The sequence below is a fragment of the Streptomyces sp. SID12501 genome (assembly GCF_010550245.1).
GTDB lineage: Bacteria > Actinomycetota > Actinomycetes > Streptomycetales > Streptomycetaceae > Streptomyces.
The window spans coordinates 55,373-111,518 of sequence record NZ_JAAGLU010000039.1 but is presented as its reverse complement, the minus strand read 5'-3'; the positions used below and the strand labels follow the sequence as shown (position 1 = coordinate 111,518).

The window sequence follows — 56,146 nt, the reverse complement described above, 5'->3', positions numbered from 1 at the left end:
TCCGGGTGGGTCCGGAGACCGCTCCCGGCCGGGAGCGGTCTCCGGCGGTGATGTCGGCGCCGGTTGGTCCGGCCAGGGCTCTCTGCCGGGAACGCGTCCGCGGGTCGGGCGGGAGTGCCGCCCGGCGGGCAGCCGCCTCCGGCTCGGGCACCGGGGCGCCGGCGGCCTCTGCGGCGCTGATCCACCGTTGCGCGCGAGGGAGTTCGTGACCGGCCGCCGCTGCCGGTCCGGCCCGAGCCTCGAGCCACCGGGCCGCGCTCCAAGACCTCAGCGCCCGCGCCCAAGCCACCGCACCTGCCCACTTTCGGACGATTCTCCGCGTCATCGGCTGAAACCCATGCCCCGGTCCACCGGTTCGGCCCGTTCCCATAGGACCGATATAGATCGGGCGGCAAGGTTCGATCCGATGCACTTCCGCTGTCGGCGGAGGCGCTCACCGCCCCCACGCGACGATGGATGGAGAGGACTGGTCACGCATGATGACCGAGAGGACCAACACCGAGCCGCGCAGCGGCACCGCCACCCGGAGCCACGCTCTGCGGCTGGACGAGGTCAGCAAGGTCTACGGCAGGAACGGCCGTGGCGTCAGGGCCCTCGACGGCGTTTCCGTAAGCATCGAGCGCGGTTCGTTCACCGCGGTCATGGGCCCGTCCGGCTCCGGCAAGTCGACCTTCCTGCATTGCGCGGCCGGCCTCGACAAGCCGACCTCCGGCCGCGCCTGGATCGGTGACACAGAGCTCGGAGGGATGAACGAGACCCAGCTGACCAAGCTGCGCCGCCAGCGAATCGGCTTCGTCTTCCAGGCGTTCAACCTGATCTCGTCCCTCTCCGTGCGCCAGAACGTCGAGCTGCCCCTGCGCCTGGCCGGCGAGCGCCTGGACAAACGGTGGCTGGAGGAGATCCTGTCCCGCGTCGGCCTAGGCGGCCGGGCCACCCACCGCCCGTCCGAACTCTCCGGCGGCCAGCAGCAGCGCGTGGCCATCGCCCGCGCCCTGATCACCCGTCCCGACGTGATCTTCGGCGACGAACCGACCGGCGCCCTGGACACCGTCACGGCGAAGGAGATCCTCTCGCTGCTGCGGTCCTGCGTGGACGACACCGGTCAGACCGTCGTCATGGTCACCCACGACCCCATGGCCGCCTCGTACGCGGACACCGTCCTGTTCCTCGCCGACGGTCGCCTGGCCGACCGTATGCACGCCCCGACCGCCGATCGCGTCGCGGACCGGATGACGCACCTGGGAGCGTGGGCCTGATGCTGCGTTACGCCTTACAGACCCTCAGGGCCCGAAAGGGCGGATTCATCGGCGCGTTCCTGGCGCTGATGTGTGCCGCCGCCCTGGTCACCGCGTGCGGCATCCTTCTGGAGACCGGCCTGCGCGGCACCATCGGCACCGAGCGGTACGCGGCGGCCCCGGTGATCGTCGGCGGCGACCAGAACGTCCACCAGACCACCGTCAAGGAGAAGAAGGGCAAGACCAAGGTCAAGCACAAGGCGAAGCCGCTCGCCGAACGCGTCTGGCTGCCCGGCTCCACCGTCACCGCGCTGGAGCAGGTGCGCGGCGCACGGGCCGTCGTACCCGAGATCACCTTCCCCGCTTACGCCATCAGCCCCGAGGGCCGCGTCGTCGAGGGTGTTGACGGCAAGGACTCCTACGGGCATGCCTGGGCCTCGGCCGCCCTCACCCCGTTCACGCTCGTCTCCGGCACCGCGCCCGCGTCCGCCACCGATGTCGTCGTGGACCGCGAACTCGCCGAACGTACGGGCCTGAAGGCCGGTTCGAAGCTCACCGTGCAGTCGACCGACGCCCCGCGCACCTACACCGTCAGCGGCATCGCGGCACCCGCGGGCGGCGACCTGAAGCAGCAGACCTCGCTGTTCTTCTCCACCGCCGAGGCCCAGCGGCTCTCCGGCCGCGACGGCCAGATCACCGCGATCGGCGTGCTGCCCGCGAAGGGCGTCGGCACCGCCGAACTGGCCGCTCAGGTGAAGAAGGCACTGGACGGCACCACCGCGCAGGTCGTCACCGGCGGCGACCGCGGTCCGGTCGAGTTCCTCGACGCGGCCAAGGCCCGCGTCAAGCTCGTCTCGATGGGCGGCGCCATCGGCGGCACCTCGCTGCTGGTCGCGATCCTCGTGGTCGTGGGCACCTTCGCCCTCTCCATCCAGCAGCGTTACCGCGAACTCGCCCTGCTGCGCGCCATCGCCGCCACCCCCAAGCAGGTACGGCAGCTGATCGGCCGCGAGGCCCTGATCGTCGGCCTGCTCGCCGGGGTGCTCGGCGCCGTCGCCGGACTGCCGATCGCGTACTGGCTGCACCACAAGTTCGTCGGCTTCGGCACCATCCCCGACACCCTGGAGGTCACCTTCGGCTTCTTCCCGTTCGCCGCCGCCGTCGGTGCCTCCCTGCTGGGCGCCTGGGCCGCGGCCCGCATCTCCGCCCGCCGAACCGCCCGTATCCGGCCCGCCGAGGCGCTCGCCGAATCCGCCATGGAGCGGACCGGATTCGCCTGGGGCCGCTTCCTCGCCGGAGCGCTCACCCTGGCCGGCGGGGTGGTGCTGCTGGCCGTACTGAGTGCGCTGAAGACCGAGCCGGCGTCCACGCCGGTGACGTTCCTGACCGTCGTGGTGCTGGCGGTCGCGGTCTCCCTGCTCGGCCCGGTCATCGCCCGGCTCGCCGTCGCGGTCCTGGGCGTCCCGCTGCGCGCCTCGCGCGTCGCCGGCCACCTCGCCACGGCCAACGTCCGCGCCAACACCAAGCGGATGGCGTCCGCGATCACCCCGCTGGCCCTGCTCATCGGCATGGCCTGCACGGTGCTGTTCGTGCAGACCACGATGGGCGACGCCTCCTCGGCCCAGGCCAAGGACGGCAACCGGGCCGACTGGGTGGTGGCCTCCTCCGGCCCCGGCGTGCCTGAGCAGGCCGCCGACGCGCTGCGCGGCACCACCGGCGTCACCGCGATCACCGAAGTGGTCCGTACGACCGTCCGCGTCGGCCTCGACAAGTACCCCTCGCAGGGTCTGTCCACGGACGGCCTGCAGAAGAACTGGGACCCGGACGTCAGCGAGGGAACACTGGCCGGCTTCGGCAGCGGCAGCGTCGCACTCAGCGAGGTCGCCGCCGACCACCTCGGCAAGAAGCCCGGCGACTCCCTCAAGATCACCCTCGGCGACGGCACCGTCGTCACCCTGAAGGTGGCCGCCGTCTACGCCCGCGGACTCGGCTTCGGCGACCTGACCATGGCCCACGACCTGGTCGTGCGGCACGTCGACAACCCGCTCGCCTCCTCCGTCCTCGTCCAGACCACCGACGACGGCACGGCGGGCCGCGAGCAGCTGCAGAAGGCCGTCGCCGCGTTCCCGGGCGTCGGCGTCCTGGACCGAGGCCAGGTCGAGGACCTCCAGGCCGAGGTGCAGCAGTCCAACGCCGAGGTCAACTACGTCGCCATGGGGCTGATCATCGCGTTCACCGCGATCGCCGTGGTCAACACGCTCGCCATGTCGGTCTCCGACCGCTCGCGTGAGTTCGCCCTGCTGCGCCTGGTCGGCACCACCCGCCGGCAGGTCATGGGCATGCTGCGCATCGAGTCCCTGGTCGTGGTGGTCATCGCAGCGGTGCTCGGCAGCGGCATCGCCTTCGCCGTCCTGACCGCGTTCAGCATCGGCATGACGGGCACGGCGGCACCCTCCGTCGACCCGTGGATGTACCTGGGCGTCCTCGGCTTCGCCGGCGCCCTGGCCCTGCTGGCGACGGTCGTACCGGGCCGGCTGTCGCTGACCGGCCGTCCCGCGGAAGTCATCGGCTCCGGCCAGTGACGGCACCGCGCCGCGGCACTCACGGCTGAAGGGCCGGCCCCGCGGGGCCGGCCCTTCAGCCGTGAGTCGCCGTCCTGTCCTAGTCCAGCACCGCGCCACCGCCCTTCCGGTCCACCCGGCTACGGCGGTTGTCCAGGTGCGCGTAGACCCGCTCCAGCCAGCGGTCCGCGCCGTCGTAGCGCGGAACGAAGGAGGTACGGCCGTGCACCGCGACCCGGTTGTCCACGACGGCGAAGTCACCGACCCGCAGCCGGTGCGTCGTCATCGTCTCGACGAACGCGTCCCGCAGCCCGGCCATCGCCGCCTTCGCCGTGTCGTCCAGCGGGTGGGTGGCGGCGAAGTCGATCAGCACGTTGGGGTCCTCCGGGTCGCCCAGGAGCACCGGGTGCGCCGACCGGACGCTGGCGAGGCTGCCGAACGACGGCGGCGGCTCGGTCAGGAACCGCGGCTCGGCGAGCACCCGGCGCGTCTCCTCCGACAGCAGCGGCAGCGCGCGGCGGACGGAGGAGGTGCACAGTTTCGCGTCGCCGGTCGGGTCCTCCCGTATGCAGAGCAGCCCCACGTAATCGGGCCGGTTGTCGTGGAAGGCGTTCTCCACGTGCAATTCCAGGAGTACGGAACCGGCGTTGCTCTGCGATTCCTCCCGGCCCGGCACCGGCACCACGTTCTGCACCAGGGCGCCGTTCTTCTCGCTCCGGAAAGAGATCACCTCGCCGAGTTGCAGCATCAGCGAGGTGATGACGGCGGCGGCGGTCGTCGGAACGCGCTCGACGGAATTCGGCACGCTCGGCGTCGGCGGCAGCGGATCGCCCGCCACCACCGGCAGGTTGCGCAGCAGCAGCACCCCGTCCTGATTCGGATCGTGCCGGAACGCGCGCAGCGTGGCCAGCAGCGTACGAGGCAGCAGCGAGGAGGTGGCGAGGGCCGCGCCCAGCCACTCGGAGCTGTCGATGAGCGGATGCCCCGGGCCGGTCAGCCGGCCGGTCAGGGCCACCAGCTGTTCCCTTTCCCGTTCGCTGAGTTCATGCCCGGTCACCGTGTTCGATGCGGCCGGAACCAGCATCTGAATCTGAGTCATAGGAAAGATTCCTCAGGTTGTCGGCAATTTCCCGGGCAATTCTGGAAGCCAGGCCTATCGCGCCCCTATGGGCGTCGGTATAGGCCGTCAATAGCCCCGGGGAGGAGGCTCGGAAACAGTGACCATAGACATCTGAGCACATCTGAATCAGCCCGGTCGCCCCGGCGGACGGGTGCGGAAAGGAGACGCGGGACATGACGTTCCCACGCGATCGAAGCCGGGCGGACACCCCCGGCAGGGCAGAAGAAGAGCCCCGCATCACCGCGGGTACCACCGCGCGGGGCCGGGGGAGTGGAGGGCCGGGGCCAGGTGACGCAGCCGAGGGAGAGGGGGCGCCGGGTGCGACCCGGCCCGGCGAGCGCTCCCGGCTCGGCGAGGTGGGCCGGCCCGGGGAGGGTCGTATCGCCGATCAGGGCGCGGCCCCGGCGGCCGGCATGACGGCCGCCGCCGTCGACCGGATCATCGCCCGGGGCGAGGCGCACGTGTGGTGGTGGCGCTGCCCCGAGCGGGTCGACCCCGCCGACCTCGCGCTGCTGGGCACGGAGGAGTTCCGGCGTGCCCTCGGCATGCTCGCCGAGCGGGACGCCGCCGAGTTCGTGCGCACCCGGGCCGGAGCCCGCCGCGCGCTGGGCGAACTGCTCGACATCTCCCCGGCCACCACCCGGCTGGGACACCGGCGCTGCCCGGGCTGCGGCGCGGACGACCACGGCCCGCCGATGCTGGTGCGCCCCGCGCTCCCGCTGGCGATCAGCCTGAGCCGTACGGCCGGCTGGGGCGTCTTCGTGGTCGGTGCCGGCCTCGGCATCGGCGTGGACGCGGAGGCGCTGCGCCCGGTGCGCGAGACCCTGTTCGCCGGGTCCGTACTGACCGCGGCCGAGCGGCGCCATCTGGACGCCAGGTCGCCGGGCCCGGCCAGGCACGCCGCGTTCCACCGGGTCTGGACCCGCAAGGAGGCCGTCGTCAAGGCAGTCGGCGTGGGCCTCGTCGGCACGGAGCTGGACCAGCTGGAAACCCGCCCCGACCAGGACGGACCGTTGCGCGTCACCCACCACGGCATCGGCCGCCCCACCGAGTGGACGGTGGAGGACCTGCGCCTCTCCGACCATCTCGCGGTGGCCCTGGCCCGCGCGGCCGGCCCCGCGGCCCGCGGCCCGGTCCACCTCCACCCGCCCACCGGCCCGTGACCCGGCGGCCCACCCCCGGCAGCCCGGGCTCCGACCGCACTTCCGACCGCACTTCCGACCGCACTCCGAGAGAGGACGTCACGCATCATGACCACGGAATCCGTCGCACCGCCGGCCCGTCGCGCGGACCTCGACACCACACTCCGTAGGCCCCGCACAGGTCAGCTGTCCGCCGCCGAACTGACCACGTACTTCGACACCCTCGCCGAGGCCGTCCAGCGCGTCGACCCCGGCCCGTCCGCGCCCGGCGGCTGGGAGAACCGGGAGCGGCTGTGGTTCTCCACCTGGGTGCGCGCGGCCTACGAACACCCGCTGTCGGCAGCTGTGTTCGGCCACCCCGACGCCGGTGCGGCCCGTTCCGCGCAGCACCGCCAGGCCGCCGAACTCGGTCTGCGCATGGACGTCTCGGGCACCGGTATCCGCCCCGCCCGCCCGACCCCCCACGTCCGCGCGGCCGCAGCCGTGGCCGCGGTCTGGTCGGTCACCGCGCTGGCCGTCACGCAGTCCCCGCGGCCCCCGCGCGAGCGCGTCGTCTCCGACGCCTGGCTGATCGCCCAGGAGATCATCGCCCCGGCCCTGCTGACGGCCGGGCCCGGCCTCACCCGCGCTCGCGGCGCGTGGTGACGTGTCCGGCTCACCGGACATCCCGTACGAGAGCGAAGCCGAGCAGGAGACCGCGTACAGGCACCCGCACACGGGAAGCGCCACGTACAGGCACAGCGACAGCCACAGGGACAGCGACACGGCCGGCTCACCCCACCCCGGTGACCGGCGTGTCCCGTGGAGCCGCGGGCGTGAGCGCCAGCGCGGACGCCTGCTCCCGAGGCCCCCTCGGTTCCCGCGCTTCCCACGGGGCCGACGCCGCGAGCAGCCGTACGAGCTCGTGGCAGTGGTACAACGGCCGTCCCTGGTCGTCGAGTCCGGACAGTTCGAGGAGCGCGGCGTCGACGAGGGACTCCAGGGCGTTCTCCGCCGTGTCCTCCGACAGTCCGAGCCGGTCCCCGGCCCACCGCGCGGGGAACGGCTCGCCGTCCGCTCCGCCCAGCGTCCCGAACACCGACCGCTCGACCGCTCCGAGCTGCTCCACCGAGGACCCCAGGACCCGGCTCAGGTCGAGGTCGCCGAAGGCGAGTTCGGCCAGCCGGGCGGCGGGGTCGGCGAGCCGGGCGGCCAGCCGGGCCGCCGTCCAGTGCGGCCGGGCCGCCAGCCGGGCGCCCGCGATGGCCAGCGCCAGCGGCAGCCCGCCGCAGTACGCCACCAGGTCCTCGGCCCGGTCCGGGTCCTCCAGCAGCCGCTGCCGCCCAGCGCGGGCGGCCAGCAGATCGAGGCCCGCCTCCTCGTCCAGCAACGGCAGCGCGAACGTGTCGCCCGCCGTCACCCGGGCCAGCCGCCGCCTGCTGGTGATGAGGACGGCGGCCGGTCCGGCCGGCAGCAGCGGGGCGAGCTGCCGGTCGCCGGAGACGTTGTCCAACACCAGCAGCAGCCGCCGCCCGGCGGTCCGCGTCCGGTACAGCCGTACCAGCTCGTCCAGATCGCCCGCCGGCAGGTTCGGGTCGCTCTCGCCGAGCGCCCGCAGCAACTGCGCGAGCACGGCGCGCGGAGCCCGTGGGGCGCCGTCCGAGCCACGGAGTTCGGCGAAGAGCAGCCCGTCGGGGAAGTGCTCCCCGTTCTCGGCGGCGGCCCGTACCGCGAGCGCGGTCTTGCCGATGCCGGCCATGCCGGTCACCAGGATGCGCCGCTGCGCGGGCTCCTCGTGCCCCAACCGCCCCCGCAGCGCCCGCAGTTCGTGCTGCCGTCCGACGAGTTCCCCGTCGGAGGCCGGCAGCATCGAGGGCACCGGACCGGTCCGCGCGGCTCGCGCTCCGGCGGTCCGCCCGAGCCCCAACTCCCCGCCCAGCACGGCCTGGTACGTCCATCCGAGCACCTCGCCGGGATCGATGCCGAGCTGCTCGGCGAGGACGCCGCGCCCCTCGTAGTAGGCCTGCAGCGCGTCCGCCTGTCGGCCGCACCGGTACAGCGCGGTCATCAACTGGGCTCGCAGCCGCTCCCGTACCGGGAACGCGGCGACCAGCCCGGTCAGGTCGGCCGTCACCTGCTCGTGCCGCCCCAGCTCCAGATCGGCCTCGATCCGGGACTCCAGGGCGAGCATGCGCTCCTCCTCCAGCGGCGCCAGCTCGGCGTCGAGCAGGTGCTCGGTGACGTTCGCGAGCGCCGGCCCCCGCCATAACTGCATCGCCCGGCGCAGCGACTCCGAGGCTTCCTCGAACCGCCGTTCCGCCAGCGCCCGCCGGCCGTCCCGCTCCAGCCGCCGGAACTCGACCAGGTCGATCAGGGCGCCGGGAGCGCGCAGCACGTACCCCGGAGGCTGCCGAACGATGTCGGCCTCGTCGCCCAACTGCTTGCGCAACCGGGACATGTACGTGTAGATCTGCGCACTCGCCGTCGCCGGCGGATCCCAGCCCCACAACAGTGAGCTGAGCCGCGCGTCGGACACGACCCGGTCCTGCGCCAGCAACATGGCGGCGAGCACCGTGTGAATCTTGGATCCGGAGAGGGCGATCCGTTCGCCGTCCTGTACAGCCTCCACCGGCCCTAGGACCAGGAATTCCATGGGGCACCCCCCTTCTGGTGCGGCTTTTCCTACAGTTGAGAAGGTAGGAGGCGCCGTTATTGGCGGGTTATCGCCGCGGTGCGGTCCGCGCTCCGGGCCTGTGTTCCGTGATCTCCACCGCAGATCGACCGTCCTTCTGTCCGCCACTCCCCGCGGGGCCCGGCACCGAGTCATGAACGCACCTCCCTCGGCGTCGGCCGGGCCGTCGGCCTGGGCCTCTCCGACTGCTGCAGGAGCGCACCACGACGAACGCGACCCGCGGGTGCTGAGGAGTGGGTGCGGTTGTCGGTCTCCCTGTACGACCACGTCCGCCCAGGCGGCCTGGCCTCGCTCAGCGACGGTGTTCAGCGGGCGCTGGGCGGGGCTCCCCGGGACTTCTCCGCGTACGCCGACACCACAGCCCGGCAGGGGGTCTGGAGCAGCTGACCTGTTCTGGCGGTCCGGCCGGTTCCCCGCGTGGAACCGGCCGGGCAGGTTTCCTTTCCTCAGCGCGCCCCCGACCCCTTCAGGAACTCCGCCAGCGTCCGCGTCAGGGTGTTGTGGGCCGGGGCCGCGAAGAGCGGGTCGAGGTGGTTCATGCCGGTGTCGGTCTCGTATGCGGCGTACGGGATACGGGAACCGGCCACCACCTTGCGCGCCGCCTCCTCGATCGTGCCCTTGGCGTAGCTCGTCCCGAAGGCGTACAGGGGTACGTCGAGACGGTCGGCGTGGTGCAGCCGCAGGCCGAGGGAGCGGGTGAGCGGGGTGTCGGTGTAGGCGTCCGCGACGTCGAGGTCGACGGAGAGCCGGGCGGGCCAGTACCACTCCCACACGGCCGGCACCGGACCGGCGTACGCCGCCGCGACCCGGCTTATCGGCGTGATCCCGGCGTCGACCCAGCCGCGTACGTCCCCGCTGCCGGCGAGGTGTCCCGAGTGCACGCTGATGGAGTTCGGCCAGCCGAAGCCCGCGTCCACGAAGAAGCCCAGCAGACCCGCGTTGGTGACGGTGTACGGCAGGCGCAGGGCGTCGGGCAGGCGGGGCTGGAGGACGGAGACGCCGTCGGGGTCGTGGAGGGCGTAGTGGCCGGCGAGCTGGTACCAGATCTGGGTGCTCTCCGCGCGGCTGCCGAGCCCCACGCCGCTCAGGGTCAGGTCGAAGACCGCCCCGGCGTCGATGGCCGCCAGCCGCTCCCGTACCTCGTCCGGCGAGTCGAGGACCGGCTCGCCCGTGCCGTCGAACGCCCCGAGCACACCGCCGTCGACGACCACGAGCCCCGCGAGGTCCCGGTGGCCGGGGCAGCCGTCGAAGTCCCAGGCCGCGTACGCCATCGCGGTCGTCGCTCCCCAGGAGTGACCGCCGAGCACCACGCGCCGGCCACCGCGCCCCGCCGACCGGACGACGGCCCGGAGATCGGCGAGCGTCAGGGGCAGGCCCCAGTGCGCGGCGAAGGGGGAGGCGGCAGGGTCCTGGGTGCGGTAGTGGCCGTTCAGGTAGTAGGAGAGGGGGTCCGGGCCGGTGAATCCCGTCCGGTCGGCGAGGTTCTCCTCCCGCCGGTCGAGGGCCCACACCTGCAACCCCGGCACGGCCGCGACCAGGTCACGGGCCGGCAGCCGGAAGTCGTTCGCCGCCCCGAACATGCCGGGCACCAGTACGAGGACGGTGGTCGCCGCGTCGGGGCCGACCTTCAGGACATGCACCCGGTCCGTCCCGCCGGGCCCGCCTCCGGCGCCCACGGCCACCGGCACGTACGGCTCCGGGCCGACGGCCCTTTGCTCGATGGCGCCCGGTGCGCGTCCTGCGGCCAGTGCGGATCCGGCCCCCGTGCCGGCCGCGGCGAGCGCCGCACCGCCGATCATTCCGCCCAGCACCGTACGGCGCGGCAGACGGCTCGTCATCTCACGTACCTCCAGGGAGAGTTGGTCGAGACCAGCTTCCCTCTCGCTCTCGACGACCCACGCACCAGGGGGCACTTGCGACACTCCACAGCGGCTCCTCGGCGGGTCTGCCGTCCGGCGTCCGCTGCCCGCCGTCAGCGCACGGACCGGCCGTTGTCGACAGCAGCGTCCGGGGTCGCGGCGCCCGTCCCCGCTCTGTCGCGCACCCGGCGTACGAGGTCGGCGGCGGCCTCCGGCCACTCGGCGTGTTCGAAGGTGAAGCCCGCGTCGAGCAGCCGGCCGGGGACGACACGGCGGCTCTTCAGCAGGAGTTCGGTGTCCGAGCGGAGCGCGAACGCGCCCAGCTCCGCCATCCACCGCGTCGCGGGCAGACCCACCGGAACGCCCCACGCGGCGCGCAGCGCGTGCATGAACGCGCGCTGCGGAAGGGGGTGGGGAGCGGCGAGGTTCACCGGCCCGGTGAGGTCGTCCCGGGCGGCCAGGAACTCGACGGCGCGTACGAAGTCGTGGTCGTGGATCCAGGACACGTACTGCGCGCCGCCCGCGACCGGGCCGCCGAGGCCGAGCCGGGCCAGCCGCAGCAGGACGTCGAGGACACCGCCGCGGTCCGGGCTCATCACCATGGCCGTCCGTAGGGCGACCTTGCGGGTGGCGGGGGTCGCCGCCTGCTCCTGCGCCCCCTCCCAGGCCCTGGCGATGTCGACGCTGTAGGCCCAGTAGTCCGGAACGCCGGGTTCGGTGCCGCCGATGACGCCGGTCGCTTCGTCGTTGGGGGCGTCGAAGCGGTGGGCGTACACGGTGGCGGTGCTCATCTGGAGCCAGAGCCGGGGAGGCCGCGCGGCGCCCGCGATCGCCTCGCCGACGACCCGGGCGGAGCGGACGCGCGAGTCCATCATGGCCCGCAGGTTGGCGGGGGTGTAGCGGCAGCTGACGCTGCGGCCCGCCAGGTTGATCACGACGTCGCTGCCGTCGACCGCCTCGGTCCAGGCGTCCAGCGTCTCGCCGTCCCAGCCGATCTCCCGGTCGTGCGCCGGCCGTCGGGTCAGGACGGTGACGTCGTGACCCGCGGCGGTGAGCGCACGGTTCAGGATGCCACCCACCTGACCGGTTCCACCGGGTATGACTACCTTCATGGCTCCCCCTGGGGCTCGGAACGTGTCGGTGTGAGAGTAGCGCAGATATTTGAACGCGTTCAAAACGTGCCCGAGGCGTGTCGGCGGTGCTGACAGGAACTGTGGGTTCGATCTGAGTGTGAGGGCCGGACTTCGGCGCAGAAGCCCTCCGCGTCACGCGTCCGGACCGGGAACCCGCAGGTCGGACGAGGCGTCCGCCGGATGTCCCGTGGTGCCCCACCGGTCGGCCGGGGGTACCCCGCCGAACCGTTGATCGGTACTTTGCGTACCTGCCAGTGACGTTCGAGCGCCGGATGGGAGGATGTGGGCCGTTATGACTGCCGGGTGGGGTACGCGCACGCTACGGGCCGCGGTGTTCGCCGCCGTCTGTGTGCTGCTCGCCGCCCTCGGTCACGCGCTGATGTCCGGCGCCACCGTCGCCTGGTGGACGCTGGCCGCCGGGGCCCTGGTCACGGGCGGCGCGGGCTGGTGCCTGACCGGCCGCGAGCGCGGACTCCCGCTGGTGGTGGGCGTGGTGGTCGTCGCCCAGGGCGCGCTCCACTCGGCGTTCTCGCTCACCCGGAGCGCGAGTACGGGTACGGGTACGGGTACGGGCACGGGTTCCGCCGACACGGCGATGGACTCCATGGACATGGCCCACACCGGCACGAGCACCGGCACCGGCATGGACATGGGTGCGGGCGTGGGTCGCCTGACTCGCGGCGGCCACGGCATGGACGTCCTGTCGTCCTCGTACGGCATGCTCGCCGCCCACACGCTCGCCGCGCTGCTGTGCGGTCTGTGGCTGGCGTACGGCGAACGGGCCGCGTTCCGCATCCTGCGGGCGGTGGCCGGTCGGCTGGCCGCTCCGCTGCGGCTGGCCCTCGCGCTGCCCGCGACGCCGGACCGCCCCCGTCCGCACCTGCGGCGCGGCGGCTCGGACCGGGCGCCGCGGCTGCTCCCGCTCGTCCACGCGATCACTTCCCGGGGCCCGCCGACGGCGATCGCTGTCGTCTGAGACAGCTGGTTCCCCGGGACCGCTCCAGGTGGCGCCGACGCACTCGGCGCCGTCCTCCGCAGGAGCCCCGGGCCTCGGCCGTACCCACCCACGCGGACGGCCGTCCTCCCCCTGCCGGTAGCGGCGTGCGCCCACCTCTCGCGCATCGCGCCGCCCTTGCCTCGCGCTGCCTCGCATCGCGTCCGTGGGCCGCCCTGCCGGATTCCGGATGATCCGAGAAGGACACCAGGTGATCACTCCTGTACTCCCCGCCCCGACCGTCTCGACCCTCCCGACCGTCCCGGCCCTCTCGGCCGACGAGTCGATAACCGCCTGGGCGCTCGCCGCCCGTGGTGGCGATCCGGTCGCCGTCGAACGCTTCGTCGGCGCCCTGCACCGCGATGTGGTGCGGTACGTCGCCCGTCTCTGCGCCGATCCGCAGGCCGCAGACGACCTCGCCCAGGACACGTTCCTGCGGGCGCTCGGCAGCCTGCACCGGTTCGAGGGCCGGTCCTCGGCCCGCTCCTGGCTGATGTCCATCGCGCGGCGCGCGGTGATCGACAGTTTCCGGTACGCCGCCGCCCGGCCCCGGCTGTACGACACGGAGGACTGGCGGCTGACCGTCGAACTGGCCCAGCCGCGCGGGCTGCCCGGCTTCGACGACGGGGTCGCGCTCCTCGACCTGCTGGCCGCGCTGCCCGACGAGCGGCGTGAGGCGTTCGTCCTCACGCAACTGATGGGGCTGCCCTACGCGGAGGCGGCCGAGGTCAGCGACTGCCCTGTGGGGACGGTGCGTTCACGCGTGGCCCGGGCCCGCGCGACCCTCGTCGGCCTGCTCAAGGAGGCCGAGAACCAGGCGGCGGCGGAGTCCGCGTCCGAGGAGGCCCTGAACGAGCGCCCGTTGGCCGTTCTGGCCGCCTGATGAGGGGGGCATGACAGGAGAGTCACCGCTTCTCCTCGCCCGCGCCGGCCTCCTCGGGCAGCAGCCCGCACATCGTCTCGCGTTCCTCGGGGCCGATCTCCGCGAGCCCCGAGCCGACGGTGTCGGCCAGGGTCGGCGAGACCTCCGTGAACAGGCGGCGGCCCTTGTCGGTGAGGGCCACCTCGACGCCCCGCTTGTCGCCGCACACCGAGCGCCGGGTGACCAGACCGGCGTGCGAGAGGCAGGCGATCTGATAGGTGAGCCGGGTCTTGGGGCGGCCGAGCAGCTCTGCGATGCGGGTCATCCGCAGCCCGCCGTCGGGCCGGTCCGCGAGCAGGCACAGCACCAGGAACTCGTCGTGGGAGACCCCGAGCGTGTCCTTGAGGACGGGGCCGAGCCGCTGCTCGATCGCCCCGGTCGCGGCCAGCAGGACCATCCAGCCCCGTAGCTCGGCCGGGAGCAGCCCGCCCTCCTGCGCGGTGGGACATCGGGTCAGCTCTGCGGAGTGTTCGGGAGGGGCGGCCATGCCGTCGATTCTACCGGTCGTCCAATTTTGCACTAGGGGTTGTTCATATTTGGATAACGGGCTAGCGTGGCGCCATCGCCCCATCATCCAAATTTGGATGACCTGGGTCGCGCGACTCGCACCCCTTGCGCGACTCGCACGACCCTCGTTCCTGTCAGGAGACAGCTCATGACCGTTGCCGTGGAAACCGGCCTGTGGCAGCTCGACCGGACGGCCTCCACCGTCGCCATCAAGCACAGGACGATGTGGAACCTGGTCACCGTGAAGGGCACCTTCGCCATCACCGGCGGCGGTGGCGAGGTCCTCCCCGACGGCTCCGCCACGGGCACCCTGACCCTGGACGCCGCCTCGCTGGACACCAAGCACGCCAAGCGTGACAAGCACCTGCACGGAGCCGACTTCTTCGACGCCGAGAACCACCCCGACATCACCTTCGCGGTGCGCGGCGCCGAACTCCGCGACGGCGAGACCGTCCACGTCAACGGTCAACTGACCGTGCGCGGCATCAGCCGCCCCACGACCCTCACCGCACGCCTCACCGACGGCGGCGCCGACGCGCTCACCCTGGACGCGGAGTTCACCGTGGACCGCGACCAGTTCGGCCTGGGCTGGAACCAGCTGGGCATGATCCGCGGCCTTACGACGGTCACGGCCACCCTCCGCTTCACCCGCACTCCCGCCTGAGGGGCAGTGCCGCAGGGCTCTACGAACGCTCGCCCGGCAGCCTGACGTCCATGCTCGACAACGTGTCCGGCGACGCCGTGAAGACGCGCAGCCGGACCCGCGTACCCGGGCGCCGGGGCACCTGGAACACCGGTCCGGGCGGCCGGAGCCGGTAGACGGCGCTCGCGTGGGCGGGCAGCGTGGCCGGTCCCCGGACCACCTTCCACCAGCGGCTCATGCCCTGGCCGGTGGTGAGCGTGAAGTGAGGCGAGAGGGCGCTGTCGTCCACGTTCGTGACCCGGAGGGTCAGTTCCGACACGGCGCCCGGCCGGACCGCGAGCACCCTCGTCACCCGCATCCGCAGCGGCGGCGAACCCGTCGCCGCCACGGCGGCACTCGCCAGCGCCGGTACGAGGAGCAGCGCGGCCGTGGCGACCAGCGCGGGACGCCTGCGCGGACCCGACAGGAAGCGCGGCCGGGGCTGCCACGCGCCGGCGAAGGACGCGGCCGGCGTGGTCACCGCGGCCGCCAGCCACAGCGGGGTCATCAGCAGGTAGTAGCCGTCCTGCGAACGCGTCGCCAGGAAGAAGGCGCACCACGGCAGCACCGTCGCCGCCGGACCGAGCCGCTGCACGAACAGGACGAGCAGCGCCAGCAGGGCCCCCGTCAGCAGCATGCTCGCGTGGCTGTACCAGGCCAGCCGGTCGCTGCCTGACGTGTAGTAGAGCGCGACGCCCACCAGGCCCTGCCCGTGGATCGTCGCGTTCTGTGTCAGCGGCAGCGCGACCCCGGTCGCCCAGGTGCGCGGCTCGCTCACGACGAAGTACGTGTTGATCAGCAGCCATACGGTGACCGCCGTACCGGCGATCCGCAGCACCACCCCGGCGGCGGGCCGGGCGCCCAGCTCGCCCCGGCGCACGGCGTAGATCCCGGCCAGCAGGAACGGCACCAGGAACCACGGCAGTTGCTGCGCCGCGCAGGCCGCGCCCAGACAGGCCGCCCGCGTGAGGCCGCCCCACCCCAGCCGCCCGCCCGCACCGAGCCGCGGCCAGCGCACCACCACCGGGATGAGCAGCGCGAGCCCGAGGATCGCCGGGTAGCCGAGCCGCGCGTAACTCGGCAGGAAGCCGAAGCCCAGGCACGCCATGGTCGCCGCCGACCGCCACGGCACCGGCAGCAGCCGCCACAGGGTCACCGCACCGACGAGCAGTGCCCCGGTCGTCACCGCGGTCGCGGCGAGCGCGCCGTGCCCGAGCCACAGCAGCGGCGCGGTCAGCAGCAGGGCCAGGGGCGGGTAACCGTACGTGAGGTCGTAGCCGCCGCTCATCGTCGGGGTCAGGGCGACGTCGGGGTTGTGCTGGAAGAGCCACGGCCAGGGCTGCCCGTACACGGGATGCCCGGCGACCAGTTCGCGGGCGGCCTGCGCGGTGAGGACGCCCTCGTCGCCGCCGGCGTGGTTCAGGGCGAACGTGCACAGGGTCAGTGTCACGGCCGTGACCAGGACACACAGGTCGAGGCGGGCGAGCGAACGCGTCCGGCGGACGGTCAGCGCCAGTACTCCGCTGACCAGGATCGACAGATAGCAGAGCGAGATGACGGCGGCGACGACGGGCCGGTGGCTGGCGGCCTGCGTCCACACCGCCCGCGTACCGATGAACAGGCTGACGGTCGCGAGCAGCGTCAGGACGCGATGCCACTGCGCGGGGGCGTCGGCCTCCGGGGCCCGGGATCGCGGAGGGCCGGTCTTCGCCGTGATGTCCGGCGCTGTTTCTGCCAAGTGCACGACATCGGAACGTAATCGTGCCCGGTGTGCCGCACACGAGTGGAGGTGAAGGGTCCGGTGTGAGGCCGGTAAGAATGTCCGCCAGTAGTCATTTATGGCGATTCGGGCGACCTCATGTCATTCAGTACACGATTCAGTACACGTCCCGCACATAGCGCTTCGCCGCCGTGAGCTGCTTCACGTACACACCCGCCTCGTCCTCGCTCAGACCGCCGTGCGCCACCGCGATGTCCCGCAGCGCCCGGTCCACGTCCTTGGCCATACGGGAGGCGTCGCCGCAGACGTAGAAGTGGGCGCCCTCCTGGAGCCAGTGCCACAGCTCGGGTCCGTGCTCGCGCATCCGGTCCTGGACATAGACCTTGTTGCGCTGGTCGCGGGAGAACGCGGTGTCCAGGCGGGTCAGCGTGCCCTCGGCGACCAGGCCGGCCAGCTCGTCCTCGTAGTAGAAGTCGGTGGCGCGGTGCTGCTCGCCGAAGAACAGCCAGTTCGGTGCCGCGTGCCCGAGTGCCCGCCGCTCCTCCAGGAACCCCACGAACGGCGCCACCCCGGTACCCGGACCGACCATCACCATCGGAGTCGAGGCGTCCGCGGGGGGCCTGAAGTACGGCGAGCGCTGCACGAAGACGGGCACCGCCGTGTCCGGCCCGGCGTCGGCCAGGAAGGGTGAGCAGACCCCGCCGCGAGGCCGGCCGTGCAGGTTCTCGTACCGCACCACGGACACCGTCAGCGACACCCGCGCCGGGTCGACGAGCGGGCTCGACGATATGGAGTACAGCCGGGGCTGCATCCGCCGCAGCACCGACACCCACTCCTGGGCGGACGCCCGCACCTCGTACTCGGTGACCACGTCCACGGCCTGCCGGCCCCACGACCAGCGGGCCAGCCCGTCCTTGTTGTCGGACCGCATCAGCTTCTTCAACTCACGGTTGTCCCGGGCCCGTTCGGAGACGAAGCGCAGCAGGTCGGGTGTGATCCGGGTGATGTCGAGCTGCCGGTGCAGCGCCTCGGAGAGCGAGAACTCGCCGACTCCCTCCACCCGCACGCCGGTTGACGCGTCCAGTCCGGTCACGGCGAGCCATTCCGCCACCAGGGACGTGGAGTTGACGGGCCGCACCCCGAGCGCGTCACCCGCTTCGTACGCCAGTGCCGTACCGCTCGTGTCGAAGGTGAACCGGCGCACCTCCTTGGTCGCCCCGGGCAGGCTGAGCAGCCGGTTGCCGACGAGCCGGGCGGGCGAGGGGGCGGGCTTGACGGACCGGACGGCGGGAGGGGGAACGGGAGGGGAGGCCGAGGTGGCCGTACTGCCCGCCCGCTGCTCCTGCGGGTGACTCGGCTCCTGCGCGGGCTCGTTGTGGGTGTCCTTCGTGCTGGTCGTGCCGTTCGTGTCCAGCACGTCGAGGACCTGGTCGAGCCACGCGTCCGCCGACGGTTCGAAGTCGGGCTCGCAGTCGGTGCGCGGAGTGATCCGCACCGCCCCCAACTCGTCGAGCCGCGCGTCCAGTCGGCGCCCGTGCCCGCAGAAGTCGTCGTACGAGGAGTCGCCCAGCGCGAGTACGGCGTACCGCACGCCGTCCAGTCGCGGTGCCTGCTCCCCGGAGAGCGAGTCCCAGAAGCCGGAGCCGTTGTCGGGGGCGTCGCCGTCGCCGAACGTACTGGTGATGAAGAGGAGATCGGCACTGCGCGCGAGGGCGGTCACATCGGCCTCGTCCATGCCGACGAGCCTCGCCCGGTGCCCGCCGGCGTTCAGCCGCTCGGCCGCCGCACCGGCGAGTTCCTCGGCGTTGCCGGTCTGCGAGGCCCACAGCACGACGACTTCACGCCCGCCGACCTCGACCCCGACACCGACCCGTTCCCGCGGCGGGGCTTCCACCGTCCTGGAGTACATGCCGGCGAGCATCCCGTTCACCCAGTCGGCGTGCTCGGCGCTGAACGGAGCGGAGGAGGGCAGCACGGGAATTCCGACGGCGCCGGTGGGCAGTCCGGCGAGGAATCCCGAGAGGTACTGGCGTTCCTGCGAGCTGAGAACGGGCGGGGGAGCGGGCGTGAACGCGAACTCCGGTACGTCGACCGGTACTTGGGGGCGGACCGGCTCGGGGACGTCAGGGCGCTGCACCTCAGCCTCGGGCCGGTGCACCTTGACCAGGGACACCGCGCACACCTTGAACTCCGGCTGCAGGGACAGCGGATCGACCGCGTCGCTCGTCACCGCGTTGATGCTGAGGTATTCCCCGAAGAGGTCGTTCCAGTGGAAGGGCGCGAAGACGCAGCCCCTCCGCACCCGGTCCGTGACGACGGCCGGCAGTACGGCCCGCCCGCGCCGCGAGGCGACCTCGACGGAGTCGCCGTCCACGACCCCCAACTCCCGCGCGTCCTCGGGATGCACCTCCACGAACGGCCCGGCGTTCAGCTTGTTGAGCTTGGCGACCTTCCCCGTCTTCGTCAGGGTGTGCCACTGGTGCTGCACGCGCCCGGTGTTGAGGACGAACGGGAAGTCGTCGTCGGGCAGTTCGGCGGCGGGCAGATACGGCCGGGCGTGGAAAACACCGCGCCCGCTGGCGGTGGGGAACCGCAGCCCCCCGCCCTCCTTGTCGCCGTACTTCTCCCGGTACCGGATGGGATTGCGCGCGGGCCCGTCCACCGAAGCCGCCGGCCACTGCACGGGAGTCTCCCGCAGCCGCTCGTAGGTGACCCCGCGGAGATCCCATCCGGTCTTCGGGTTCCACGCCCGCTTGAGCTCCTCGAAGACGTCCTCCGCGCATCCGTACGCGAACCCCTCGAACCCCATGGCGCGGGCGACGGCCGCGATGATCCGCCAGTCGGCCATGGCGTCGCCGGGCGGGTCGACGGCTGCCCGGGCGAGGGTGAGGCCGCGCTCGCTGTTGACGAGGACACCCTCCGCCTCCGTCCACATCGCGCCGGGCAGGACGACATCGGCGTACGCGTTGGTCTCGGTCTCGGCGAAGACGTCCTGGGTGACGACGAACTCGGCGGCCTCCAGGCCCTCGATGACCGTACGGCGGTTGGCGACCGAGGCGACCGGGTTGGTGCAGATGATCCAGCAGGCCTTGATGTGCCCCTCGGCCATCCGCCGGAACATCTCGATCGTGCCGTGCCCGGCGCCGTCCTTGCGAAGCGTGCCGGCCGGCAGCTCCCACAACTCCTCGACGAACGCCCGCTCCTCGTCCACCAGCACGGACCGCTGCCCCGGAAGTCCCGGCCCCATGTACCCCATCTCCCGGCCGCCCATCGCGTTGGGCTGCCCGGTGAGGGAGAACGGCCCGCTGCCGGGGCGGCAGATCGCACCGGTGGCGAGATGCAGGTTGACCAGGGCGTTCGTGTTCCAGGTGCCGTGCGTGGACTGGTTGAGCCCCATGGTCCAGCAGCTCATCCACTCACCGGACGCACTGGCCTCCCCGATGATCCGCGCCGCTTCCCGGATGTCGTCCTCGGGAATGCCGGTGATCGCGGAGACGGCGTCCGGCGCGTAGTCGGCGAGGAAGGCCGGCATCCCCTCCCAGCCCTCGGTGTGAGCGGCGATGAACTCCGGGTCCGTGTACCCGTCGGCGTGCAGGAGGTGGAGCAGGCCGTTGAGGAAGGCCAGATCCGTACCGGGTTTGATCTGCAGGAACAGATCGGCCTTGGCGGCGGTGGCGGTACGCCGTGGGTCGACGACGATGAGTTTCGCCCCGGCCGACTTGATCCGGTCCATCATCCGCAGATACAGAATCGGATGGCAGTCGGCCATGTTCGAGCCGATGACGAGGAAGGCGTCGGCGTGGTCGAAGTCGTCGTACGAGCCGGGTGGCCCGTCGGCGCCCAGCGACAGCTTGTATCCGGTGCCCGCGCTCGCCATGCACAGCCGGGAGTTCGACTCGATCTGGTTCGTGCCCACGAACCCCTTGGCCAGCTTGTTCGCCAGGTACTGGGCCTCCAGGCCCATCTGCCCGGAGACATAGAAGGCGACGGCGTCCGGCCCGTGCTCGTCGACGATTCCGCGCAGCCGCCGCGCGGTCTCCGCGATGGCGTCCGCGACGGGCGCGGGCACCAGTTCGTCGCCCCGGTCGTCGAGGCCGTCCCGGACCAGCGCGGTGGTCAGCCGGCCGGGCGCGCTGAGCATGTCGGCGGTGGTCGCGCCCTTGGTGCACAGCCGCCCCGCGTTCGCGGGGTGCGCCTTGTCCCCGGACGCCTTGAAGACCGTACGCCGCCCGTCGGGTCCGAGACCGACGTCCAGCACGATTCCGCAGCCCACCCCGCAGTACGAGCACACGGTCCGCACCTGCGTGGTCGTGGGGGTTGTGGTCACGTGCTGCCTTTCTCGTCCTGCGGTGTCCTTCTCCATGCCGGGCCTGCTACCGCTGAGCGTACGAATTGCCCGTTACGTCGATGTCACGTGATCCGATCATGAGCGGTTACGCCCGCTGCACAGCCGGAGTGTCAGTGCTGTGAGGTACGTATAGGTGTTCGGGTTTTTCTCACACAGGAGGTCGCTGAGCGTGTCGTATTGGGCCGATCGGGTGACCATGAGTAAGAATTGGCTGATGCAGACAGTAAGTGCGAGCCAGGGCGGAGTGTGCCGATGAGGAGCCACGATGCCACCGACGAACAGTGGGAGGGGCTCGCCCAGGTCGTACCGCTCAGAGGCCGGGACGCCTGGCCGTCCGCGGTGGGCCACCGGTCGATACCCGAGCCGGCGACCGAGGCCAGGCGCCGTTTCGTCGTCCTGCGCGTCAACGTCTTCGCGGACGCGCGCGAGGTCGCCGAGACGCTGATGGCGGGCATCCCGGTGCTCCTCGACCTGACGAGCGCCGAGGCGGACACCGCCAAGCGGGTCCTCGACTTCAGCACCGGTGTCGTCTTCGGCCTCGCGAGCGGGATGCACCGGGTCGACCGGAACGTGTTCCTTCTCACCCCGCCCGGCACGGAGGTCGGGGGGCTCATGGGGGGAGCGGGAGTCCCGGGGCACTGAGACCGGCCTCACCGCGAGATCCGTCCCCCGTTCGTAGGAAGGTGCGGCGGGCGGAACGGTTCGCCTCGCGGGCGGAGGCCTACGGTCCGGATATGACCCTGTCACTGGACTTACCACCCACCCCGGCCACCGCAGCGCAGAGGGCGGCGCGCCCCGACCGGCCGAGCGTCACCGAGCTGAGGCTGTCCGCTTACGCGGGGCACCGCCGGGCCAGTTTCCCGCTCGGGCGGCTCACCCTGCTCGCCGGGCCGAGCGGCGCCGGCAAGTCGACCGCGCTCAGGGCGTACCGGTCGCTGGCCCGCCTCGGCTCCGGCGCCACCGTCGAGGAGGCGTTCCCGGACCCGGCCGCCTGCGTACCCGAACGCGCCCGCCCCGACGCCCAGCGCCGCCGCGGCTTCCGCATCGGCTGTACGGCGGACGGCCCCGAGGGTCCCGTACTGCTCGACGTCGCCGTCCAGGCCGAGCCCGAACTGCGCATCGTGGGCGAGCGGTTGAGCGCCGGCGGCGTGGTCCTCCTGGAGACGGCGCTGCGCGATCCCGGCCGGCGCACCGTCCAGGCCGCCTGGCACACCGCCGGTTCGGCATCGGTCACCCGCGCCCCGATGCCGGACGACCGGCTCGGCACAGCCCTGCTGCCGCTGCGGGTGGCCGGGAAGACGGACGGGCAGCGTCAGGTCATCGCCGCCGCCGAGCAGATGGTCGTCGCCCTGCGGTCCGTCTTCGCCTGTGACCCCCGGCCCGACCGGATGCGTGCGGCGGTGCCGGTGGACAGCGGGCGGCTTCTGCCGGGCTGCGACAATCTGGCCGAGGTCCTCTGGCGAACCCGGTCCGAATGCGCCATCCGCCACGGGCTGTTGGTCGCCGCCGTCCGCGAGGGCTGTACCGGCCCGGTCTCCGACGTACGGGCCGACGAGGTCGCCGACGGTCGCGTGCGCGCCGTACTCGACCGGGGCGACGGTCCGCTCACCCACTTCGGCAGGCTGGGCGACGGCGAGTTGAGATACGCGGGTCTGTCGCTGGTCCTGCTGACCGGCCCCGGTGTGCTGGCGGTCGACCGGCCCGGCGAGGTGCCCGACGCCCTCCAGACGCTCACGGTCCTGGCCGACGGCTTCGACCGCTCCCTGGACGTACGGCAGCGCGAGCAACTCCTGCGACTGGCGGCCCGTATGTGCGACCGGGGGCACATCCGCCTCCTCGGTACGGTGAGCGACGCGTCCTGGGCGGAGGGGGTGCCGGGGGTGACGGTGGTACACCTGGAGCCGTGACTGATCAGGAACACGCTGAAGGGGCTGAAGGCTTCGTGCAGCCCGAACACCAGGATGGGCAGACCGAACACCGGGAGCGCGGCGACCGGTTGGACGTGGCGCAACTCCAGCGCAGGCTGGCCGACTTCGCGGCGGCACGGAACTGGCGGCCGTTCCACACCCCCAAGAACCTCGCCACCGCGCTAAGCGTGGAGGCGTCCGAACTGGTCGAGATCTTCCAGTGGTTGACGCCCGAGGAGTCGGCACGGGTGATGGACGACCCGGACACCGCCCACCGCGTGACGGACGAGGTCGCGGACGTCCTCGCGTATCTGCTCCAACTGTGCGAGGTGCTCGGGATCGACGCGCTGACGGCCCTCGACGCGAAGATCGACCGCAACGAACAGAGGTTCCCGGCAAAGAAATAGTCACTCTTCGGAGTCGAAATGCGGTCCGTTCCGTATTTGTTGTCCGCAGATTTCCGCCTTCCTCTGGCTTTTCGTCCCACAGCACTTCACTCTGGGTAGTGGACGGTGGAGTTCGGGCGGACGTGCGAACAGCGCGTCGGGGACAGACTGGGGCAGCGCATGGATGCGGTGCGGCTCATCCTGGCGAGCAGACGTGCCCTCGCGGGCAGCGACGGTGTGTCTCAGACCCTGAAGGAGGTGTGGCAGGCGCAGGCCCTCGCGCAGGCGATAGGCAGCCGCCTCGCAGTCAACGGGCCACCCGAACTGCGGGGCGAGGCGCTGGGACTGACCGAACTGGCGGGCCGGGGCTGCGGCGTTCTGGACGAACCGCGCCTGGCCGTCGGCGCCTTACGCGCGGCCCAGCTCACCGAGCTGGGCGACGCCCGCCAGGCCCTCCTCTGCCTCGGCGCCCTCCTCGGTGAGGCGGGCATGGCCCTGGTCGGCATCGCCAGCGCGGCGGACGACGAGACGACGTACTGGCAGTGCATGGAATCGATCGACGCGGCGGACGAGTCCCGCGACCGGGTCCTGGAGATGCTCCGCAAACTGGCGGCCAGGGAGGCGGGGGGAGCGGAGCGGGTGGCTGGTTAGCGGTTCGTCCGTCCAGCGCCCCCTTTTTTTGAGTGCCGACTTCCAAGGGCCGAGCCTTGCAGCTCGGCCCGGGCATCTCAGCCCGTCCGGGGGTCCCCCCTCTGGGGGAGATCGAGGACGAGGCCGTTCAGGCCGAACGGGGGTCTGGGGGCGGAGCCCCAGTAGCGGTCGACATCAACCCGCTTCAGTCTCCTCCGCGGACGTCGACGACACCCCCGCCGACTGAAGGTCTGCGTCGAGCGCGGACAGATCCGCGTTCAGCGCGGCCATCAGTTCCTCCATCTGCTGCAGCAGCCCCTTCGGCTGTGTGGGCCCTGCCTGCTGCGGCACGACTTCTTCGGACAATGGACGGCCTCCTCGGCCACTGGCTCCCGGGGGAGCCGACGCGGGTGCGCCCCGGCGTGAGCGGGCCGGCAGGGGAACTGGCCGACCGGTCGGTGCCGGCGCGGGCGCCGGTCGGGCCGGCTCCGCCCGAGCCAACGATCATCGCGGTGGGGGGTCACTGGTACGGACCCGCACCGCGCACGCGGTTGACGGTTTTTCACCCGACCGGGGAAGCGTGGGGCAGGGGGCGCCGGTGGGGTTGACCGGGGTCCGAGTGCAGGATGGGGCCATGGATCTTCGCATCTTCACCGAACCCCAGCAAGGCGCGACCTACGACACCCTGCTCGCCGTGGCGAAGGCCACCGAGGACCTTGGTTTCGACGCGTTCTTCCGCTCCGACCACTACCTCCACATGGGCTCGGGGGACGGCCTGCCCGGACCCACCGACGCCTGGATCACCCTTGCCGGACTCGCCCGTGAGACGAAGCGCATCCGCCTCGGCACCCTGATGACGGCCGCCACCTTCCGTCTCCCCGGTGTCCTGGCGATCCAGGTCGCGCAGGTCGACCAGATGTCCGGCGGGCGGGTCGAACTCGGCCTGGGCGCGGGCTGGTTCGAGGAGGAGCACAAGGCGTACGGCATCCCGTTCCCGCACGAGAGGTTCGCCCGCCTCGAAGAGCAGCTGGCGATCGTCACCGGTCTGTGGGAGACGAAGGCCGGCGAAACGTTCGGCCACCACGGCACGCACTACGACCTCACCGACTCACCGGCCCTCCCCAAGCCCGCGCAGGCAAAGATCCCCGTGCTCATCGGCGGCCACGGCGCGGCCCGTACCCCGCGGCTGACCGCGCAGTACGCCGACGAGTTCAACATGCCGTTCTCGTCGGTCGAGGACACCGAGCGGCAGTTCGGCCGGGTGCGCGCGGCGGTCGAGGAGGCGGGCCGCAAGGCCGACGAGCTGACGTACTCGAACGCGCTGGTGGTCTGTGTCGGCAAGGACGACCAGGAACTGGCCCGCCGCGCCACCGCGATCGGCCGCGAGGTCGACGAACTGAAGGCCAACGGGCTGGCGGGCTCCCCGGCGGAGGTCGTGGAGAAGATCGGCCGGTACGCGGAGGTCGGCTCCCAGCGGATCTACCTCCAGATCCTCGACCTCGGTGACCTGGAGCACCTTGAGCTGATCTCCTCGCAGGTGCAGTCACAGTTGTCGTAACCCTGATATGCGGGGCCGAGGCGAGCCACCATCGGCAGCGTCGGCCCCGCGCAGGGCACGTACGCCGACGGCACCCGCCCTTCGAGGTGTCGGCCGGGCCGGTGCCCAGAAAAAAATGCCCGAGTGTGCCGGGGGTGTTCGCTGTAGTTTGACGCACAGGAAGTATCCCCAGTTCAGACCCTTCATTGAGGCCTACCCACCGTGTTCCTGACGATCAGTACCACCGGCACCCCCGAACGCCCCGCGACCGACCTCGGCTACCTGGTGCACAAGCATCCCGACAACGCGCAGACGTTCTCCACCTCCTACGGCACCGCGCACGTCCTCTACCCCGAGGCGTCCGACGAGCGCTGTACGGCCGCGCTGTTGCTGGAGGTCGACGCGGTCGCACTGGTCAGGCGCGGCAAGGGCAAGGGGCGCGGCGGCGCACCCGACGCGGCGCTCGCGCAGTACGTCAACGACCGTCCGTACGCGGCCTCTTCGCTGCTCGCGGTCGCTCTGAGCGCCGTGTTCAGAAGCGCGATGCAGGGTCAGTGCCGGGCGAAGCCCGAACTCCCGGACCAGGCACGTCCGTTGCGTATCGAGGTGCCCGCGCTGCCGGCCCGGGGCGGCGCCGACCTCGTCCGGAACCTCTTCGAGCCGCTCGGCTGGACGGTGACGGCCGAACCGGTCGCGCTGGACGCGGAGTTCCCGGAGTGGGGCGACTCGCGGTATGTGCGGCTCGTCCTCGAATCGGAGACGCTGACCCTCGCCGAGGCGCTGCGCCACCTGTACGTCCTGCTGCCGGTCCTCGACGACGCCAAGCACTACTGGGTGGCGCCCGACGAGGTCGACAAACTGCTGCGGGCCGGCGAGGGCTGGCTGCCCGCGCATCCGGAGCAGAAGCTGATCACCAGCCGCTATCTGTCCCGCCGTTGGTCGCTGACCCGGCAGGCGATGGAGCGACTGGAGCTGCTCCGGCTGGCCGAGGCCGACGACACTGAGGTCGAGGAGATCGACAACGCGGTCGAGGACGAGACGGAGGCGGAGCCGGAGGAGAAGGCGACTTCGCTCGGCGTGCAGCGCCGGGACGCGATCATCGCGGCGCTGAAGGCGTCCGGGGCCGGCCGAGTACTCGATCTCGGTTGTGGCCAGGGCCAGTTGGTGCAGGCGCTGCTCAGGGACCCGGTGTTCACCGAGATCGTCGGTGTGGACGTGTCGATGCGCGCGCTCACCATCGCCTCGCGGCGGCTGAAGCTGGACCGGATGGGGGAGCGGCAGGCGTCGCGCGTCAAGCTGCTTCAGGGTTCGCTCGCCTACACCGACAAGCGGCTCAAGGGGTACGACGCGGCAGTACTGTGCGAGGTCGTCGAGCATCTCGACCTGCCTCGTCTGCCGGCCCTGGAGTACGCGGTGTTCGGCACGGCCCGCCCCCGCACGGTTCTCGTGACGACGCCGAACGTCGAGTACAACGTCCGCTGGGATTCGCTCCCGGCCGGCCACAGCCGCCACAGCGACCACCGGTTCGAATGGACGCGCGAGGAGTTCCGCACCTGGGCGGGCGCGGTGGCCGAACGGCACGGCTACGAGGCGCGGTTCGTACCCATCGGGCCGGACGACCCGGAGGTGGGCGCGCCGACCCAGATGGCCGTGTTCACGATGAAGACCGAGACCGAGACCGAGAACAACATCAGGGAAGCGAAGGAGGCGAAGGCCGCATGAGCAGCGTCGAGAACGTCACAGGTGTCGAGAAAAAGGGGCGCGTGCTGCCCGTCACCGACCTCTCCCTCGTCGTGCTGATCGGGGCGTCCGGTTCGGGCAAGTCCACTTTCGCGCGGCGGCACTTCAAGCCGACCGAGATCATCTCGTCGGACTTCTGCCGTGGCCTGGTCGCCGACGACGAGAACGACCAGAGCGCCAGCGGGGACGCCTTCGACGTCCTGCACTACATCGCGGGCAAGCGACTCGCGGCGGGTCGTCGTACGGTCGTCGACGCGACCAACGTCCAGGAGAGCAGCCGCAAGCAGCTGATCGAGCTGGCACGGCAGTACGACGTGCTGCCCATCGCCATCGTCCTCGACGTGCCCGACGACGTGTGCGCCGAACGTAACGCCTCCCGGACCGACCGGGCGGACATGCCCCGCCGGGTCATCCACCGTCACATCCGCGAACTTCGCCGCTCCCTGCGCCACTTGGAGCGCGAGGGGTTCCGCAAGGTGCACGTTCTGCGCGGTGTGGAGGAGATCGAGAGCGCCGAGGTCCGCACCGAGAAGCGCTTCAACGACCTGACCCACCTCACGGGCCCCTTCGACATCATCGGTGACATCCACGGTTGCGCCTCCGAACTGGATTCCCTGCTCGGCAAGTTGGGCTACGAGGATGGGGTGCACCCGGGCGGCCGTACCGCCGTCTTCGTGGGCGACCTCGTCGACCGCGGCCCGGACAGCCCCGGTGTGCTGCGCCGCGTGATGTCCATGGTCGGATCGGGCAACGCGCTGTGCGTACCCGGCAACCACGAGAACAAGTACGGACGTCACCTCAAGGGCCGCAAGGTCCAGCACACCCACGGGCTCGCCGAGACCATCGAGCAGATGGATGGCGAGAGTGGCGAATTCCGCTCCCAGGTAAGGGAGTTCATCGACGGCCTCGTCAGCCACTACGTCCTGGACGGCGGGCGGCTGGTGGTGTGCCACGCCGGTCTGCCCGAGAAGTACCACGGCCGTACGTCGGGCCGGGTGCGCTCGCACGCCCTGTACGGCGAAACGACCGGGGAGACCGACGAGTTCGGCCTGCCGGTGCGCTACCCGTGGGCGGAGGACTACCGGGGCCGGGCGGCCGTGGTGTACGGCCACACTCCTGTCCCGGAGGCGAGCTGGCTGAACAACACCATCTGCCTCGACACCGGTGCCGTCTTCGGCGGCAAGCTGACCGCGCTGCGCTGGCCGGAGCGGGAACTGGTCGACGTACCGGCGGAGCAGGTCTGGTACGAGCCGGTGAGGCCGCTGCGGGCGGAGGCGCCGGGCGGGCACGACGGCCGTCCGCTGGACCTGGCTGACGTCCACGGCCGCCGCGTGGTGGAGACGCGCCACGCGGGCCGGATCACCGTCCGGGAGGAGAACGCGGCGGCGGCCCTGGAGGTCATGAGCCGCTTCGCCGTGGACCCGCGTCTGCTGCCGTACCTGCCGCCGACGATGGCCCCGACGGCCACGTCCCACGTCGAGGGCTACCTGGAGTACCCGGCGGAGGCGTTCGAGCAGTACCGGGCGGACGGGGTCGAGCGGGTCGTGTGCGAGGAGAAGCACATGGGGTCGCGGGCGGTGGTGCTCGTGTGCCGTGACGCCGAGGTGGCTCGCAAGCGGTTCGGTGTGAACGGTGGCAGTGGCAGCGGTGGAGGCGGCCGTGCAGGTGACGGTCCTACGGGGGCGCTGTACACGCGTACCGGGCGTCCGTTCGTCGACGACCCGACGGTGACCGAGGAGATCCTCGGCCGGGTACGGGCGGCGGCGGACGGGGCCGGTCTCTGGGAGGAGCTGGGTACCGACTGGCTGTTGCTGGACGCCGAGTTGATGCCGTGGTCGCTGAAGGCGTCCGGGTTGCTGCGGTCGCAGTACGCGGCGGTCGGCGCCGCCTCCGGGGCGGTGTTCCCGGGCGCACTGGCCGCGCTGGAGGGTACGGCGGCGCGGGGCATCGATGTGCAGGACCTGCTTGCGCGTCAGCGTGAACGGGCCTCGGACGCCTCGGCGTTCACGGACGCCTACCGGCGCTACTGCTGGCCGACGCAGGGACTGGACGGGGTCCGCCTGGCGCCCTTCCAGGTCCTGGCGACGGAGGGGCGCAGCCTGGCCGGGCTGCCTCACGATGGGCAACTGGCGTTGCTGGACCGGCTGGTGGAGCACGACGGCACGGGCCTGCTGCAGACGACCCGCCGGCTGTACGTCGAGACGGGGGACGCGGAGTCGGTGCGGGCGGGCGTGGAATGGTGGCTGGAGATGACCGGGCGGGGTGGTGAGGGCATGGTCGTCAAACCGCTCGGCGGGGTGGTGCGGGACGGTAAGGGGCGGCTGGTGCAGCCCGGCATCAAGTGCCGGGGGCGTGAGTACCTGCGGATCATCTACGGTCCGGAGTACACACGGCCGGAGAACCTTGCCCGGCTGCGGGGGCGGTTCCTGAATCACAAGCGGTCGCTGGCGATCAGGGAGTACGCGCTGGGGCTGGAGGCGCTGGACCGGTTGGCGGAGGGGGAGCCGTTGTGGCGGGTGCATGAGGCTGTGTTCGGGGTGCTGGCGCTGGAGTCCGAGCCGGTGGATCCGCGGCTGTAGGGGGGTGGCGGGGGTTTCCTCGCCCCCGCCGCCCCTACCCGTCCCATCCCTCCCCCAGAGGGGGGACCCCCACTGGGGGCTGCGCCCCCAGACCCCCCTTCGGCCTGAACGGCCTCGTCCTCAAACGCCGGACGGGCTGGAAAGCAGCACCCTCGTCAGCCCACCAGGCGCAGCCGTTCCCCGCACACCCCCACCCGCACCGTCTGCCCCCACGTCAGCTGCACGGCATCCCCTTCCATTCCGTCCCCGAACGCCACCAACCGCTCCGACTCCACCGTGAGTCGGAGCCCCGACCCCAACGCCAACTCGCCCGCCACCAACGACGTCCCCGTGACCGGCGAAGGCCACGCCTCCCGTACGAACCACAGCAGGCGGTCGTCGGTGGGGCGGGGCAGGGACAGGGTGCCGCCCCGTTCCTGCCACACCGACCGCAGCCATCCACTCGCCCCGGTCCCCGTTCCCACCAGTACCCCGGATGAGGCCTGGGCCTCGACGGCACCCCTGTCGTCGTCGAGGCCCAGGCTGTACCGGACCGTCTGGTGGCCGGGTGCCCCGAGGTAGATCTCGTTGAGGGCGACCAGCCGCTGCGTGTCGTCCGCGACCGCCTCGACCATGGTGAGTTCGTCGCAGCCGGTGTCCCGTGCGAGCACCGCGGGCAGCAGGCCCGCCATGTCTCCCGGCCGGTGCCGCACCAGCACTCCGGGATTGCGCCCGGGATCGGTGTCGACGCCCAGAACCGGCTGCCCCGTGAGGTACTTGGCGACATTCGCCACCAGCCCGTCCTGCCCGACCACGACGACCACGTCCTCGGGTGCGAAGAGGAAACGGTCCAAGTCGGCTCGCTCGACCCGGCTCTGACGCCAGGTCAGAGGAATCGCCGCCGTCACCTCCGCCATGGACCGGCGGGCGCGGCGGTGGCGTTCGGTGACCTCCTCGATGTCCCCTCCCCGGGAGCGCAGGAAGTAGGCGGCCTGGCCGTGTGTGCCGTGCCGGGCCACCAACTCCTCGTACTCCGTGGTGCGGTGGACCAGGACGGCCCGCGGGGCGAGGCTCACTCCCGCGCTCCTCCCAGCCTGGCGAGCAGGCCGGTCAGTACGTCCGGTGACACCGTCAGGCTGTCGATCCGGGGCAGGTTCTCGGCGAGCCGTGTGCCCGTCAGAGCGTGCAGCATCGCCACATCCGCGTCGGCGTGGGCGTGCAGCCACGCCGTCTGGGCCTGGGCCCGAGCCTCGCCCACCCCGCGCACGCTCTCGGCCTCCGCCTCCGCCAGCCGTACCACCCGCGCCGCCTCCGCCTGGGCCCGTACCGCGTCCGCCGCCGCGTACTCCTCGGCCTCCCGGCGGGCGTTCGTACCCCGCTGGTCGACCAACTGCTCTTCCCTCCGGGCGAGTTCGATCTGGCTGGCCAGTTCGTTCTCGGCGATGGTCCGCTCGCGTTCGACGGCCACCGCACGGCGTTCGTACGTCGCCCGGTCGGCCTCCTGCTGGATCTGTTCGCGGGCGGGAGTCCGCAACGCCCGCTCCACCTCGGGCTCCGGCCGCAGTGCCACCACCCGTACGGCCACGACCTCGATGCCCGTGGCCGGCAGGCGGGGCTCGGCGGCCAGTCCCGCCGCGACCCGTTCCCGCACCGACGCCACCCCGTCGACCAGCGCGGACGACAGTGCCGTACGGGCCAGGACGTCCAGGGCGTGCTGCTGGGCCGTCTCCGTCAGCAGCGTCGCCAGTTGCTCCAGGGGCGCGCTCCGCCAGACGCCTGTGTCCGGGTCGACGGAGAAGTCGATGCGGGCGGCGGCCAGGGCGGGGTCGCTGATGCGGTAGGTGACGGCTCCCTGGACCGCGACGTCCTGGAAGTCGGACGTACGGGCGTGGAAGGTCATCGCCAACTCCCGGTCGTCGACCGGGACTTCGGAGAGTGTGGCGGTCAGGGCACGGAACCAGAAGCTGAGCCCGGGACCGTCGTGCGCCAGTCGGCCGGAGCGGTGGTGGCGGATGTGGGCCGTGGGTGTGCCACGCAGATGGCGCCAGCCGAGGCGCCGGGTGATGTCGGCCATGTGCCTGTCGTCCATCCCCTCGTCCGGTGCGGGAGCGTCTGCGAACAGACGCCCCCGCACCCCTTGTCGTCATGTAGACGATATTCGCTCAGCCTGCTTATCGTCAAGGGGACGAGATGGAGAGGTGGGGTGGGGAGGGTTATCGCACATATACCGCCGACCAGCGGGTGAACAGGGTGCGAAGTGGTCAGGATGGAGGCATGGGATTCCATGTCGACTCCGAGGCCGGGCGGCTGCGCCGCGTCATCCTGCACCGGCCGGATCTAGAGCTCAAAAGGCTCACCCCCAGCAACAAGGACGCACTCCTCTTCGACGACGTCCTGTGGGTGCGCCGCGCGCGCGCCGAGCACGACGGCTTCGCCGACGTCCTGCGCGACCGGGGCGTCGCCGTCCACCTCTTCGGCGACCTGCTCATCGAGGCCCTGGCGATCCCGGCGGCCCGCACCCTCGTACTCGACCGAGTCTTCGACGAGAAGGAGTACGGGCCGCTGGCCACCGACCATCTCCGTGCTGCCTTCGAGAGCCTGGCCGCCGCCGAGTTGGCCGAACTGCTCATCGGTGGCATCACCAAGCGCGAGTTCCTGGCCGCGCACGCGGAACCGGCCTCGGTCCGCTTCCATGTCATGGACCTGGACGACTTCCTTCTCGGTCCCCTCCCCAACCATCTCTTCACCCGGGACACCTCGGCCTGGATCTACGACGGCGTCTCCATCAACGCGATGCGCTGGCCGGCGCGTCAGCGGGAGACCGTCCACTTCGAGGCGATCTACCGGCACCACCCGCTCTTCCGTGACGAAACCTTCTCCCTCTGGTCGGAGGGCCAGGCGGACTATCCCTCCACCATCGAGGGCGGGGACGTCCTCGTCATCGGCAACGGCGCCGTACTCATCGGCATGAGCGAGCGCACCACGCCCCAGGCGGTCGAGATGCTCGCGCACAAGCTCTTCGCCGCCGGTTCGGCCGAGACGATCGTGGCGCTCGACATGCCCAAGCGGCGCGCGTTCATGCACCTCGACACCGTGATGACGATGGTCGACGGGGACACCTTCACCCAGTACGCCGGGCTCGGCATGCTCCGCTCGTACACCATCGAACCGGGCGTCGGGGACAAGGAGTTGAAGGTCACCGACCATCCGCCGGAGCACATGCACCGTGCCATCGCCGCCGCGCTCGGGCTGAGCGAGATCCGTGTCCTGACCGCGACCCAGGACGTGCACGCGGCCGAGCGTGAGCAGTGGGACGACGGCTGCAACGTCCTCGCCGTCGAGCCGGGCGTGGTCGTCGCGTACGAGCGCAACGCGACCACGAACACGCATCTGCGCAAGCAGGGCCTTGAGGTGATCGAGATCCCGGGCAGTGAGCTGGGGCGGGGGAGGGGTGGCCCGCGCTGTATGAGCTGCCCGGTGGAACGGGACGCGGTGACGTAGGGGGGCGCGGCTTGCCCATGTCCCTGATTGTGTCCCTGCCGGTGTCCGAGCCTCCCGGTCGGTCGAGTCGGTCGAGTCGGTTGCCTCGGTCGGCTCGAAAACCTGGCCGCATAGAAATGTAATCAGTCGTATAGACTTCCATTCGTCCACGTCCTGTACGCCCTGCCGGATCACCTGGAGCGCCCCCATGGCGACTGTCCCGACCGCCCTCGCCGGGCGCCACTTCCTCAAGGAGCTGGACTTCACCGGGGAGGAGTTCCGTGGGCTGCTCGACCTCGCCGCCGAGCTGAAGGCGGCGAAGAAGGCGGGGGCCGAGACGAGGTACCTGGCGGGGAAGAACATCGCGCTGATCTTCGAGAAGACCTCGACGCGTACGCGCTGCGCGTTCGAGGTCGCGGCGGCCGATCAGGGGGCCTCGACGACGTACCTCGACCCGTCGGGCTCGCAGATGGGGCACAAGGAGTCGGTGAAGGACACCGCGCGGGTGCTCGGGCGGATGTACGACGGGATCGAGTTCCGGGGTGACAGTCAGGCGGCTGTGGAGGAGCTGGCCGCGTACGCGGGTGTGCCGGTGTTCAACGGTCTGACCGACGACTGGCACCCCACCCAGATGCTGGCCGACGTGCTGACGATGACCGAACACAGCGGCAAGCCGTTGCCGGAGATCGCCTTCGCCTACCTCGGCGACGCCCGTTTCAACATGGGGAACTCCTATCTGATCACCGGCGCGCTGCTCGGCATGGACGTACGGATCGTCGCGCCGCAGGCCTACTGGCCCGCCGAGGATGTCGTCGCCGACGCGCGGAAGCTGGCGGAGGCGAGCGGTGCGCGGGTGACGCTGACCGAGGATGTGCCGGAGGGCGTGCGGGGCGTCGACTTCGTCGCCACCGACGTGTGGGTGTCGATGGGGGAGCCGAAGGCGGTGTGGGCCGAGCGGATCGCGGCGCTGGCTTCCTACGCCGTGACGATGGATGTGCTGCGGGCGACGGGGAACGCGGACGTGAAGTTCCTGCACTGTCTGCCTGCGTTCCATGATCTCGGTACGAAGGTCGGGCGCGAGATATACGAGACGTACGGGCTGGAGTCCCTGGAGGTCACGGACGAGGTGTTCGAGTCCGCGCACTCGGTGGTGTTCGACGAGGCGGAGAACCGGTTGCACACGATCAAGGCTGTGCTGGTCGCTTCGCTGGGGTGAGGGGTTCTTTGTCGGCCGTGGGTTTCTCGCCCCCGCCGCCCCTACCCGTCCCATCCCTCCCCCAGAGGGGGACCCCCACTGGGGGCTGCGCCCCCAGACCCCCCTACGGCCCTGAACGGGCCTCGTCCTCAAACGCCGGACGGGCTGAATATCTACGCCCGACCCCACTGACGCGGTACCACCGGTACCCGGAACCACACCGCCTTGCCCGAGTCCGTGGTCCGGTGGCCGCACGACGAGCTGAGCGTTCGGATCAGCAGCAGCCCCCGACCGTGTTCCTGCCAGGGATCCGGCTCCTCCGACAACGGCCGCGTCAGATTCCCCGGCGGCGCCGGGTCGGGATCGTGCACCTCGACCTGGCAGCTGGTCGGCAGCAGCTCCACCACCAGCTCTATCGGCGCGTCCCCAGCCGTGTGCTCCACGGCGTTCGCCACCAGCTCCGCGGTGAGCAGTTCCGCCGTGTCGCAGTCCGCCGCCGCATGTTCCAGCTCGGTCAGAGCCGTGCGGACCAGCGCGCGGGCGACAGGCACCGCCGCGGCGGTGTGCGGCAGGGCGATACGCCAGGAGGCGGGGGCGGGGGGTTCTTGCACGGCGGTTCCGTTCATGGAGCAGGCTGTCCTGCTTTCAACAATAGGGATGGTACGGCGAGGTCCGGCAGGGGAACTGGTCGGGCGCCGCACGGGACTTTCGGCCCCGCTCACCGTTCGGCTTACCCAGTCCAACGGCCCGTCTCCCACGACCACTCCCACTGTTACCGCGTTATTGACTTCTCGTGACGTGACCAGATCACCGAAACAGACCGTCACCGTCCGACGTATCGCGTACTCATGACGACAGTCACAGATGAGTGATAACTTCGTTGGACAGCCGTCCCCTGCCTGACGAGGAGGCCGCGCATGAGTCCCTTCACCGGCTCGACCCCCCGCACCTCCACCTGGCACCACCTCCGCCTCGACCTCGCTCCCACCGGCGTGGCCACCGTCACCCTCGCCCGCCCCGAGAAACTCAACGCCCTCACCTTCGGCGCCTACGCCGACCTGCGCGATCTGCTCGCCGAGCTGTCCAGAGAGCGGTCCGTACGGGCGTTGGTGCTGGCCGGCGAGGGCCGCGGCTTCTGCTCGGGCGGCGACGTGGACGAGATCATCGGCGCCACCCTGTCCATGGACACCGCCCAGCTGCTCGACTTCAACCGGATGACCGGGCAGGTCGTGCGGGCCGTACGGGAGTGCCCGTTCCCGGTGATCGCCGCGGTGCACGGGGTGGCGGCGGGCGCCGGAGCGGTTCTCGCACTGGCCGCGGACTTCCGCGTCGCCGACCCGTCCGCGCGCTTCGCGTTCCTCTTCACCCGGGTCGGCCTCTCCGGCGGCGACATGGGCGCCGCCTACCTGCTGCCCCGGGTCGTCGGACTCGGCCACGCGACCCGCCTGCTGATGCTCGGCGAACCGGTGCGGGCGCCCGAGGCCGAGCGCATCGGCCTGATCAGCGAACTCACCGACGAGGGCCACGCCGACGAGGCGGCCCAGGCGCTGGCCCACCGCCTGGCAGAGGGCCCGGCACTGGCGTACGCGCAGACGAAGGCCCTCCTCACCGCCGAACTGGACATGCCGCTGGCGGCAGCCGTCGAACTGGACGCCACCACCCAGGCCCTCCTGATGAACGGCGAGGACTACAAGGAATTCCACGCGGCGTTCACGGAGAAACGCCCTCCCAAATGGAGCGGACGGTAACCGTGCCTACCCCAGGGGCGCGGGGAACTGCGCGACCAGCCACAACGAACCCGCAGCCGCCCAGCATGACCAGCCACCCCCAACGCATCGCGATTATCGGCGGCGGCCCCGGCGGCCTCTACGCCGCCGCCCTCCTCAAACGCCTCCGCCCCGATCGGCAGATCACCCTCTGGGAACGCAACGCCCCCGACGACACCTTCGGCTTCGGAGTCGTCCTCTCCGACGAGACCCTCGGCGGCATAGAGCACGCCGACCCAGTGGTCTATGAGGCCCTGCGACAGCACTTCACCCGCTGGGACGACATCGACATCGTCCACCGGGGCACCCGCCACACCTCCGGAGGACACGGCTTCGCCGCCCTCGGCAGACGCCGGCTCCTGGAGGTCCTGCACGCCCGCTGCCGCTCGCTCGGCGTCGAGCTGCGCTTCCGTACGGAGGCGCCGTACCCGGAGTGGCTCGCGGAGGCGTACGACCTGGTCATCGCCGCCGACGGCGTGCACAGCACCACCCGCGAGGCCTACGCCCAGGAGTTCCGCCCCCGGCTGACCACCCACCGTTGCCGCTACCTCTGGCTCGCCGCCGACTTCGCCTTCGACGCCTTCCGCTTCGAGATCGCGGAGACCGAGCACGGCGTGATGCAGCTCCACGGGTACCCGTACGCCGCCGACGCCTCGACGGTGATCGTCGAGATGCGGGAGGAGGTCTGGCGGGCGGCGGGCTTCGACGAACCGGAGGAATCGAACGAACCGACAGGGGGCATCGCCGCATCCGTCGACCGCTGCGCCAAGATCTTCACGGACGCCCTCGGCGGACGGCCGCTGCGCGCGAACAGGTCGGCGTGGACGACATTCCGTACGGTCGTCAACGACCGCTGGTCGTACGGCAATGTCGTTCTCCTCGGGGACGCCGCCCACACCGCCCACTTCTCCATCGGCTCCGGCACCAAGCTCGCCGTCGAGGACGCCCTTGCGCTTGCCGCCTGTCTGGAGGAGCGGCCGACACCGGCCGAGGCGCTGGCGGCGTACGAGGAGGAGCGGCGGCCCGTTGTCGCCTCCACCCAGCGGGCGGCCCGCGCCAGTCTGGAGTGGTTCGAGAACCTGCCCCGCTACCTCGACCAGCCGCCCCACCAGTTCGCGTTCAACCTCCTCACCCGCAGCCGCCGCGTCACCCACGACAACCTGCGGCTGCGCGACCCGCACTTCACCGCCGCCGTCGAGCGGGAGTTCGGCTGCTCACCCGGCACCCCACCGATGTTCACGCCCTTCCGGCTGCGCGGGCTGACCCTGCGCAACCGTGTCGTCGTGTCCCCCATGGACATGTACTCGGCCACGGACGGCGTACCCGGCGACTTCCACCTCGTCCACCTGGGTGCCAGAGCACTGGGCGGCGCCGGTCTGGTGATGTCCGAGATGGTGTGTGTCAGCGCGGAGGGACGCATCACCCCGGGCTGCGCCGGGCTCTACACGGACCGGCAGGCGGGGGCCTGGCAGCGCGTCACCGCCTTCGTGCACTCCCAGGCCCCCGGCACCGCACTCGGCATCCAGCTCGGCCACTCCGGCCGCAAGGGCTCGACGAAGCTGATGTGGGAGGGTATCGACGAGCCGCTGGAGGAGGGCAACTGGCCGCTGGTCGCCGCGTCGCCGATTCCGTACGGGCCGGGCAGTCAGACCCCGCATGAACTGACGATCAGTGAACTCGGCACGATCCGCGATCAGTTCACGTCAGCTGCCCGCAGAGCTGCCCACGCCGACTTCGATCTACTCGAACTCCACTGCGCCCACGGCTACTTGCTCTCCGGCTTCCTTTCCCCGCTCACCAACCACCGCACGGACGTGTACGGAGGCCCGCTCGCCGCCCGCCTCCGCTTCCCCCTCGAAGTCTTCGACGCCGTACGGGAGGTGTGGCCGGAGGGCCGCCCCATGACCGTCCGTATCTCGGCCACGGACTGGGCCGACGGCGGTACGACGGCCGAGGACGCCGTCGGGATCGCGCGCGCCTTCGTCGCCCACGGAGCCGACGCGGTCGACGTGTCGACCGGCCAGGTGGTGGCCGACGAGCGTCCGGAGTACGGCCGTTCGTACCAGACGCCGTTCGCGGACCGTATCCGCCACGAGACGGGCGCCCCCGTGATCGCCGTTGGCGCGATCTCGTCCTGGGACGACGTCAACTCGCTGATCCTGGCGGGCCGTACGGACCTGTGCGCGCTGGCCCGCCCGCATCTCTACGACCCGAACTGGACCCTGCACGCGGCGGCCGAGCAGGGGTACGAGGGTCCGGGCGCCGTCTGGCCGGCGCCGTACCGGGCGGGCGGCCGGCGCCCACGCACCGGACGCACGGACGCCCCCAAACCCCGTCTCAGCCTCGGAAGCTGACCCTCAAAGCCCGAAACCGTTCACACGAGCCCCCGCTCCGCCAGCACCGCGTACACGGCGTCCGCGGACTCAGCCGGGGTCTGATCCTGTGTCCGCAGGGTCAACGCCGGGTCGACAGGCGGCTCGTACGGATCGTCGACGCCGGTCAGACCGGTCAGCCGGCCCGCCGCCTGCCGGGCGTACAGGCCCTTCACGTCCCGCTCGCCGCACACCTCGACCGGGGTCGCGACATGCACCTCGATGTACGGCGTCCCGCTCGCGTCGTGCCGTTTGCGCACGGCCTCGCGGCTGTCGGCGTACGGGGCGATCACCGGGACGAGCGACAGGACGCCGTTGCGGGCGAGCACCTCGGAGACGAGTCCGATGCGCTGGACGTTGGTGTTGCGGTCCTCACGGGAGAAACCGAGGCCCGCGGAGAGGAAGCGGCGGACCTCGTCGCCGTCGAGGATCTCCACCCGGCGTCCCTCGGCCCGCAGCCGGTCGCCGAGCACCTGGGCGATCGTCGTCTTACCCGCGCTCGGCAGCCCGGTGAGCCAGACGGTGGCCCCTCGAGCCCTGGTGGGTCCCGTGGGCCTGGCCGTGGTGGTCATACGCAACAGTCCTCGTCTCTCTCCCCGCGTGCGGCCCCCCGGACGCTAGGTAAGAAACTTGAGAAGAGGCGAAGAGGAACCTGAGGGTTGCGTGAGTGACACCTGGGTGTGGCTGAGGTCACACCCGGGCGAATGTCGCCCCCGCGTCCCGCAGCCGGGCGTGCAGCCCCTGGAAGACGGCCGCCGAGCGGACGCCGGGCCAGTCCGCCGGGAGCAGGTGGGCGGGCAGCCCGGGATCGGTGTACGGCAGGTGGCGCCAGGAGTCCAGGGCCACCAGATAGTCGCGGTACGCCTCCTCGGGCGGGGTGTCCGCGCGCTTCTCCCAGTCGTGCAGCACGCGCGCGTGGCGGTCGAGGAACGCCTCGTGCTCCTTGGCGATCGCGGCCAGATCCCACCAGCGGGAGACCGCCTCGGCCGTCGCGGCGAAGCCCAGGTGCTCGCCGCGGAAGAAGTCGACGTACGGGTCGAGATGCAGCCGCTCCAGAGTGTGACGGGACTCCTCGTAGAGGCGCGCCGGGGCCACCCAGACGCCCGGGGCCGCCGCGCCGAAGCCGAGTCCGGCCAGTCGGGAACGGAGGACATGGCGCTTCTGGCGCTCCGACTCGGGGACGGAGAACACGGCGAGAACCCAGCCCTCGTCGGGTGGGGGCGGGGTGGCGGCGTACACGCGCCGGTCACCGTCGTCGAGCAACTGACGTGCTTCCGGCGAGAGTTCGTATCCGGCCGCGCCCTGCGCCGTACGGGCCGGCAGAAGCAGGCCGCGCCGCTTCAGACGGGACACGGACGACCGTACGGAGGGCGCGTCGACGCCGACCGCGGCGAGGAGCCGGATCAGCTCGGCGACGGGTACCGGGCCGGGCATGAAACGGCCGTACGCGCCGTAGAGCGTGACGATGAGGGACCGCGGGGCGTGCTGTTCGGACACGTTGATCATTTTAGGCCGCCGGAATCGCTGATGCTCGCCATTTCCGCTGGTCAACTACCTCCAGGGGATGACTTTCGGTCAAGATCACTTCAGGTCGCCGTCGGGTCGGTGCGCAGCCGGAAGCGTTGGAGCTTGCCCGTCGCCGTCCGTGGCAGTGCGTCCAGGAAGACGATCTCGCGCGGACACTTGTACGGCGCCAGCTCCCCCCTGACGAACGCGCGCAGCGCCTCCGCGTCCCGCCGTACGCCCTCCCTGAGCACGGCGTACGCCACCACGATCTGGCCGCGTGCCTCGTCGCCGCGCCCCACCACCGCCGTCTCCACGACGTCCGGATGACGCAGCAGCGCCTCCTCGACCTCCGGGCCCGCGATGTTGTACCCAGCCGAGATGATCATGTCGTCGGCCCGGGCCACGTACCGGAAGTAGCCGTCGCTCTCCCGGACGTACGTGTCCCCGGTGATGTTCCAGCCGTCCCGCACATACGCGCCCTGGCGCGGATCGGCGAGATACCTGCACCCGACCGGACCGCGCACCGCGAGCAGCCCCGGCGTGCCGTCCGGCACCGGCTCGCCGTTCTCGTCCTGCACGCGCGCGTGCCACCCCGGCACCGGAATCCCGGTCGTACCGGGCCTGATGTCCTCATCGGCGGCCGAGATGAAGATGTGCAGCAGCTCGGTCGCGCCGATGCCGTTGATCAGCCTCAGGCCGGTGCGCTCGTACCAGGCCCGCCAGGTCGCCTCGGGCAGGTTCTCGCCCGCCGAGACACAGCGGCGCAGGGAGCCGGTGTCGTAGGCGTCCAGCTCGTCGAGCATCGCGCGGTACGCCGTCGGCGCCGTGAACAGCACCGAGACGCGGTGCTCGGAGATGGCCGGCAACAGCTGTTTGGGGCCCGCCTGTTCGAGGAGGAGCGCGCTGGCCCCGGCCCGCATCGGGAAGACCACCAGACCGCCGAGCCCGAAGGTGAAACCGAGCGGAGGACTGCCCGCGAACACGTCGTCCGCACGCGGCTTCAGCACGTGCCGCGAGAAGGTGTCCGCGACGGCGAGCACATCCCGGTGGAAGTGCATGCACCCTTTCGGGCGGCCGGTGGTGCCGGACGTGAACGCGATCAGCGCCACGTCGTCCGCCGCGGTGTCCACGGCGGGATACGGGGTGCCGGGCACCGGACGGTTCAGCAGGTCGTCGAGGCCGTCGCCGCCGTACGCCGTGATCCGCAGCCCCGGTATCTCCGCCTCGGCGAGGTCGTCGAGGGCCCGGACGTCGCACAGCGCGTGCCGCACCTGGGCGATCTCGCACATCGTGCTCAGCTCGTGCGGACGCTGCTGGGCCAGCACGGTGACCGCTACCCCGCCCGCCTTCAGCACGGCCAGCCAGCAGGCCGCGAGCCACGGTGAGGTGGGACCGCGCAGCAGGACACGGTTGCCGGGTACGACCCCGAGATCCCGGCTCAGGACATGCGCGACCCGGTCGACGCGGGTGCGCAGCTCGCCGTACGTCCACACCTCACCGGCGGCGGTACGGAACGCGGGGTGTTCGGCCGCGGGACCGCTCAGCAGCTCGGCCGCGCAGTTCAGCCGGTCGGGGTAGCGCAGCTCGGGCAGGTCGAGGCGGAGCTCGGGCCACTGGTCCGGGGGCGGCAGATGGTCGCGCGCGAAGGTGTCGACGTGGGCCGAGGAGATCCGCCGGGCGGTGTCGGTGCGGTCCTCGGGAACCCTGCCGTACCTGGGCTGTCTGGGCTGCAAGGAGTCCATGTGGTCCATGGGGTCCAAGGCGGGTCGCCCCCTTGCCGTGGTGGGCGTACTGGTGGGCTCGCAGAACGAGCGTATCGTGTTGGTGACGACAGTCAACGGTGCGCGATACCGTCGGAGGAGGGGTCGCGACCGGTGGCCTCGGAGGGAGGACCGGCGATGCCCGCATTCTCGCTCGAACCGGCACAGGCCGCCTGGTGTGCCGAGCTGCGCACGCTGGCCGCCGACCGGCTGCGCCCGCTCGCCGAGAAGGGCGAACCGGGCCGCGTCAACCGTCCCCTCGTCGCCGAACTCGGCCAACTTGGCCTGCTCTCGCGGCTGTTCACCTCCGGCGCGCTCGACCTGTGCCTGATGCGGGAGTCCCTCGCGCACTCCTGCACCGAGGCGGAGACCGCCCTCGCCCTTCAGGGTCTCGGCGCCCACCCGGTGCACGCCCACGGCAGCCCGGCCCAGCGTGAACGCTGGCTGCCCCGGGTGAGTGAGGGCAGCGCGGTGGCCGCGTTCGCGCTGAGCGAGCCGGGCGCGGGCTCCGACGCGGCGGCCCTGTCACTCACGGCCGCCCCCGACGGCCCCTCCGGCTGGCGCCTCACCGGCGAGAAGTGCTGGATCTCCAACGCCCCCGAGGCCGACTTCTACACCGTCTTCGCCCGTACGACAGCGGGGGTGGGGGCACGCGGAGTCACGGCCTTCCTCCTTCCCGCCGACCGGCCAGGCCTCACGGGCAGCACCCTCGACATGCTCTCCCCGCACCCCATCGGCGCCCTCGCCCTCGACGCCGTACCGGTGACCGCGGACGACGTCATCGGCGAACCCGATCGTGGGTTCCGGGTCGCCATGGGCACGTTGAACCTGTTCCGCCCGAGCGTCGGCGCCTTCGCGGTCGGCATGGCCCAGGCCGCCCTCGACGCGACCCTGGCCCACACCGCCCAACGGGACGCGTTCGGCGGCAAGTTGAAGGACCTCCAGGCCGTCGCCCACCAGGTCGCCGAGATGGCCCTGCGCACGGAGGCGGCCCGGCTGATGGTCTACGCGGCAGCGGCGGCGTACGACGAAGGCGCCCAGGGGGTCCCGGGGCGTGCCGCGATGGCGAAGCTGCTGGCCACCGAGACCGCGCAGTACGTCGTCGACGCGGCCGTCCAACTGCACGGCGCACGGGCGCTGCAGCGCGGACATCTCCTCGAACACCTCTACCGGGAGGTGCGGGCACCGCGCATCTACGAGGGGGCGAGCGAAATCCAACGGACGGTCATCGCAAAGGAGTTGTACAAGGGCTTGCAGAGTTCGAAGAGCTTGGACGAGGGGGCGGGTGCCGGATGAGTGTCGAGCGCGTCAGTCCGGCCGGCCTCTCGCCGCCCACCGGCTTCTCGCACGCCGTCGTCGCCACCGGCTCCCGGCTGGTGTTCCTCGCGGGACAGACCGCGCTCGACGCCGAGGGGAAGGTCGTGGGGGACACCCTGTCCGAGCAGTTCGAGCGGGCTCTCGGGAACCTGCTCGCCGCACTGCACGCGGCCGGCGGTACGCCCGCCGACCTGGCCCGGGTCACCGTCTACGCCACGGACGTCGCCGAATACCGCGCCCAGGCACGTCGACTCGGCCATATCTGGACGAGGTTGGCGGGACGCGACTACCCGGCGATGGCGGTCATCGGGATCGTCCGGCTCTGGGACGAACAGGCCCTGGTCGAACTCGACGGCTTCGCGGTGCTGCCGTAGCGAGCTGGTGAGCCGGGGTCTCTGTTTCCCGGGTCGGTCAGGCCGCAGCCGTCAGGCGGTGCGGGGTGATCACGCTGCCGTCGGGCAGCAGCTCGCCGGTGTCGTCGAAGACGATCGCACCGTTGCACAGAAGGTTCCAGCCCTGCTCGGGGTGGAAGGCGACGACGTGCGCGGCGTCACGGTCGGGGCGGTCGGCCGAGGGGCACGGGGGCTGGTGTGAACACATGATGTGCCTCCGGATCGGATGCGGGTGCTCGGGTACTTCGGGTGCGATGCGGTGATGCTGTGATGCGATGGTTCCCTGCCACTTCTGACGATGCCCGTGCCGGGGGCCCGACGCCAAGTCGTGTCGGGGAAGCGTGACAGCACGCGGACGTGCTGTGACACCACCCTGACATTCGGAAATGATCCGAAAAGCGTGGCAGTCGGAGTGCGCGACTCGCCGACGAAGGGGTGATGATCACGCGCGCGGGCGCGTGGGACCAGTACCTGTGGAGTCCCCCACAAGGAGGTTTTCCCATGTCACTGTCCTTCGCGCCGTCTTTCCCGGCCTTCTCGTCCCTCTCCCGCGCTGCGGCCGTCGCCGTCGGCGTCGTGCTGCTGACCGTGGCCCCGGCCGCGACGTCGGCCCAGGCCGCGGACGAGGGATTCGACCAGGTGACGGTCGAATCCGGCAGCATCACGTCCGACGGCGAGCTCACGCTCGCCGGCAGCTACCGCTGCCTCAGCACCGGCGACTCCGTCCGCGTCGCGGCCTCGATCGAGCGCGGTGAGAACGTCTGGTACGGCATGGACAGCATCCCCGCCAGCTGTGACGGCTCCTGGCACCAGTGGTCGAACACCAAGGCCACCGAGCCGGGCGCCTACGAGCCCGGCCCGGTGCGGGTGAAGACCAGCCTGGTGGAGTTCCGCCGCTCCGGCTTCATCCCGATGCCGACCGTCCACTCGGAGCAGGTCCAGGAGGTCGTCCTCACGCAGGTCTGATCCGCGCGCCCGGCCCAACGGGGCCGACGGGGGCCGACCGGTGCTGCACGCCGGTCAGCCCCCGCATCCATGCCTCGACCTCGTCCGACGTACGGGGCAGCCCGGCCGACAGGTTCTCGTGACCGTCCGCCGTCACCAGGATGTCGTCCTCGATACGGACCCCGATGCCCCGGTACTCCGCCGGCACGGTCAGATCGTCCGGCTGGAAGTACAGGCCAGGCTCGACCGTGAGGACCATGCCGGGTTCGAGGGTGCCGTCGACGTACAGCTCGGTCCGGGACTTGGCGCAGTCGTGCACGTCCAGGCCGAGCATGTGACCGGTGCCGGCCATGGTGAAGCGGCGCTGGAGGGCCAGCTCGTACACGTCCTCCGGGGTGCCCTCCAGGAGGCCCCACTCGACGAGCTTCTCGGCCAGGTACCGCTGGGCGGCGACGTGGGAATCCCGGTAGGCGGCACCTGGCTCGACCGTCCGGATGCCGGCTTCCTGCGCCTCGTACACCGCGTCGTAGATCTTGCGCTGGAGCGGGGTGAAGGTACCGCTGATGGGGAGGGTGCGGGTGACGTCGGCGGTGTAGAGGGAGTTCGTCTCCACGCCCGCGTCGAGCAACAGCAGTTCGCCCGGGCGGACTTCGCCGTCGTTGCGGACCCAGTGCATGATCGTGGCGTGCTCGCCGGCGGCGCAGATCGAGCCGTAGCCGATGTCGTTGCCCTCAAGTCGGGCGCGGCGGAAGAAGGTTCCCTCGATCCAGCGCTCCGAGTTGGCGACCGCGGTCGCCAACTCCTTCACGACATCCACGAATCCGCGCACGGTCGAGTCGACCGCCTTGCGCATCTCGCCGATCTCCCAGTCGTCCTTCACCAGGCGCAGGTCGGACAGGACCGACTTCAGCTCGGTGTCACGGTCCTCGTCCGTCGGCACGGCGGCTTCCAGCCCGGCGTCGTAGCCGCGCACGATCCGGGTGCCGACGGCCGGGTCTGAGTGTGCCGGGGTGAATGCGAGGTCGACGGAGCCTGAGCGTGTGGGCGGGGAGCGGCGGCGTGGACTTCGAGCTGGAGGGCCGGGTAAGTACGAGGGCTCGTCGGCCCTGACGGGAACCACGACCACAGGGGTCAGGGATTCTGCATCGGATGCTCGGTGAGCCAGCGGCGTGCCACGGTCATATGGAGAGCCAGTACGTCCTACTCGAAGGTGTAGGTCGGCGCCGACTGGCTGTCTCTGTTCCAGGGGGCGGGGTGGCGTGACCCGGAAGGCCTCCAGTGCTGCCCGGGGTCGTGTCGGGGGTGGTGGGCGACGAAGGCGTCGGCCACGTCGTAGGCGACCTGGACGAGCGTCATCCCCACTCTGCCGGGGATCAGCGAGCGGTGGTCGGTGCGCTTGCGCGGGTCGCGAGCTCGCATCCCGGTGCCGGGCAGGAACAGCAGACGGTGCGGATCCAGTGGGAGGAGGATGTCGGCGGGCGCCGCGGCGGCCAACTGGTCGTCGGCATCGGGCGCATTGGAGAGCACCACGGGAACATCGCTGGACAGCAGGCACATTTGGGCGAACGCCAGCCCCCACGGCCGCGCGAAGAGGGTGAAGGCGAGGGCGGCGAGGTGCTCGACGATGTAGTGGAGGTGCGGGTTGTTGGCGGCGATCGCGGCGACATCATCGGGCACCTCCAGACGTTCGGTGCTCTGGACGGTGTACTCCAGTCGCTTGCGCTGCCTGGTGGTGCGCAGGATCTGGGCGGCCATCCACCAGGCCAGGTGCAGACGCGGCCTCCAGAAGTATCGCGAGTGTGATGCGCAGTGGCCGTACTGGGCCCGGCCTGCCGGGTCCGAGCGTTTGGCCGTCATTCCGTGTCAGGGGTGCGCGCGAGCACCCCGGCGAAGCGGTGCACGAGGTCATCGATGACGGGTGCGCCCCTGTCGCTGAGCGGGTCGATGCCCGACTCCATGACCTCGGCCACCTTCTGCCGGGTGAACTCCATCAGTTCCTCGCCGGCATCGCACTCGATGTCGAGCGGGCACCCGGCGGCCTGACGTACGGCCGTCCGGCGCATCCGGGCACGGAAATCCTCGTCGCCGACCAGCTCGGCGAGCTCCACCCACGCGGCGACCTGCTCGCCGGTCGGATCATCGGGGAGGTCGGGGGTGGCAGCGCGAACCATGGCCACCGCGGCCGGGTCGGCGTCCACGGTGCCGAAGGTGCCATCCACGAAATCGTCGATCAGACGGCGGCGTTCCTCGCCGGACAACTGCGCGAGCCTGTGCATAAGTTTGGTCTCCTCGGGACTGGACCCGCGGCTGGCCACGACTCGCAGAACGCTCCGACGCAGTTGCACATCCGCAGCGAGAAAGGCACCCGATGGGGCAGACGCCCCCTCACAACCGCAGCCTGATCCAACCCGGCGAACCTACGCGGTCACAGCATTAGATCGCTGCCGTTGCGGCTCCGTAGGGCGACACGGCCGTCGGCCCACCGGCCGGCCAGGGCGCGGTGACCGTCCCACTTCTGTTATGCGCTGTTGGGCTGTCCGCGGGATATCGTCCGGCGCCATGTCGATCACTGGATGGCGGGTGAAGTGCACCCGCCATCCAGTGATCGACATGGCGGGCGCACTTCACCCGCCGAGCTGATGTGGCCGCGGGATGCGTGTGCCCGAGGGGCAGCCGTTCCTGATCAGGCCGGTCGGCATGTACGACGTGGCGCTGAACCGGTCTTTCTCGGTGTGGCCGGCGTCGTCGCCGTGGAACACACAGGCCGCGCCCTCCGGGATCTGCCTTCAGGGGGGCGGGGCGGACGTTCCCCGGACGACGAGACGGGGGGTGATGACTTGTTCCCCGGCGGGGATCTCCGCACCCTCCAGGCGTGCGACGGCCCGGCCGACGGCGAGCCCGGCGAGGCGTGCGATGTCCTGTCCGACGGTGGTGAGGTCGATGTGGGCCAGGCGGGCCAGATGGCTGTCGTCGAACCCGACGACGGAGATGTCGCCGGGGACCGCGACGCCGGAGCGGAGGAAGAGGTCGAGTACGCCGGTCGCGCAGCGGTCGTTGAAGGCCAGTACGGCGGTGGGGCGCGGGCGGGTGGCCGACAGGGTTCGGGCGGCCTCGGCGCCTTCCTCCTCAGTGAGACCGCCGGGGAGAATGCGGATGTATTCGCCCAGGCCGTGGCGGTTCATGGCGGTGCGGTAGCCGCGGCGCCGGTCGGCTGCGCCCGGTGCCCGGCCGCCGTCGATGTGGGCGATGTCGCGGTGGCCCAGAGCGGCGAGGTGGTCCACCGCCTGGCCGGCTCCCTCGTCGTCGGCGGTCCGTACGACCTCCAGGCCCGGGACGGACGGCCGCAGCCGGCGGGCCACGGAGACGACCGGCAGTCGCCCGGCGAGTTCCGCCAGCCGCGCGGCGGGGGCCTGCGGGCCGAGCAGGATCAGCGCCTCGCAGCGGTCGTCGAGCAGAGTCTCGACGGCGCGCTGCTCGCCGCGCCCGGCGGCCACAGCACTCAACGCGATCTGGTACCCGGCCGGTTCGGCCGCCGCGTAGATGCCCTCCACCAGGTCGGAGTGGAACGGATGCTGGAGGCCGAACTGCACCCCGAGCAGATGAGAGCGGTGGCTGCGGAGCAGCCGGGCCCGGGTGTCGGGTCGGTAACCGATCTCCCGCGCGGCCTGAAGGACGCGCTCGCGGGTGGCCTCGCCGGCCCCCTTCGCGCCGCGCATCACGATGGAGACCAGCGCCGTGGACACCCCTGCCCGTGACGCCACGTCGGCGAGCGTCGGTCGCTTTCCGTTGGGGACCGCTGGGGTCGCCGGCAACCTGTCCTCCCTGGTCGGAGTCGTCTCCTACGGAGTCGACTATAGAACGTTCTAGCTTTCACACGACACCGGAGCCTTGACAGGGGAGGGCGGCAGCTGGCGTACTGCTGCTCCACGGAGTTCTAGAACGTTCTAGTTCCTTGAACGTTCTAGCCCGAAGTCGCGGAGAGAGGTACGTGGCGATGTACACACTGGCGGCCTGCGCCGAGATGGTCTTCCTGGAACTGCCGATCGACGAGCGGGCACGGCGCATCCATGACGCCGGTTTCCAGGTCGAGATCTGGGACTGGACCCGGCACGACCTTGCCGCTCTGGCCCGGACCCCGGCCGACTTCTCCTCCATGACCGGTTACATCCGCGGCAGTCTGACCGACGAGGAGGGTGCGGCCGAACTCCTGAGCACCGCCGAGGAGTCGCTCAAGGCGGCCGAGCAACTGGGCTGCCCTCGCCTGAACCTGCACGGCACCGGACTGGACGGCCAGGGCCTGCCGGTGGTGCCGGTGACCGGTGAGGTCACCGGAGAGATGTGGATCGCCGCCCACCGCACGCTCACCCGCCTCGCCGAGCTGGGCGAGAGCGCCGGGGTCGTCTTCACCCTGGAGAACCTCAACACCGCCGTCGACCACCCCGGGGTGCCGTTCGCGACGGCCGCCGACACCCTGGCCCTGGTCGCGGCCGTGGACCGGCCCGGGCTGCGGATGAATCTGGACCTCTACCACGCCCAGATCGGCGAGGGGAATCTGATCGAGCTGGTCCGCAGGGCCCATGCCCTGAGCCTGATCGGCGAGATCCAGGTGGCCGATGTCCCCGGCCGCCGCGAACCTGGAACCGGGGAGATCAACTACCCAGCTGTCGCCCGCGCCTTGGCGGACCTCGGCTACGAGGGCACGGTCGCGATGGAGGCGTGGGCCTCCGGCGACAGCGAGCTCGCTCTGGAGCGCTTCCGCTCCGCCTTCACCGTCTGACTGTCTCCACAGCCTGTACCTACCCTGACGACGACGTACGGAGCACCCGCATGACCACCCAGCAGCCTCTCGCCGTCGGCCTCCTCGGCGCCGGACGGATGGGTTCGTTCCACGCCGAGACCCTCGCCCACCGCCTCCCGGACGTCCGGCTCGCCGCCATCGCCGACCCCACCCCGGGCGCCGCGCGGAGCCTGGGCGACCGGCTCGGCTGCGCCACCGCCTACACGGACATCGGTGAACTGCTCGCCGACCCGCACATCGACGCGGTGGTGATCGCCACCCCGGCCCGAACCCACGCCGACCTGGTCGAGGCGGCCGCCAAGGCGGGCAAGGCGGTCTACTGCGAGAAGCCGATGGCGGTCACCCTCGCCGAGGCCGACCGCGCCATCGCGGCCGCCGCGGATGCGGGCGTGCCCCTCCAGGTGGGCTTCAACCGCCGCTACGACGCGGGCTTCAGGGCCGCCCAGGAGAAGATCGCCGACGGCGCCATCGGCACACCGCAGCTGTTGCGCTCGCTCACCCGCGACCCCGCTCTGGCCGACCCGGCCCGCATACCGCCGTGGACGATCTTCCTGGAGACCCTCATCCATGACTTCGACGTCCTGCGTTACCTCAATCCCGGTGCCGAACCCGTCGAGGTCTTCGCCATGGCGGACGCCCTGATCCGCCCCGACTTCAAGGACCGCGGCCTGCTCGACACCGCCGTCGTCACCATCCGCTTCGACAACGGCGCCCTCGCCACCGCCGAGGCCAGCTTCCAGTCCGTCTACGGCTACGACGTACGCGCCGAGGTCCTCGGCTCGGCCGGGATGCTCACCATGGGCGACGTCCGCCGCACCCACCTGACCGCATACGGCCCGGACGGCGTCGCCGCCGAGTGCGTCACCTACGACCAGCACCTCTTCCACGACGCCTATGCGGCCGAACTCGCCGACTTCACCGACAGCGTCGCACCGGTCGCACCCCCTCCGCCACCGGCGAGGACGCACGCGCTGCCCTGGCCATCGCCCTCGCCGCCGTCCAGTCCGTCACCACCGGCGGTCCCGTCCGCGTCGACAAGCTCCAAGACCTGTGAGCACGGGTCTTCGGCCGCAGCGCGGACCCCGGCGCCGTGCGACAAGTACGGGGTGACGGCCAGGTCAGTCCAACATGCGACACCCCCGCTGCTCGAGTGCGGCGGGGGTGTCGGTGACTACGTAGCTCGCCGTCCAGCGCGGTCGCGTCCGTTAGCTGCACGGCCCCGGCCACGACCTCCGGAAACGACGGCCTCATCTCGGTGCTGTGCCTGGAGCGCAGCAGCACCTGGCCCGCGTCGAGTGAGATGAGAGCCCGAAATCCGTCCCTCTTGGGTTATGCGCTGTTGAGCTGTCCACGGACTGTCGTCCAGCGTCATGTCGATCAACCGGTTGGCGAGCACGGGAGTTCAGCGCCCTGTTCGCCGATCTCGGTGAGGGGTTGGATGATCTGGGGGTGCCCGAGGGGCAGCCGTTCCTGATCAGCCCGGCGGGCGGGTACGACGTGGCGCTGAACCGGTATTTCTCCGCACCACACGGGCCTCGACCCGGAATCCTGGGGACAGGGACTGTGCGACGGGGACTCGACGCCACGTAGGCAGGCAATCTTCGGAATCCCAGCAGCACGCGGTGCAAGGTCGTCGTGGCGGGCCCGAAGCAGTTCCTCCTCTTCACCCGCACCGCGGGCGGGCGTCGGGCCGGCAAGGAGTTCCTGGCCCGGTTGAAGGAACGTACCCACGACAGGGACAAGGCGATCTCGCTCACGTCGTACGGTGCTCAGCTCAAGGCCATTCATCGCTGGAGGCTGGAGCAGCCCCACGATCTCTCCGTCATCCATCAGCCCGTGCTCGTCGCGAACGGTGAGAGCGACAGGATGGTTCCGTCGCAGAACTCGGCCGACCTGGCGAGGCGGGTGCCGAACGGCGAGTTGGTGATCTACCTCGACGCCCGGTCACGGCGGCATCTTCCAGTTCCACCGACAGTTCGTGCAGACGGCTCTGGAGTTCCTCGAACGGTAGTAGGCGTCGAGTGCGGTCGCCGCATGAGACGGGGGGTGTCGCCTCAGGGCCGTGGCGCCCCGGGTATGAGCGAGTCGGGCAGACCCTCCAGGCGCAGCCCTGCTTACCTCCCGGGCATCCCGGTGAGGCTTGGGCTTGGCCTGGTGGACGCCCGGCCGCCCCCGTCCGTCAGCCGGGCGAGGGCGTGGTCGACGCGGGGACGAGCCTCGTGGCGCGGGCGATGGCGTTTCCCTTGGATGGCCGCCGTCCGCGATAATCGTGATTCCACTGGCCGTGACCGTCGCATCGGGCGGCTTCCAGCCTCGCGGCCGTTGCCCTCGGCGGCGTTGTGCGAGGCCGTGAACGGTTCCCCTCAGCGCATGAAGGAGCGGGCGTTCTCGATCCCCTGCGCCAGGACCTCGTCTGAGAACTTCTGATCGGAGAGGGCTCGGGAGAGCTGCAACGTGCCCACCATCATGGTGAAGAGCCCGATGGCCTTGCCCCGGGCGGACTGCGGATTCGCAGGCGTCAGGCGGGCGGCGATCTCTTCCACGATGTCTCGTGCGCCGTCGGTGTAAGCCTGCTGCGTCTCGTCCCCGCAGCGGCTGATCTCGTCGAGCAGCGCGGCGGAAAGGCATCCGTCGCCGGGGTGGTCCCGGTGCTCAGGTGACAGGTAGTCGCGAACCAGGTCTTCGAGACCCTGGCGGCCGGGCCGCAAAGTGCCGTACCTCGCGACCTGTGTGCGCAGTTGGTCGGTCACGACGTTGGCGACGAGGTCGTCCTTGGATGCGAAGTGCGCGTAGAAGGCTCCGTTGGTGAGCCCGGCATCCGACATCAGAGTGGAGACGCCCGAGCCGTCGATGCCGTCCTGCTTGAATCGGTGGCCGGCCGTCTCGATGATCCGTTGCCGTGTCGCCTGCTTGTGCTCTTTGGCGTAGCGCACCACGAGCATCCTCCGTTCGCTCCGCAAGGCCGATGCCTCGCCGCCAAGCCTAATCCATAACCTGATGTACGTAATATTACGATCGGCAGGCCATTGGGGTGCCGGTTCTCCGGCCGTTTCGGAGTCGGGGCGGCCCGCCGGGTCCCAGCCGGGCGGTGACCCTGGGGGAAGGGTGAATGTCTCCTGGAGCGCTCGACGATGACGCGGACTGGAGCGCCGGAGTCGGTGTGGCGAACGTTCAGTACGGGACCCTCGGGGCCGAGTACGTATGCTTCGTCCCGCTGGCTCAGTGGGACGACCTTCAGGATGCCGGCCGAGATCAACTTCCGGAAACGGTCACTGGGGACGCCTCCGGCAGGCCGATGTGGCGGTGGAAGTCGTCGAAGCGTCGGACTCCTTGGTCGCGTCACGCGGGATCAGCAACGTCCATTCCCATGACATGGGCACAGTGCGGACCATCGGCGCCGTTGTCAGCCAGGGCTGTCAAACCGCCCTGGCCCAGGCGCAGTTGGCAGCCCGGTCGGACCTCCTTCTTGCCCATGGTTTCAGCAACCGCATGCTCTTTTCGGTGTGTCTCCCTCTCAACGGTGCGAGGGAAATGCCTACGGGCGCGGTGGTGACGGCCCGCTACTCCTCGGGTCGTCACCACCGTGCGGCGTACGCCTGTTCCAGGCAGGCGAGGGCGATGATTTCGCCCGGACGCCCGGTCCTTCGTCAGGCGGCGTGGGTGGGGTAGTCGGTGTAGCCGGCCGCGCCGCCGCCGTAGAAGGTGGCGGGGTCGGGGGTGTTCAGGGGGGCGTTGGCGCGTACGCGCTCGACGAGGTCGGGGTTGGCGAGGGCCATGGTGCCGACGGTGACGACGTCGGCCAGACCGTCCTCGACGTCCTTGGCGCGGGTGGCGATGTCGGCACCGGCCCGGTTGAGGATCAGCGTGGTCGGCCACAACTTGCGGAGGGTGGAGAGGAGTTCCTCGTCGCCGCCGTGGCCTATGTGCAGGTAGGCGAGGTTGAGGGGGGCGAGGGCGCGCAGGAGGTGCGGGTAGAGCTCGTGGGGATCGCTCTCCGTGAGGTCGTTGATCTGGAAGGGGTTGCCGGGAGAGATTCGGATGCCGGTGCGGCCGGCGCCGATCTCGTCGGCCACGGCCGTGGCGACCTCCACCGCGAAACGGATGCGGTTGTCGAGGGAGCCCCCGTACTGGTCGGTGCGCTGGTTGGTGCTGGGGAAGAGGAACTGGTTGACCAGGTAGCCGTTGGCCCCGTGGATCTCGACGCCGTCGGCGCCGGCGGCGATGGCGGCCGCGGCGGCACGCCGGAAGTCGTCGACCGTCGCAGCGACTTCCGCTGTCGACAGCTCGCGCGGCACCGCCATCTCCTGGAGCCCGGACGCGGTGAACGTCTGGCCCGCCGGCTGGATCGCGGAGGGAGCCACCGGCTGCCGGTGGTGGGGGGTGTTGTCCGGGTGCGAGATGCGCCCGACGTGCATGAGCTGGATGACGATGCGTCCGTCGGCCTCGTGTACCGCGTCGGTGACCTTGCGCCAGCCGGCGATGTGATCCTCGGTGTAGATACCCGGGGTCACCGGGTAGCCCTGGCCGTCGGCGGAGGGCTGGGTGCCCTCGGTGATGATGAGCGCGTGCGAGGCGCGCTGGGCGTAGTACTCGGCGTTGAGCTCGGTCGGCACGCCGTCGGGGGTGGCCCGGCTTCGGGTCAGGGGGGCCATGGCGAGCCGGTGCGGCAGGGAGATCTCTCCGGCGACGGTCGGGTTCCACAGGGCGTTGAGCATGGATGATTCCTCAGATGATGAGTAGTCGATCGCTGAGGGCAGGGGCCGGCAGTAGGTGTGATCAGCCGAGCGGGAGGACCGGGCCGTCCTGCTTGGGGCCCGATGGGGACCCGTCATGACCCCTGCCGGCCGAGCTGTGTCGGCGCGATCTATGGAATTACAATCGTAATACTATGCGGATGTGCGGGCAGTTGCAAGCAGAAGTCGGCAGTCTGCGGGGCCTCCGAGTTGGTGAGCCGCACGGCACGGTCCGGAAGCTCGCCCGTCGTCGACCGGGCTGCGGGTCAGCCGTTCACGCGGTTTGGCCAGGGCGGCGGAGAACAGGGCGCAGGGCCTCGATGACGCCTGGGTCGTCCACCGTGGAGGGGATGGGTTCGTCACGGCCGTCGGCGATGCCGCGCATCGTCTTGCGCAGGATCTTGCCCGAGCGGGTCTTGGGCAGGGCGGCCACGACCGCGACCTCTTTGAGGGAGGCGACGGCGCCGATGCGTTCGCGTACGAGCTGGACGAGTTCGGACTCGACCTCGCCCGGTTCGCGGTCGACGCCGGCCTTCAGGACGACGAAGCCGCGCGGTACCTGTCCCTTGAGTGCGTCGGCGACGCCGATGACGGCGCATTCGGCGACGTCGGAGTGGGCGGCCAGGGCCTCTTCCATGCTGCCGGTGGACAGCCGGTGTCCGGCGACGTTGATGACGTCGTCGGTGCGGCCCATGACGAAAACGTAGCCGTCCTCGTCGATGTGGCCGCTGTCGCCGGTGAGGTAGTAGCCGTCGTAGGCGGAGAGATAGGAGGCGATGTAGCGGTCGTCGTCCTGCCATAGCGTGGGCAGTGCGCCGGGCGGCAGGGGGAGCCGTACGACAATTGCGCCGTCGACGCCTGTGGGCACCGGTTTGCCCGAGGGGTCGAGGACACTGACGTCCCACCCTGGCAGCGGGAGGGTGGGGGACCCTGGCTTGAGGGGGGCCGCCTCGATGCCCACCGGGTTGGCGACGATGGGCCAGCCGGTCTCGGTCTGCCACCAGTGGTCGATCACCGGGATGCCCAGCAGGGCGCTCGCCCAGTGGTAGGTCTCGGGGTCGAGGCGCTCACCGGCGAGGAAGAGGTGGCGCAGACCGGTCAGGTCGTGGCCCGCAGTGAGCGTTCCCTTCGGGTCTTCCTTGCGGATGGCCCGGAACGCGGTGGGCGCCGTGAACATGGTCTTGGCCCCGTACTCGGCGGCAACGCGCCAGAACTGGCCCGCGTCCGGGGTGCCCACCGGCTTGCCCTCGTACAGCACCGTCGTCGCGCCGGCCAGTAGGGGTGCGTAGACGATGTACGAGTGCCCGACGACCCAGCCGACGTCGGAGCCGGTGAACATGGTCTCGCCCGGGCCCACGTCGTAGACGGCCCCCATCGACCAGTGGAGGGCCACCGCGTAGCCGCCGCAGTCACGCACGACTCCCTTGGGCTTTCCGGTGGTTCCGGAGGTGTAGAGGATGTAGAGGGGGTCGGTGGCGGGGACGGGAACGCAGTCGGCCGGCGTCGCGGCTGCGACCAGGTCGGCCCAGTCGAGATCGTCGGGCCCCAACTCGGCTGTCTCCTGTGGGCGTTGCAGGATCACGCTCTTCTCCGGCTTGTGGGCCGCGAGTTCGATCGCCTGGTCGAGGAGAGGCTTGTAGGCGATGACCCGCTTGCCCTCGATGCCGCAGGAGGCGGAGACGACCACCTTGGGGGCCGCGTCGTCGATGCGGAGGGCGAGTTCGCGCGGGGCGAACCCGCCGAAGACGACCGAGTGGACCGCGCCGATGCGTGCGCAGGCCAGCATCGCGATCGCGGCCTCGGGGACCATCGGCATGTAGATGACCACGCGGTCGCCCTGTCCCACGCCGAGCTGTGCGAGCGCTCCGGCGAAGGCCGCCACCTCGTCCCTCAACTGCGCGTAGGTGTATGTGCGACGGGTGCCGGTCACGGGAGAGTCGTGGACGAGCGCGGGTTGCTCGCCCCGGCCGGCTTCGATGTGCCGGTCGAGCGCGTTGAAACAGACGTTGAGCCGTCCGTCGGGAAACCAGCGGTAGAAGGGTGCGCCCGAGGAGTCCAGAGCGCGTTGTGGAGCGACATCCCAGTCGATGCCCTCTGCCGCCTTCAGCCAGAAGCTCTCCGGGTCCTCGGTACTGGAGCGGAAGACGTCCTCGTACGTTCCCATCGCGCACTCCTTTGTGGCATCGAGGGACGGTGGTGGGGCTGCGTGCGGAACGGTGTCGGACACATG

Annotated in this window: 45 protein-coding genes and 3 pseudogenes; 24 read left to right on the top strand and 24 right to left on the bottom strand. The window is 71.1% G+C overall.

What is annotated here, in order from left to right; translation table 11 throughout:
* The first annotated feature begins 476 nt into the window (after positions 1–476).
* Positions 477–1,256, top strand: coding sequence for an ABC transporter ATP-binding protein (locus G3I71_RS36430; protein ID WP_164321644.1), 780 nt, complete (start codon positions 477–479; stop codon positions 1,254–1,256).
* The gene (locus tag G3I71_RS36425) at positions 1,256–3,817 is read left to right on the top strand and encodes an FtsX-like permease family protein (RefSeq protein WP_203732299.1); all 2,562 of its coding nucleotides are present in this window, start codon (positions 1,256–1,258) and stop codon (positions 3,815–3,817) included. The genes G3I71_RS36430 and G3I71_RS36425 overlap by 1 nt, the downstream gene beginning before the upstream one ends.
* Before the next feature lie 79 nt (positions 3,818–3,896).
* Here G3I71_RS36425 and G3I71_RS36420 read toward each other — a convergent pair whose 3' ends face one another.
* Entirely contained in the window at positions 3,897–4,895 is a 999-nt protein-coding gene (locus G3I71_RS36420; protein ID WP_164321640.1) for a TauD/TfdA family dioxygenase, read from the bottom strand.
* A gap of 194 nt (positions 4,896–5,089) precedes the next feature.
* Here G3I71_RS36420 and G3I71_RS36415 point away from each other — a divergent pair, with 194 nt between their 5' ends.
* Positions 5,090–6,079, top strand: coding sequence for a 4'-phosphopantetheinyl transferase superfamily protein (locus G3I71_RS36415; protein ID WP_239149548.1), 990 nt, complete (start codon positions 5,090–5,092; stop codon positions 6,077–6,079).
* Positions 6,080–6,166: 87 nt separating this feature from the next.
* Positions 6,167–6,703 (top strand): hypothetical protein, encoded by a 537-nt coding sequence (locus G3I71_RS36410; protein ID WP_164321638.1) that lies wholly within the window; start codon positions 6,167–6,169, stop codon positions 6,701–6,703.
* A gap of 127 nt (positions 6,704–6,830) precedes the next feature.
* Here the strand turns inward: G3I71_RS36410 and G3I71_RS36405 are convergent, their stop codons facing one another.
* Positions 6,831–8,690, bottom strand: coding sequence for an AfsR/SARP family transcriptional regulator (locus tag G3I71_RS36405; protein ID WP_203732297.1), 1,860 nt, complete (start codon positions 8,688–8,690; stop codon positions 6,831–6,833).
* A 282-nt stretch (positions 8,691–8,972) separates the two neighbouring features.
* On the opposite strand from G3I71_RS36405, the gene G3I71_RS36400 reads away from it, so the two are divergent.
* The gene (locus G3I71_RS36400) at positions 8,973–9,116 is read left to right on the top strand and encodes a hypothetical protein (protein WP_164321637.1); all 144 of its coding nucleotides are present in this window, start codon (positions 8,973–8,975) and stop codon (positions 9,114–9,116) included.
* 59 nt (positions 9,117–9,175) lie between these two features.
* Here G3I71_RS36400 and G3I71_RS36395 read toward each other — a convergent pair whose 3' ends face one another.
* Complete coding sequence (locus G3I71_RS36395) at positions 9,176–10,642, bottom strand: alpha/beta hydrolase (RefSeq protein ID WP_343243169.1); 1,467 nt, start codon at positions 10,640–10,642, stop codon at positions 9,176–9,178.
* Positions 10,643–10,701: 59 nt separating this feature from the next.
* Positions 10,702–11,700 carry a TIGR01777 family oxidoreductase gene (locus G3I71_RS36390; protein ID WP_164321636.1) on the bottom strand — a complete coding sequence of 333 codons (999 nt, stop codon included), beginning with the start codon at positions 11,698–11,700 and terminating at the stop codon, positions 10,702–10,704.
* A gap of 313 nt (positions 11,701–12,013) precedes the next feature.
* Here G3I71_RS36390 and G3I71_RS36385 point away from each other — a divergent pair, with 313 nt between their 5' ends.
* Together G3I71_RS36385 and G3I71_RS36380 are read left to right on the top strand one after the other, a co-directional pair.
* Positions 12,014–12,697: a hypothetical protein gene (locus G3I71_RS36385; RefSeq protein WP_164321635.1), complete on the top strand. Its 684-nt coding sequence runs from the start codon at positions 12,014–12,016 to the stop codon at positions 12,695–12,697.
* A 208-nt stretch (positions 12,698–12,905) separates the two neighbouring features.
* Complete coding sequence (locus G3I71_RS36380) at positions 12,906–13,598, top strand: sigma-70 family RNA polymerase sigma factor (protein ID WP_203732295.1); 693 nt, start codon at positions 12,906–12,908, stop codon at positions 13,596–13,598.
* Positions 13,599–13,620: 22 nt separating this feature from the next.
* On the opposite strand, the gene G3I71_RS36375 is transcribed toward G3I71_RS36380, so the two are convergent.
* Complete coding sequence (locus tag G3I71_RS36375; protein WP_164321634.1) at positions 13,621–14,124, bottom strand: MarR family winged helix-turn-helix transcriptional regulator; 504 nt, start codon at positions 14,122–14,124, stop codon at positions 13,621–13,623.
* 168 nt (positions 14,125–14,292) lie between these two features.
* On the opposite strand from G3I71_RS36375, the gene G3I71_RS36370 reads away from it, so the two are divergent.
* The gene (locus G3I71_RS36370) at positions 14,293–14,808 is read left to right on the top strand and encodes a YceI family protein (protein WP_164321633.1); all 516 of its coding nucleotides are present in this window, start codon (positions 14,293–14,295) and stop codon (positions 14,806–14,808) included.
* A 19-nt stretch (positions 14,809–14,827) separates the two neighbouring features.
* On the opposite strand, the gene G3I71_RS36365 is transcribed toward G3I71_RS36370, so the two are convergent.
* Both G3I71_RS36365 and G3I71_RS36360 read right to left on the bottom strand, forming a co-directional pair.
* On the bottom strand, positions 14,828–16,543 hold the full coding sequence (locus tag G3I71_RS36365; protein WP_164321677.1) for a hypothetical protein: 1,716 nt from the start codon (positions 16,541–16,543) through the stop codon (positions 14,828–14,830).
* A gap of 160 nt (positions 16,544–16,703) precedes the next feature.
* Positions 16,704–20,909, bottom strand: a complete 4,206-nt coding sequence (locus G3I71_RS36360; protein WP_164321632.1) for a bifunctional nitrate reductase/sulfite reductase flavoprotein subunit alpha — start codon at positions 20,907–20,909, stop codon at positions 16,704–16,706.
* A 237-nt stretch (positions 20,910–21,146) separates the two neighbouring features.
* Between G3I71_RS36360 and G3I71_RS36355 the strand changes: the two genes are divergently transcribed.
* The 4 genes from G3I71_RS36355 to G3I71_RS36340 all read left to right on the top strand — a co-directional run bounded on the left by G3I71_RS36355 (position 21,147) and on the right by G3I71_RS36340 (position 23,838).
* Positions 21,147–21,536, top strand: a complete 390-nt coding sequence (locus G3I71_RS36355; RefSeq protein WP_164321631.1) for a cell division protein SepF — start codon at positions 21,147–21,149, stop codon at positions 21,534–21,536.
* A 92-nt stretch (positions 21,537–21,628) separates the two neighbouring features.
* Complete coding sequence (locus G3I71_RS36350; protein WP_203732292.1) at positions 21,629–22,801, top strand: AAA family ATPase; 1,173 nt, start codon at positions 21,629–21,631, stop codon at positions 22,799–22,801.
* 89 nt (positions 22,802–22,890) lie between these two features.
* A complete protein-coding gene (locus G3I71_RS36345; protein WP_164321673.1) occupies positions 22,891–23,208 on the top strand; it encodes a nucleotide pyrophosphohydrolase in 318 nt (105 codons plus the stop codon).
* Positions 23,209–23,367: 159 nt separating this feature from the next.
* Positions 23,368–23,838, top strand: a complete 471-nt coding sequence (locus G3I71_RS36340) for a DUF6099 family protein (RefSeq protein WP_164321629.1) — start codon at positions 23,368–23,370, stop codon at positions 23,836–23,838.
* 174 nt (positions 23,839–24,012) lie between these two features.
* Here G3I71_RS36340 and G3I71_RS50455 read toward each other — a convergent pair whose 3' ends face one another.
* Positions 24,013–24,183, bottom strand: coding sequence for a hypothetical protein (locus tag G3I71_RS50455; protein ID WP_203732290.1), 171 nt, complete (start codon positions 24,181–24,183; stop codon positions 24,013–24,015).
* Between the two features lie 268 nt (positions 24,184–24,451).
* Here G3I71_RS50455 and G3I71_RS36335 point away from each other — a divergent pair, with 268 nt between their 5' ends.
* The 3 genes from G3I71_RS36335 to G3I71_RS36325 all read left to right on the top strand — a co-directional run bounded on the left by G3I71_RS36335 (position 24,452) and on the right by G3I71_RS36325 (position 29,673).
* Positions 24,452–25,375, top strand: a complete 924-nt coding sequence (locus tag G3I71_RS36335) for an LLM class F420-dependent oxidoreductase (RefSeq protein WP_164321627.1) — start codon at positions 24,452–24,454, stop codon at positions 25,373–25,375.
* A 201-nt stretch (positions 25,376–25,576) separates the two neighbouring features.
* On the top strand, positions 25,577–27,076 hold the full coding sequence (locus G3I71_RS36330; RefSeq protein ID WP_164321625.1) for a 3' terminal RNA ribose 2'-O-methyltransferase Hen1: 1,500 nt from the start codon (positions 25,577–25,579) through the stop codon (positions 27,074–27,076).
* Positions 27,073–29,673 carry a polynucleotide kinase-phosphatase gene (locus G3I71_RS36325; RefSeq protein ID WP_164321624.1) on the top strand — a complete coding sequence of 867 codons (2,601 nt, stop codon included), beginning with the start codon at positions 27,073–27,075 and terminating at the stop codon, positions 29,671–29,673. Before G3I71_RS36330 ends, G3I71_RS36325 begins: the two co-directional genes overlap by 4 nt.
* Positions 29,674–29,828: 155 nt before the next feature.
* On the opposite strand, the gene G3I71_RS36320 is transcribed toward G3I71_RS36325, so the two are convergent.
* Positions 29,829–30,728 (bottom strand): NAD(+)/NADH kinase, encoded by a 900-nt coding sequence (locus G3I71_RS36320; RefSeq protein ID WP_164321623.1) that lies wholly within the window; start codon positions 30,726–30,728, stop codon positions 29,829–29,831.
* Positions 30,725–31,726, bottom strand: a complete 1,002-nt coding sequence (locus G3I71_RS36315; RefSeq protein WP_164321622.1) for an SPFH domain-containing protein — start codon at positions 31,724–31,726, stop codon at positions 30,725–30,727. Before G3I71_RS36315 ends, G3I71_RS36320 begins: the two co-directional genes overlap by 4 nt.
* Before the next feature lie 200 nt (positions 31,727–31,926).
* Here G3I71_RS36315 and G3I71_RS36310 point away from each other — a divergent pair, with 200 nt between their 5' ends.
* Entirely contained in the window at positions 31,927–33,153 is a 1,227-nt protein-coding gene (locus G3I71_RS36310) for an arginine deiminase (RefSeq protein WP_164321621.1), read from the top strand.
* Positions 33,154–33,340: 187 nt separating this feature from the next.
* Positions 33,341–34,348 carry an ornithine carbamoyltransferase gene (gene argF, locus G3I71_RS36305; RefSeq protein ID WP_164321620.1) on the top strand — a complete coding sequence of 336 codons (1,008 nt, stop codon included), beginning with the start codon at positions 33,341–33,343 and terminating at the stop codon, positions 34,346–34,348.
* A gap of 152 nt (positions 34,349–34,500) precedes the next feature.
* Here argF and G3I71_RS36300 read toward each other — a convergent pair whose 3' ends face one another.
* Positions 34,501–34,953, bottom strand: coding sequence for an ATP-binding protein (locus G3I71_RS36300; RefSeq protein ID WP_164321619.1), 453 nt, complete (start codon positions 34,951–34,953; stop codon positions 34,501–34,503).
* A 291-nt stretch (positions 34,954–35,244) separates the two neighbouring features.
* Between G3I71_RS36300 and G3I71_RS36295 the strand changes: the two genes are divergently transcribed.
* On the top strand, positions 35,245–36,075 hold the full coding sequence (locus tag G3I71_RS36295) for an enoyl-CoA hydratase family protein (RefSeq protein ID WP_164321618.1): 831 nt from the start codon (positions 35,245–35,247) through the stop codon (positions 36,073–36,075).
* Between the two features lie 65 nt (positions 36,076–36,140).
* On the top strand, positions 36,141–38,447 hold the full coding sequence (locus G3I71_RS36290) for a bifunctional salicylyl-CoA 5-hydroxylase/oxidoreductase (protein ID WP_239149547.1): 2,307 nt from the start codon (positions 36,141–36,143) through the stop codon (positions 38,445–38,447).
* Positions 38,448–38,467: 20 nt separating this feature from the next.
* On the opposite strand, the gene cysC is transcribed toward G3I71_RS36290, so the two are convergent.
* From cysC to G3I71_RS36275, 3 genes are all read right to left on the bottom strand, one after another.
* Positions 38,468–39,037: an adenylyl-sulfate kinase gene (gene cysC / locus G3I71_RS36285; RefSeq protein WP_164321615.1), complete on the bottom strand. Its 570-nt coding sequence runs from the start codon at positions 39,035–39,037 to the stop codon at positions 38,468–38,470.
* A gap of 118 nt (positions 39,038–39,155) precedes the next feature.
* Positions 39,156–39,971 (bottom strand): PaaX family transcriptional regulator C-terminal domain-containing protein, encoded by an 816-nt coding sequence (locus G3I71_RS36280; RefSeq protein WP_164321613.1) that lies wholly within the window; start codon positions 39,969–39,971, stop codon positions 39,156–39,158.
* Between the two features lie 80 nt (positions 39,972–40,051).
* Entirely contained in the window at positions 40,052–41,713 is a 1,662-nt protein-coding gene (locus G3I71_RS36275) for an AMP-binding protein (protein ID WP_239149546.1), read from the bottom strand.
* A gap of 156 nt (positions 41,714–41,869) precedes the next feature.
* Here G3I71_RS36275 and G3I71_RS36270 point away from each other — a divergent pair, with 156 nt between their 5' ends.
* Together G3I71_RS36270 and G3I71_RS36265 are read left to right on the top strand one after the other, a co-directional pair.
* Positions 41,870–43,027 carry an acyl-CoA dehydrogenase family protein gene (locus tag G3I71_RS36270; RefSeq protein ID WP_164321611.1) on the top strand — a complete coding sequence of 386 codons (1,158 nt, stop codon included), beginning with the start codon at positions 41,870–41,872 and terminating at the stop codon, positions 43,025–43,027.
* Positions 43,024–43,422: a RidA family protein gene (locus G3I71_RS36265; protein ID WP_164321609.1), complete on the top strand. Its 399-nt coding sequence runs from the start codon at positions 43,024–43,026 to the stop codon at positions 43,420–43,422. The genes G3I71_RS36270 and G3I71_RS36265 overlap by 4 nt, the downstream gene beginning before the upstream one ends.
* Positions 43,423–43,459: 37 nt before the next feature.
* Here G3I71_RS36265 and G3I71_RS36260 read toward each other — a convergent pair whose 3' ends face one another.
* Positions 43,460–43,648, bottom strand: a complete 189-nt coding sequence (locus G3I71_RS36260) for a DUF5999 family protein (protein WP_164321607.1) — start codon at positions 43,646–43,648, stop codon at positions 43,460–43,462.
* A gap of 293 nt (positions 43,649–43,941) precedes the next feature.
* Between G3I71_RS36260 and G3I71_RS36255 the strand changes: the two genes are divergently transcribed.
* Positions 43,942–44,406 (top strand): DUF6299 family protein, encoded by a 465-nt coding sequence (locus G3I71_RS36255; RefSeq protein ID WP_164321605.1) that lies wholly within the window; start codon positions 43,942–43,944, stop codon positions 44,404–44,406.
* A gap of 64 nt (positions 44,407–44,470) precedes the next feature.
* On the opposite strand, the pseudogene G3I71_RS36250 reads toward G3I71_RS36255, so the two are convergent.
* From G3I71_RS36250 to G3I71_RS36235, 5 genes and pseudogenes are all read right to left on the bottom strand, one after another.
* Positions 44,471–45,373, bottom strand: a pseudogene (locus G3I71_RS36250) (M24B family metallopeptidase); the annotation flags it as partial.
* A gap of 212 nt (positions 45,374–45,585) precedes the next feature.
* On the bottom strand, positions 45,586–46,140 hold the full coding sequence (locus tag G3I71_RS36245; protein ID WP_164321512.1) for a hypothetical protein: 555 nt from the start codon (positions 46,138–46,140) through the stop codon (positions 45,586–45,588).
* 9 nt (positions 46,141–46,149) lie between these two features.
* A pseudogene (locus tag G3I71_RS50450) lies at positions 46,150–46,239 on the bottom strand (IS982 family transposase); the annotation flags it as partial.
* Complete coding sequence (locus G3I71_RS36240) at positions 46,239–46,661, bottom strand: hypothetical protein (protein ID WP_239149545.1); 423 nt, start codon at positions 46,659–46,661, stop codon at positions 46,239–46,241. The pseudogene G3I71_RS50450 and the gene G3I71_RS36240, both read right to left, overlap by 1 nt.
* Before the next feature lie 510 nt (positions 46,662–47,171).
* The gene (locus G3I71_RS36235; protein WP_164321603.1) at positions 47,172–48,197 is read right to left on the bottom strand and encodes a LacI family DNA-binding transcriptional regulator; all 1,026 of its coding nucleotides are present in this window, start codon (positions 48,195–48,197) and stop codon (positions 47,172–47,174) included.
* A gap of 182 nt (positions 48,198–48,379) precedes the next feature.
* On the opposite strand from G3I71_RS36235, the gene G3I71_RS36230 reads away from it, so the two are divergent.
* Complete coding sequence (locus G3I71_RS36230) at positions 48,380–49,162, top strand: TIM barrel protein (protein WP_164321668.1); 783 nt, start codon at positions 48,380–48,382, stop codon at positions 49,160–49,162.
* Between the two features lie 50 nt (positions 49,163–49,212).
* Positions 49,213–50,487 carry a Gfo/Idh/MocA family oxidoreductase gene (locus tag G3I71_RS36225; protein WP_239149544.1) on the top strand — a complete coding sequence of 425 codons (1,275 nt, stop codon included), beginning with the start codon at positions 49,213–49,215 and terminating at the stop codon, positions 50,485–50,487.
* Between the two features lie 1,059 nt (positions 50,488–51,546).
* Here the strand turns inward: G3I71_RS36225 and G3I71_RS36220 are convergent.
* The 4 genes and pseudogenes from G3I71_RS36220 to G3I71_RS36210 all read right to left on the bottom strand — a co-directional run bounded on the left by G3I71_RS36220 (position 51,547) and on the right by G3I71_RS36210 (position 56,080).
* Positions 51,547–52,119, bottom strand: a complete 573-nt coding sequence (locus G3I71_RS36220; protein WP_164321666.1) for a TetR/AcrR family transcriptional regulator — start codon at positions 52,117–52,119, stop codon at positions 51,547–51,549.
* Between the two features lie 73 nt (positions 52,120–52,192).
* Positions 52,193–52,557: pseudogene (locus G3I71_RS51605) on the bottom strand (hypothetical protein).
* Between the two features lie 273 nt (positions 52,558–52,830).
* On the bottom strand, positions 52,831–53,898 hold the full coding sequence (locus G3I71_RS36215; RefSeq protein WP_164321601.1) for an alkene reductase: 1,068 nt from the start codon (positions 53,896–53,898) through the stop codon (positions 52,831–52,833).
* 292 nt (positions 53,899–54,190) lie between these two features.
* A complete protein-coding gene (locus tag G3I71_RS36210; RefSeq protein ID WP_164321599.1) occupies positions 54,191–56,080 on the bottom strand; it encodes a propionyl-CoA synthetase in 1,890 nt (629 codons plus the stop codon).
* Between the last annotated feature and the right edge of the window lie 66 nt (positions 56,081–56,146).

What these genes read in the sequence shown, in the direction of transcription:
- G3I71_RS36230 (WP_164321668.1), top strand. Translation starts at nt 48,380, where the DNA reads ATGTACACACTGGCGGCCTGCGCCGAGATGGTCTTCCTGGAACTGCCG.
- G3I71_RS36380 (WP_203732295.1), top strand. Translation starts at nt 12,906, where the DNA reads ATGATCCGAGAAGGACACCAGGTGATCACTCCTGTACTCCCCGCCCCG.
- G3I71_RS36270 (WP_164321611.1), top strand. Translation starts at nt 41,870, where the DNA reads ATGCCCGCATTCTCGCTCGAACCGGCACAGGCCGCCTGGTGTGCCGAG.
- G3I71_RS36215 (WP_164321601.1), bottom strand. Translation starts at nt 53,898, where the DNA reads ATGCTCAACGCCCTGTGGAACCCGACCGTCGCCGGAGAGATCTCCCTG.
- G3I71_RS36420 (WP_164321640.1), bottom strand. Translation starts at nt 4,895, where the DNA reads ATGACTCAGATTCAGATGCTGGTTCCGGCCGCATCGAACACGGTGACC.
- G3I71_RS36245 (WP_164321512.1), bottom strand. Translation starts at nt 46,140, where the DNA reads ATGGCCGCCCAGATCCTGCGCACCACCAGGCAGCGCAAGCGACTGGAG.
- G3I71_RS36430 (WP_164321644.1), top strand. Translation starts at nt 477, where the DNA reads ATGATGACCGAGAGGACCAACACCGAGCCGCGCAGCGGCACCGCCACC.
- cysC (WP_164321615.1), bottom strand. Translation starts at nt 39,037, where the DNA reads ATGACCACCACGGCCAGGCCCACGGGACCCACCAGGGCTCGAGGGGCC.
- G3I71_RS36375 (WP_164321634.1), bottom strand. Translation starts at nt 14,124, where the DNA reads ATGGCCGCCCCTCCCGAACACTCCGCAGAGCTGACCCGATGTCCCACC.
- G3I71_RS36425 (WP_203732299.1), top strand. Translation starts at nt 1,256, where the DNA reads ATGCTGCGTTACGCCTTACAGACCCTCAGGGCCCGAAAGGGCGGATTC.
- G3I71_RS36300 (WP_164321619.1), bottom strand. Translation starts at nt 34,953, where the DNA reads ATGAACGGAACCGCCGTGCAAGAACCCCCCGCCCCCGCCTCCTGGCGT.
- G3I71_RS36415 (WP_239149548.1), top strand. Translation starts at nt 5,090, where the DNA reads ATGACGTTCCCACGCGATCGAAGCCGGGCGGACACCCCCGGCAGGGCA.
- G3I71_RS36210 (WP_164321599.1), bottom strand. Translation starts at nt 56,080, where the DNA reads ATGGGAACGTACGAGGACGTCTTCCGCTCCAGTACCGAGGACCCGGAG.
- G3I71_RS36410 (WP_164321638.1), top strand. Translation starts at nt 6,167, where the DNA reads ATGACCACGGAATCCGTCGCACCGCCGGCCCGTCGCGCGGACCTCGAC.
- G3I71_RS36340 (WP_164321629.1), top strand. Translation starts at nt 23,368, where the DNA reads ATGGATGCGGTGCGGCTCATCCTGGCGAGCAGACGTGCCCTCGCGGGC.
- G3I71_RS36350 (WP_203732292.1), top strand. Translation starts at nt 21,629, where the DNA reads ATGACCCTGTCACTGGACTTACCACCCACCCCGGCCACCGCAGCGCAG.
- G3I71_RS36265 (WP_164321609.1), top strand. Translation starts at nt 43,024, where the DNA reads ATGAGTGTCGAGCGCGTCAGTCCGGCCGGCCTCTCGCCGCCCACCGGC.
- G3I71_RS36240 (WP_239149545.1), bottom strand. Translation starts at nt 46,661, where the DNA reads ATGCACAGGCTCGCGCAGTTGTCCGGCGAGGAACGCCGCCGTCTGATC.
- G3I71_RS36325 (WP_164321624.1), top strand. Translation starts at nt 27,073, where the DNA reads ATGAGCAGCGTCGAGAACGTCACAGGTGTCGAGAAAAAGGGGCGCGTG.
- G3I71_RS36255 (WP_164321605.1), top strand. Translation starts at nt 43,942, where the DNA reads ATGTCACTGTCCTTCGCGCCGTCTTTCCCGGCCTTCTCGTCCCTCTCC.
- G3I71_RS36315 (WP_164321622.1), bottom strand. Translation starts at nt 31,726, where the DNA reads ATGGCCGACATCACCCGGCGCCTCGGCTGGCGCCATCTGCGTGGCACA.
- G3I71_RS36260 (WP_164321607.1), bottom strand. Translation starts at nt 43,648, where the DNA reads ATGTGTTCACACCAGCCCCCGTGCCCCTCGGCCGACCGCCCCGACCGT.
- G3I71_RS36275 (WP_239149546.1), bottom strand. Translation starts at nt 41,713, where the DNA reads ATGGACTCCTTGCAGCCCAGACAGCCCAGGTACGGCAGGGTTCCCGAG.
- G3I71_RS36335 (WP_164321627.1), top strand. Translation starts at nt 24,452, where the DNA reads ATGGATCTTCGCATCTTCACCGAACCCCAGCAAGGCGCGACCTACGAC.
- G3I71_RS36225 (WP_239149544.1), top strand. Translation starts at nt 49,213, where the DNA reads ATGACCACCCAGCAGCCTCTCGCCGTCGGCCTCCTCGGCGCCGGACGG.
- G3I71_RS36295 (WP_164321618.1), top strand. Translation starts at nt 35,245, where the DNA reads ATGAGTCCCTTCACCGGCTCGACCCCCCGCACCTCCACCTGGCACCAC.
- argF (WP_164321620.1), top strand. Translation starts at nt 33,341, where the DNA reads ATGGCGACTGTCCCGACCGCCCTCGCCGGGCGCCACTTCCTCAAGGAG.
- G3I71_RS36405 (WP_203732297.1), bottom strand. Translation starts at nt 8,690, where the DNA reads ATGGAATTCCTGGTCCTAGGGCCGGTGGAGGCTGTACAGGACGGCGAA.
- G3I71_RS36385 (WP_164321635.1), top strand. Translation starts at nt 12,014, where the DNA reads ATGACTGCCGGGTGGGGTACGCGCACGCTACGGGCCGCGGTGTTCGCC.
- G3I71_RS36360 (WP_164321632.1), bottom strand. Translation starts at nt 20,909, where the DNA reads ATGGAGAAGGACACCGCAGGACGAGAAAGGCAGCACGTGACCACAACC.
- G3I71_RS36390 (WP_164321636.1), bottom strand. Translation starts at nt 11,700, where the DNA reads ATGAAGGTAGTCATACCCGGTGGAACCGGTCAGGTGGGTGGCATCCTG.
- G3I71_RS36355 (WP_164321631.1), top strand. Translation starts at nt 21,147, where the DNA reads ATGAGGAGCCACGATGCCACCGACGAACAGTGGGAGGGGCTCGCCCAG.
- G3I71_RS36290 (WP_239149547.1), top strand. Translation starts at nt 36,141, where the DNA reads ATGACCAGCCACCCCCAACGCATCGCGATTATCGGCGGCGGCCCCGGC.
- G3I71_RS36310 (WP_164321621.1), top strand. Translation starts at nt 31,927, where the DNA reads ATGGGATTCCATGTCGACTCCGAGGCCGGGCGGCTGCGCCGCGTCATC.
- G3I71_RS36280 (WP_164321613.1), bottom strand. Translation starts at nt 39,971, where the DNA reads ATGATCAACGTGTCCGAACAGCACGCCCCGCGGTCCCTCATCGTCACG.
- G3I71_RS36370 (WP_164321633.1), top strand. Translation starts at nt 14,293, where the DNA reads ATGACCGTTGCCGTGGAAACCGGCCTGTGGCAGCTCGACCGGACGGCC.